This is a genomic window from Campylobacter sp. CNRCH_2014_2849, from assembly GCF_025772845.1.
Classification (GTDB): domain Bacteria; phylum Campylobacterota; class Campylobacteria; order Campylobacterales; family Campylobacteraceae; genus Campylobacter_D; species Campylobacter_D lari_D.
On record NZ_JAKMSW010000007.1, the window covers coordinates 56,916 to 114,586 of the forward strand.

Sequence of the window (57,671 nt, forward strand, 5' to 3'; positions counted from 1 at the left end):
ATGTGATCAAGTTAAAATTAATTTTGCCAATAAAGCAAAAATAAATCATTTAAAATCTTTTAGTTTTAAAATTTTATTAGCTTTTACATGCGGGATTTTACTAGCCTTAGTTTATCCTTTGTATTTATATACGCAAAAATCATTTTATGAAAAAGAAAAAATAAAATATGAAAATTTAATCAAAAATCAAGATGATATCTTAGAGCAAGCAAAAATAAATCAAAAACAAAATCAAGAAGTTGAAAAATTACAAGAAAAAAATGAACAAAAAGTTGATTTGTTACAAAAATTTTATGCAAATACGCTCTGCTATAAGGATTTTTATAATTTTTTAAAAGTCTTAAATTCTCATCAAAGTTATATAGAAGCTTTATATATAAAAAATAATGATTTTATCATAAAGCTTAATAAAGATTATGATTTTTATGATGATTTTAAAAAATATCATTTTGTGTTAAAAAGTAAAGAGATTAACGATGAAAAAATTACTCTTGTTTTTGAAAAATCTTTATGAAAATTTAGAAAATATCTTTACGAGATTATCTAAACGCGAATTTATATTGACTTTGATAATGGCTTTTGTATTTGGTTTTTTTATAATCTATATGAGTATTTTTGAGTATTTCGAAAAACAAATGAAATTATCAAAAGATGAGTTATTTATTTTACAAGCAAAATATAAGCAAAAACAAGAATTGATTTCTGATTTTAAAGATGAAAAATTGCAATCTTTTGATAATGAAATATCCTTAGAAGAAAGCAAAGATTATCAAAGTGTTTTAAAAAATATAGAAAAAAATCTCACTAAAGTAAGGTTTTTACAAATCCAAAGTCATGAAAGTCAAGATCAGTATTTTACTTATTATGATTTAAGATTGAGTTTTAATGGTGATTTTTATTTCTTAATGCAATTTTTACAAGAACTAGATCCTTATATAAAAGTCAAAAAATTAGAGCTTGTAAAATATGAAAATGAATTAAAAATTACATTAAATCTTATTTTTACTCTAGTATAAAAATGATTTTTTTGATAAAATTTATCTAAACATGGCAAGCGATCGCTTCTTTTGAAGAGGAAAGTCCGAGCTGCAATAAGACAAGGATTCCATCTAATGGATGGCTAGGGTAACCTAAGGGAAAGTGCAACAGAAAGAAAACTACCATATTATATGGAAAAGGTGAAACGGTAGAGTAAGAGCCTACCAGTAGCTTTGGTAACAAAGCTAGCTATGTAAACCCAATCCGCAGCAAGAAGGGGTGGTTTTAGTCTTATAATATAACCCTTCGCTTGAACTTGTTTGCAAAAACAAGTCTAGATAAATGATCGCTCTTGACAGAACTCGGCTTATCGCCATGTTTTATTTCATATAAGCAGATGCTTTTTTAAGTTTTTGTAAATTTTTTGCTACTTCATCTTGCTTTTTTTTCATAAAAGCTATTGCCTCATTAGTAAGAGCTAAAGCCTCATTGGGACAATCTTTAAAGTCAGGTTTTTCTATGAGTTTAACTATTTTTTCCACATCTTCAGTATATACAGCTAGTTTAAACTCATCTATCCATTTTTTTTCACTCATTTTTGATGAACTTCTCTCCAAGCCTCTAACAAGCCTTTGACTACATTGATAACTTCATCTACTCTTGCTTCACTATTTTCTATATTTGCCAAAGAAAGAAGTTGTAATTCTCTAGTGTATAGGCCACTTAAGTAGTGTGCTATTTCTCCGCCTTTTTCATAATCAAGGCAATTTAACAATTCTATAAAAATAGCACTAGCTCTTTTTACATAATACACTCTTTCTTCTATATTTCCATTTTGAATAGCTATTTTTATCCTACTTGCAAAGCGTAAAATCCCGCTATATAACATCTCTATAAGTTTTTCTTGGGATTCTACACCAGTTTGATTTTGTGAATACGCATTATATACTGCACTATTTAGCATTTAAATCCTCTCTATTTCTTAAGAATTTTGATTATTTGCTGCATTAATCATATTTGTAATAACACTTGCTTGGTTATTTAATTTTGCAATTATACCATCATATGCTGCCCATCTTGACCACATTGTGTCATATCTGCTTTCTATGGATTTTTTAGTATTTTCTATAGTTTCGTTTAGATTTTTTGATTCTTTAGTTAAAGAGTCTTTATAGCCCCCAAAAGAACCATCAGAGCTCATCATCTCACCCATAGTGTTTTTTAATACCCCAAAGGTTCCAGTTTCTTCTTTATAAACTGAATATATAGTTTTTGGACTTAAGCCAAATTTTTTCAAAAATTCTTTATCACCTTGAATTTCTAGGTTACTTCCTGATGTTCCTTTGATTCTAAATTGAATTTGCTGATTCTCGTTACCTTGATTAATGATTTCAAAACTAGCTTCTAAACCTTCTAAACCAAAACTATTTATATGATCAACTAAATTTTTAGCTTTTTCTATATCATCCGCACCAGTTAGTTTAAAAGGATCTCCATTGGCGGTTTTACTTAAATCTATAGTTTCATCATTATAAGTAATGGTAAAATTACCTTCTTTGAATTCTATATCATTTTCACCAAACTTACTTACTCTATCTCCTGTTAGATCAATGTCTTCAAAGCCATTGTGTCCTACGAAAAATTTCTCAGCCATTTCAGGATCTTCGTTAAATTTAGCATTAAATTTTCCAGAGTCAAAGGTTAAAACCCCATCATTTAAAGTCAAACCATAATCAGCTAAAGATAAACTTACTTTTGAAGAGACTTTAACACCATCTGAAGTATCACTATCTCCAACTGTGATTGTTCCATCTACTGTGATAGTTTGAAGCAAAATATTGTTAATTTGTGATTTTATATTATAAATCGAGCTTACACCTACGAAATTTCCTTTTGTCCCTGCATCAGGATCGTATTTTGTCGCTGCATTAAGATTGATCATTAAATCATTATAAGCAGTAGCTAAACTTTCTAAAGATTGTGCTATGGCTTCAGTATCTTGAGTAACATTGAAACTAATTTCACCCTTTTGTTTAAGCTCTAGGGTAATATCAGGCCCTATATCTGTGATGGTATTAGTTGATCTAATCATCTTAACACCATCTACACTAAAGATAGCATCCATACCTTTTTGGATATGGTTTTCATTGTCTTTGGAAACATTGTAGCCTTGTGGTGTGCTTGTATCTAAGGTAATGCCAAATTTACTACTTAATAATGAAGTAGCTTTGTTATCTCTAGCATAATTAGCTTGGTCAATATTTCCTTCAGCATCAGTTGCATAACCACCATCAAAAAGACTTAATTCACCACCATTAGTAGCTCTAAAAGTAAAAGACTTTTTATCTTCGCTAAAGCTTAATTCTACTTTTCCATTAGTTTGTTTTTTTAAATCCTCTGCTAAACTTTCATAGGTTGTTTGATCATTTATATCAATAGTAAATCTATCATATCTTTCACCATTTTTTATAACAAAAGTAAAAGAAGTGTTTTGACCTGATTCAAGCAATTTATCAGAAGTGTTTCCAACAACTTGTCCGGTTATTTTATCTTTTTCTTCTCCAGTACCTTGAGGTCTAAAACCATACAAACCACCTGCGCTAATGCTATCTTTATCAAGTTTCCAGCCCATAGCTTCTAAAAGTTTATCATCGCCTGAAAAAGAGATATTGTTTTTAGTTCCTGTTTCAGTGCTTTGCACTACTAAACGATAAGGATTGTCTCTATCTCCGGTATTTACTAGCTTAGCTTCTATTTTACCACCTGTGGCGGAATTGATTTTTTCAGCAAGTTGAGCTACGGTTGTACTTTTATCAATTTCTATTTTATAGTCTTTTCCATCTTGGGTGATAGTAAAAGAAGCTTTGCCATTTTCATCACCTTGTATACCCAAACTGCCCATGACAGTAGAGGTTTTGTCTTTAAAACCATTGCTTTGATAAACATCTTTTTGAGCAAGTTGATCGACTATGACTTTCATATTTGAAAGATTAGATAAAGAGCCTACAACCAAGCTAGCAGCAGCGCTATCGCCACTTACACTAGGAGAAACTTTCTTTTTGTTAAATTGAGAAGTATCGCCAAGACTATTTACAGCAGTTTGAAAAGCAAGTAGTTTAGCTTCAAGCTCTGCTAAGTCTTTTTGTCTTGAAGTGTTAGTTTCAAGTTGTGTGTTATAAAGCTTTAAGTGAGCATTCATTTCTGCTTCTTTAAGCTTATTAAGTGTATCGCTTGTTAAAACTCCCGAACCTATACCTAAACTTCCTAAACTACCTACTGCCATGATTAACTCTCCTTATCAAAAATGGTGCCAATAACACCTTTAAAATGTTCTATTAATTTCATAACTTCTTCACTAGGAATTTTGCGTATTAACCTACCTGTGTCTTTTTCGGTGACATTTACATACATTTCGTTTATTTTATCATTATACGCAAAACGCACATTTGTTTCCAATGTTTCCATTTGTCTATTAAGTTTTTCTGTTGCGTTTTTTAATTTTTCATTTAAATTCTCATCTTGATCATTTAAATCAACTTGTTGCTTATTCTCTTGAGATGGCTTTTCAACACTTTTTGTGTTAAAATGAGTTATATTTGTATCCCTTTGAATATTGCTAATGTCCATTTTAAACTCCTTTTTAAAAGACTCTAAAACACACTATCGACACAATTTTAAAAAACTTAATATTTAAATTAAAAATATATATATTTAATAAGCAAAAAGTGTTCTCAAAAAGTTTAAAATTAAAAAATTTCAAACTTTTTGAAGAATTTTTCATCATTTACAAGTAATTTTTTTGCAATAAGTCTGTCTATAACTTCTTTAGAGCAATTTGTCATTAAAGGCCATTCTTTATGATAATCTTCTAATGATCCTTTATTTGTCGCATCAATTGCAACACAATCTTTTTTGATAAATATATCTCTTTTTGCATCGATATTATTTACCACACGCCAAATTAACATATAAGGATTTTCCAAAATAGCATCTGAATCTAAAAAAACTAAAATTCTAAAATGTTTTTTATGAATTTGTAGTTTTTCAAAAATTTGAGCAATTTTTTCTTTTTTATCAATTAAGATCACACAAATTGGAGCAAAGGTTTGGGTGTAAAATTGTTTTAATTTTAAAATATTTTGATCTTTTTCTTTAAAAAGTGAAAACAAAGTTTCATCACTTAGAATTTCAAGTTCAACTTTTTTCTCATCGCCACACGCATCAAGTCCTGCTTTACCACCGTAACAATAAGTGCTTGAAGCATGATCGAGTTGATCGCAAATTCCTTCACTAATAAGTAATTTTTCTTCATCAAAGCGATTAAGTATATAAGGTATGAGCTTGTCATAATCTTGCAAGCAAGGTGCATTTTCATCGACAAAAATAGCATGTTTTACAAAACTCATTTGCCCTACTCCCCAAAAAGTATGCATTACTTGTTTTGCATGAGCTGGATATTTTGCTTCTATTTTGGCTAAGATCAAATTATGAAAAACTCCATTTTCAGGCATGTTATAATCTATCAAATCAGGTGTGTTAGTTTGAAGTAAAGGTAGAAAAACTCTTTCTGTGCCAAGCCCCATGTATTTATCTTCTAAAGGCGGTTTTCCTACAACCGTAGCTTGATAAATCGCATTTTTTTTAGCAAAGATTTTTTCTACTTTTAAGACAGGACAAAGTTCAACAGGAGTATAAAAGCCTGTATGATCTCCAAAAGGCCCCTCGGGTGCAAATTCATTTGGATCTACAAAACCTTCAATCACAAAATCACTATCATAAGGCACATAGAGGTGATTGCTTTTGCATTTTGCCAAAATAGCAGGTTTTTTCTTGATAAAACCATAAAGTAAAAGTTCAAAAATACCTTTTGGTAAAGGCGCTTGAGCACACCAAATATATAAAGGATCTCCACCTATGGCTATACTTACTGGCATTTTTTGATTTGCTTTTTTATACTCATGGAAAAAGTGGCTCGCGTCTTTGTGAATTTGCCAATGCATAAGCAAGGTTTTTTCATCAACTACTTGCAAGCGATACATTCCAAGATTATTTTGTTTTTCATCTATGCTTTGAGTATAAACTTGCCCCATAGTGATAAAAGGTGCAGCGTCTTTTTCCCAAGTTTTTAAAATAGGTATTTCATATAAAGAATTTAAGCTTTTGTAGTTAAATTCTCCATCTTTTTTGATGCGTTTTGGTGGGATATTTTTTAAATCAAGCAAGGTTTTGAAAAAATTTAATTTCGCACCAAAGCTTTGCGGTATGTGCATTTTAAGTAAAGAGCTAATTTCTTTAGCTACATCTTCATAATCTTTTCCAAATGCTAAATTTAAAGCTTTTTTGCTGCAAAAAGTATTTAATAATACAGGATAATCGTATTTTTTGCCATTTTTTACTGCATTAGTAAAAAGCAAGGCTTTAGAGTCTTCTTTTTTAACTTCTATATAAGCTAAATGTGCCATTTCATGTTCTACATCTACTGGCTCATGGATGGTTTTTAATAAATTATTTTTTTCTAAAAGCTCTACGAATTTTTGCATTTATATCATACTCTCTGCTTCTTTTAAAATTTCTTTTGCACCTTTTGCTATCATTTCTTTGGCTAAAAGCTCGCCTGCATTTGAGTAATTTTGCTTATCAATCACTCTTTTTTCTTTTAAAATTTTACTTGCATCGGGTAAGCCCACTATGGCGCGAATTTCTATTTTTTCACCAATGATTTTTGCATTAATTCCTATAGGTACTTGACAACCACCTTCTAGGGTTTTTATAAAATCTCTTTCGATATAAGTTTCTACAAAGGCATTTTTATCGTTTAAGCATTCAAGGTATTTTAAAATTTGTTTATCATCAATGCTTTCTATGCCTAAAGCTCCTTGAGAAGCTGCAGGTATCATCTCATCAAGTTCAAAAGCCCTAATGTACTTTATTTCTTTATCTAAACCCAAGCGTTTAATGCCAGCTAGAGCTAAAATAATAGCATCAAATTCCTTAGCTTTAAGTTTTTCTAAGCGTGAGTTGATATTACCTCTTAGAGAAATGATATTTAAATCAGGTCTTAACGCTAAAAGCTGCATTCTTCTTCTAAGACTTGTAGTGCCTACTTTTGCACCTTTTGGAAGAGCATTTAAGTTTTCATAATATTCACTTAAAAAAGCATCATTTACCACTTCTCTTTTTGAAATAGCAGCTAAAACTAAGCCATCAGGAAAGAAGCTTGGCACATCTTTTAAGCTATGCACAGCTAAGTGTGAATCACCTCTTAACATACTTTCTTCAAGTTCTTTTGTAAAAAGTCCTTTTCCACCTATTTTAGCTAAAGGAGAATCAAGTAAAACATCACCTTTAGTTTTAAAACCCTCTAAAGAAATTTCTAAATCAGAATGTGTTTGTAATAATTTATTTTTTATATACTCACTTTGCCATAATGCAAGTTGGCTTTTTCTTGTTGCGATGATTAATTGCATTTTTTATGCTCCTGTATGATTTCTACATCTATGATTTCTTCTTCGTTGTTTGTTTGATGATATTTTCTTTTTTGTTTTGTAAATAATTTTAATATCATCATAAAAAATAAGAGTAAAATTCCCAAAAATGTACTTAAAATTCCTGGTATTAAAAGTAAAATTCCAACTATAGTTAAGGAAAATAATTTAATCATACTAAATAAATTAGTATTGGCATTTTGCATAGTTATGAGATTTGTCCAAGTCTTTGCTAAAAACATTGCTCCTAAAAACATACTTGCAAAAACTATCATAAAAAAATTTAAAAAACCAAAAAAGACTATAAATAAAATACTAGCAATCAATTCTAAAATCAAAAAAGCGCTTAAATTTGTTTTTGCTATCATAAAATTTTCTCTAAGTGTGAAATTACTTCTTGGGTTTTTAAAACTTGTTTTTCTAGAGTATTTCTATGGATTAACTCTACTTCATCGCTTTCTAAACCCTTACCTATAACTAAAGCATAAGGAAAGCCCATTAATTCAAAATCATTAATCTTTACACCAAAACGCTCATTTCTATCATCAAACAAAATTTCTTTATCTTTAAAATGAGTATAAATTTGCTCGGCAAATTCCATAGCTTTTGTATCTTTTATATTAGAAACGATAATATCTAAAACAAAAGGAGCTAGAGTTTTATTCCAAATACAACCTTTTTCATCATGGCTTGCTTCTATGGCAACAGCTACTAAACGGCTCACCCCCATACCATAACAACCCATAGTGAAAAATTGAGCTTTACCATTTTCATCTAAATAGCTTGCATTCATTGCTTTTGAGTATTTATTTCCAAGTTTAAAAATATGTCCTACTTCAATACCTTTGCTTTGCTTAAGCTTGTGCTGACATTTTGGACAAAGATCATGCTCTTTAACTGCGGCAAGATCTTTAAAGCGTTCTTTATTTAAATTTACAACATTGATTCCAACCAAATGATAATCTTTTTTATTTGCTCCAATAATCATATTTGTTTCATTTTCAAGCTCATGATCAATATAAAAATCAACTCCATTTAATCCTACAAAGCCAATAAATCCTGGCACTAAACCTGCTTTTTCTAATTCTTCTTCACTTACATCGGCCAATTCTAATGCATTTGCTGCATTTAGTGCTTTAACTTCTTGCAGTTCATCATCGCCGCGTATAAAAAATACTACAATTTTTTCTTCATTTTCATAAATAGCTTTTTTAGCAATAGCTTTAACAGTATAGTAAGGATTAATTTTAAAAAATTCTGCTAATTCTTCTATAGTTTTTACATTTGGAGTGTGAAATTGTGTAGCAAAGTCAGCTTCTGGTCTTTCATCTTCGCAACTTTTTTTAGCTCTTTTTGCTGCTTCGATATTTGCAGCATAATCACAATGCTCACATAATAATATATCATCTTCGCCATTTTTAGCCAAAACCATAAATTCTTTTGAACCACTTCCGCCAATAGCCCCGCTATCAGCTTCAACAGCTCTAAAATCAAGCCCTAATCTTGTAAGAATTTTACTATAAGTTTCATGCATAAGATTAAATTCTTTATCTAAATCAGCTTCATTGCTATGAAAACTATAGCCATCTTTCATTAAAAATTCTCTACATCTTAAAAGCCCAAATCTAGGTCTAGCTTCATCTCTAAATTTAAGCCCTATTTGATATAAATGCAAAGGAAGTTGCTTGTAAGAATTTACTTTATTTCTAACCAAAGCTACTATGGCTTCTTCATGGGTTGGTCCTAAGACAAAATCATTTTCTTTTCTATCTTTAAAGCGTAAAAGCTCTTTACCAAAAACATTAAATCTCCCACTTTCTTTCCAAAGTTCAGCTGGGGTATTAAAACTTAAATTTACTTCTAAAGCTCCCACTTTATCCATTTCTTCTTTGATGATATTTTTAATCTTATCTAAAACTCTTTTTCCTAAAGGTAAAAAATTATACAAACCACTTCCAATTTGTTCTACAAAAGCACCCTTAACTAAAAATATATGACTTGGCAGGGTAGCATCTTTTGGATTTTCTTTTGTGCTTATGGCATAAAATTTACTAAATTTCATGATTATTCTCCAAATTAAATTCACATTTATAGAAGTTTAAACCTTCCATGCTTTCATTTTTTAAATCAAACACATAACGCATGGCATTTACAACAGAGTCATTTTGCATAGTTCCACTTAGTTTTTTTAAATTTACACTAGGATGATGTAAAAATGCATTCATCACCTGTCTTATAAGCTTTCTTGCTTCTTCATGATTTGAGTGTTTTAAATATCCTTTATCTATGGCCTTTTGTAATTGTTCTTTAGCGATTTCATCAGCTTGCAAGCGTAATTGCTTAACCAAAGGTAAGGTTGCTAGTTTGCTTAGATGTTGGAAAAACTCATTTGTCATAGTGCCTACTATAGAATAAGCAATCTGGGCTTGATGTTCTCTTAGTGTTAAATTTTTTCTTACAACTTCTTCTAAATCATCAACAGCATAAACTATATTTTTTTCATTTGCTTTTACATCAATATCCCTAGGCACTGCTATATCAAAAAAATATCTTTTATAATCTTTTTCTTCTAATATGTCATTAGTTATGATAGCATGTGGAGCATTTGTGGCGCTAAAAAATATCTCATATTTATTTAATGCTTCTTTTAAATTTGCGATACTTTCACAACTTGCATTTTCACCCAAATCCTCACAAAGCTTTTGGGCATTTTGTATATCTCTATTTAATATCAATACTTTAGCTTTAGCATTTAATAAATGTTTACAGGCTAACTCGCTCATTTCCCCTGCACCTACTACAACTGCAGTTTTATTTTCTAAATTTATAAGCTCTTTAGCTTTTGCTACCGCTACTGAAGCAACTGAAATAGGATTTTTGGAAATTTCAGTTTGATTTCTAATATTTGCTGCACATTTAAAAGCATAATGGACTGCTCTAGTTAAATGCACACCACATCTTTGTTCTTGTAGAGCAAATTTATAAGCATCTTTTAATTGTCCAGCAATTTGTGTTTCTCCAATAACTAAACTATCAAGTGAGCTTGCCACAGAAAATAAATGATGGATAGCCCCACTATCTTCATAAAAATCAGCTTTTGTGCTTAAATTTTCTTTATCAACCCCACAAAGTAAACTAAGTGTTTTTAAAATATGTTCATTGATACTTTCAATTTCTCCGATAAAAAGAAAAATTTCAACCCTATTGCAAGTGCTAAGCACTAAACTTTCTAGAATTTTATTATTAGTATGGATTAATCTTAATAGTTCTCTTTTTTTATCTTCATTGGAAAAGGAAAGTTTTTCTCTAGTAGCAATATCTGTATTTTTGTGCGTAAAACTGATACAATAATAATGCATTAAAATTCCCTTTCTATCATACTTTTAATAATATCTTCTAAATCTTTTATATTGTATTTTTCTATGGCTTTTAAGGCATTATTTGCATAGGTGTTTAATTCTTGACCAATTTGATTAAAAATTTCATGCTCTTGCATTTTATTTTTAATCCAAGTAAGTTCATCTATATTTAAATCTTTCTTGTAATAAGACTTAAGTATTTCTTGATCTTGTGGATTTAATTTTTCATATAAATACATATAAGCAAGGGTGGTTTTACCTTCTTTAAAATCATTCATGGCGGGTTTGCCTAAGGTTTGTTCATCGCCTTTGATATCTAAAATATCATCTACAATTTGAAAAGCCAAGCCCAAGTTTTTACCATATTCTGCAAAATCATCTTCATTTAAATTAGCAAGTATAGCCCCACATCTTGCACTAGCTTCGATTAAAACAGCTGTTTTGTTATATATCATTTGTAAATAAGCGTTTTTATCGGTATTGAAAGTTTCGCTTAAATTTACATCCATTAATTCACCAATGGAAAGCTTTACAACAGCATTGGAGATGATTTTTGCTAATTTTAAATCTATTAAAGAAAGTTCATAGAAGGCTTTTGAGTATAAAATATCTCCAAGCATGATAGCATTTTTGGCTCCAAATTGTTCATTGATAGATTTTACACCTCTTCTTAATTTTGCTTCATCAATCACATCATCATGCAATAAGCTTGCAGCATGGATTAATTCTATAATGGCACAAATTTTATAACTAATATCGTTTTCGCTAGCTATTTTTAAAAGTAATTTTGAGCGTAATTTTTTACCGCCTTGAAGTTTTGAACTCATTGTTAAAATAGGCTTGTAATTTAATTCAGATAAAAATTCATGCATATATTGATCTATCTTTTGCACCATGCTTTCCTTAATTTTCTTATAATTATATTTTATTAAATTTTACTTTAGTTTTGATTAAGAGTGACTTTTCTAGGATCTAAAAATTCCACTTCTAATCTTTTATCTCTATCTTCTATGTAGATAGTGAAAATAGCCTCACCTTTTTTAAAATCACTAAATTCAAGTATTAATCTTGCTCTATCTATGTGTGGATTTTTATAATCAGGCACTAAAGTTTGATCTACCCAATTTAAATTTCTTCTTAAAGACATCACAAATTGCCTAGGGTATTTTTTATACCTTGAATGAACGATGATATTAGTTTGATCAAATAAAGTCCATGAAAAGTCAAAATAATAAGTCTCATCAGGATAATCAATTTCTTTTATTTTTACACTTGCTTTTTCATCTTTACTTAAGGTAAATTTGTGAGTATAATCAAAAAATACTTCAGCTTTTAAAAAATTAAACATCAAAAATAAAGATAAAAATAAACGCAAAATCAACCCTCATGCCCTAAAATTTCAGCACTTAAGCCTATATAAAAATCATTTTTTCTCTCATCTATTAAGAGTGAATTTTCCATTTGAAATTGTGCTACATCATTTTCATTTAAATTATTTTTTTCTAAAAGCTCTATCATAGCGATATGATCGGCTAATAATTTTTCTAAAACATTTTCTAATGCACCTAAATTTGCATATTTTATTGTTTCAATAAATTTTTCTTTAGGGCTTTTTGCAAACATTTCATCAAAAATATCCATTTTTAACCTTTTATATAAGTTTGAATTTTTTCTATTAAAGTAGTTTTATCGTTAGCTTCATCTAAGTCTTTAATTTCTTTTTGCCAAGAAATATGTATATAATCCATCTTAGCATTTTTAGCACAAAGTCTGTCTTTTAAGCTATCGCCTATGAAAATACTTTTTTCATATTTTGCTTCATCTGCGATTAATCTTAGCATCATAGGATCAGGCTTAGCTTCTATACCATAACTAACACCTAGTATTTTATCAAAATATGAAAGAATGTTTTGTTTTTTTAAAATAGGCACCAAGCTTTCTTGAGGTGCATTTGTAGCTATAGCTAAATAGCAATCATTTTTTTTACAAAATTCCAAAACCTCAAGCACACCATCAAAAAGCACCACGCTTTGATCATAATGCTTAATAAAATACTTCTCATAACCTTCTTTAAAGCTAGTATGTGAGTAAGTATCAACCCCGTAAAAAATCTTAGCATAATTTTGTCCAGGAGTATTGATAGTATCTAAAATAAACTCTCTTTTTAAAGGTTCTAAATTTAAATCCGCTCTTATTTCATTTACCGCACATACTATAGCATTAGCACTATCTATAAGCGTGCCATCCATATCAAAAATTACATTTATCAATATTCATCCTTAAATTTAATTTTATGTTTGTCTTTTTTATAACTTTGATTATTTTTTAGCTTATATAAGGCATTGGCTTTTGAAGCTAAGGTTTTTTGGTCTAAACTTTCATCTAAACACTCATTTACAAAAATCTCCAAAGCCTTAGTATAAGTAGAATCTAAAAACACCGCTTGAATTTTCTCAAAGATTTTAGCATTTTTTTGCATTCTTTCTCTAAAAAGAGTTAAATCAAAATCTTCTCTTTTTAAAGCACTCACAGCAGAATTAGTAAATTTTTCTAAAGCTCTTACATATTTTACCCTTAAAGCTTTTTCATCATTTTTCATTCTGCTGCACTTGTATTGATTCTACATTGTAATGCTTCTTGTACTAAATTTCTTGCTATTGAAGCTTCAGCATCTACAATGTGTAAATGTTTATCAGTATGTGGGAAAATGATCTTAGCACCTGTACCACTTGTTTTTAAAACCGTTTGTATGGGTTTGTTAAAGCTAGAAAGCACTTGATAGAGCATGTCAAGCTTAGCTTCATTACTTATAGTTATAATAGCAACTGAGCATTCTTCTATATTTGCTACTTTTAATGTTTCTACTTGGGCTACATTTGCAAAAAAGATATTTTCATTTCTACTGCGGCCAAGTTCAACTAAATTTAAATCACTTTCTAAAACCAAATATGGAATACCTGTTTTTTTGATCTTTTGCACCACTTCTTGACCTAATCTTGTATAACCAAAAATGATAAAATGATCTTTCATTTTTTGATCACATAAATAAAATTTAGCCATATCATTTTGCTCACCTTCGGCTGCGTTGGCTATTTTTCTAAGATTATTTAAAATAAAAGGCGTTGCAACCATAGTGACGATAGAAACTATAATAAAAATTTGTGCTGTTTTTTCATCTATAAGTGAATTTACTTGCATTAATGAAAATACTGCTAGCGCAAATTCTCCAATTTGAGAAATACTCAAAGCAGTTTTTAACGCTACTCTTTTTCTTGTATAAAGGATTAAAAGACCGTAGATTACTACAAATTTTATCAATAAAACCAAGCTTACAAAAACAAAAATCAAAAACCAATTTTCAAAAACTATATGAAAATCAATTTGCAAACCAACACTGATAAAGAAAAATCCTAAAAGCAAATCTCTAAAAGGAACCAAATCTGCTTCTATTTTATGTTTATATTTAGTTTCAGCTATCAAAGCTCCAGCTATGAATGCTCCAAGTGAGTATGAAAAGCCAAAAGAATGAGCCAAAAAACTTGCTCCTATTACAGTAAAAAGTATGGTGGCGATGAAAATTTCATTTGCGTTAGTTTTAATGATGAATTTTAAAACATAAGTAAAAAGGTATTTGCCTATAAAATAAAGCAAAACAAGTAAAATCACAGCACTGACTAAAGTTGTAAGTAAAAGTTTTGAAATATCAGCATTTTGAGAACTAAATATATCAATCATTAATAGCAGTGGTATCACAGCAATATCTTGAAAAAGTAAAATTCCTAAAGCTTTTCGGCCATATTCTTCGTTGATATCGCCATTATCATTAAGTATTTTTAAAACTATAGCAGTGGAAGATAAGGCTAGAGCAAAACCTGCTATCATTGCGATATGGCTTGCTATACCTAAAATATAAGTTACAAGTAAAGTACAAACCAAACCACAAGTTAGCATTTGCAAACTTCCATTTAAAAATACTTCTTTTTTCATTGCCAAAAGATGTTTAAATGAAAATTCAAGCCCTATAGTAAACATTAAAAAAACTATGCCAAATTCAGCTACATGTATAACAAATTCATTAGTGCTAAAACCATAAAATTCACGCACAAATAAACCTGTAGCTATATAACCTATAATAGTTGGAATACCAAATTTTTTAAGTATAACATTAAGTATGACAGCAACTGCTACTGCAGTTAAAAATAAAGTTATAAAAGCATCCACTCACCAACCTTTTGTAATGTTTTTATTATTTTATTTTTTCTAAAAAAATTAAATCAAAATTACTTCTATGTTTAACTACTGCTCTTGATTTTGAAGGATTATCTCTTCTATCAAGTTCTAATCTTAACTCTTCAATAGTGTTTTCAAACTCATCAATTTTTGTTTTTAGTTTTAAAATCACATCAACACCAGCTAAATTAACCCCAAGATCTCTTGTTAAGCGTAAAATCATTTTGATTCTATCTATATCTTTTTGAGAATAAAGTCTCATTTTACCATCGGTTCTACTTGGCTCAACTAAACCTTCTTTTTCGTATTGTCTTAGAGTTTGTGGGTGTATACTTAAAACTTTTGCAACAACACTTATAAGATACACCGGTTCATCATAACTATGCTCCATTACTTACTCCTTTCAAGGTAATTTTTCTTCTAAAATTTTTACAAATTCAGGATCAAGGCTATTAATATCAGGTATTTTTACATTCAAAATTAAATACATATCCCCATAAAGATCTGTTTTTCTATTTTGCACTCCATAGCCTTTAAGTCTAATTTTTTGATTGTTTTTAGAATTTGGCGGTATGGTAATTTTAACTTCTTTTCTTGGGGTATGCACACTGATTTTATCTCCAAAAAGCGCTGTTTTTAAGCTAATTTCAACCTTTTTGTACAAATCATCATCTTCTCTTTCATATTCATCGCTTTTTTCAAGTTCAACTTTTAAAATCAAATCCCCTCTTTGCCCTTGAAAGCTTTTTCCTTTACCTCGTATGCGTAGCTTTTCGCCATCTTTTATGCCATGTGGAATTTTGATTTTAACTTGCTCGTTATTTATATTTACCAAATGCTCACCACCTAAAATTCCTTTTTCAAAAGGAATTTTAACACTTGCTTGCAAATCTAAATCTTCTTCAAATCCTCCAAATCCCCCAAAGCCACTTCTAAAATTATTACTAGAACTAAAACCGCCACTAAATCCTCCAAAGCCTCCGCCAAAAATATTTTTTAAAATATCATTGATGTCAGCTCCACCTGCATTTCTTGAAAAATCATGAAAACTTTGCCCGCCAAACATAGAATCGCCATATCTATCATACTGAGCTCTTTTTTTCTCATCACTTAAAATTTCATAAGCGGCGTTAATTTCTTTAAATTTTTCCTCAGCACCATTTTCTTTGTTAATATCAGGATGATATTGTCTTGCTAATTTTCTATAAGCTTTTTTTATCTCATCTGCGCTAGCGTTTTGCGAAACTCCTAGTGTTTCATATAAACTATTACTCATTTTTATTATTCCTTAATTTTTTATAAGATTATATCAAAAACTTTAGTCTTAGTCAATCAACTTTTATAAGTTTTAAAACTAAAGGTTTTATTTACAATTGTGTAAAAATAAAATTTTATACTTGCATTAAATGATTTTACAAAGGATAAAACATGAAAAAAACTATGATTCTTTCTTTGGCATTGGCAACTAGTCTTTTTAGTGCTAGTATTGATTTTAAACAAGCAGATGATAATGTAAAAAGAACTTTACCAACTGATAATCAAAATACTATACTTTCTTATCATGATTCCATACAAAAAGTTAAAAATTCAGTTGTAAATATCTCAACTTCTAAAACTGTTCAAAGTAGTTCATTTGGAATTGATGATTTTTTCAATGACCCTTATTTTAGACAATTTTTTGGTTTTGATTTCCCACAAGCTCCAAAAAATAAAAAAAATAAAGAAGTTGTAAGTTCATTGGGTTCTGGTGTAATTATTTCAAGCGATGGTTATATTATAACAAATAATCATGTTATAGAAGACGCTGAAAAAATCACTGTAAATTTACCTGATTCTAGCACTGAATATAAAGCTAAATTAATCGGTGCTGATCCTAAAACAGATTTAGCAGTGATAAAAATAGAAGCAAAAAACTTACCCGCAGTAGTTTTTGCTGATTCAGATAAATTACTAGAAGGTGATGTAGTGTTTGCTTTGGGTAATCCTTTTGGTGTTGGAAGTAGTGTTACAAGTGGGATTATTTCGGCCTTAAATAAAAACAATATAGGTCTAAATCAATATGAAAATTTCATCCAAACTGACGCTTCTATTAATCCTGGAAATTCAGGCGGAGCTTTGGTAGATAGTAGAGGAGCTTTGGTTGGGATAAATTCAGCCATACTTTCAAGAAGTGGTGGAAATAATGGCATAGGTTTTGCAATCCCTTCTAATATGGCAAAATCTATTGCACAAAAACTTATTGAGCATGGAAAAATTGAAAGAGGATATTTAGGCGTAGTCATAGGAGCTTTAACTCAAGATATTAAAAAAGCCTATACTAATCAAGAAGGTGCTTTAATCACTGAAGTACAAAAAGATTCAGCAGCTTATAATGCAGGGTTAAAAAGAGGAGATTTGATTATAAAAGTAGATAAAACTGTGATTAAAAGCCCTATGGATTTAAAAAACTACATAGGAAGTATTGATCCAAAACAAGCAGTAGAAGTAACTTATGAAAGAGATAATAAAGTCAAAACAGCTAAATTTATGTTAAAAACAGATGAAAAGTCGCTACAATATGAAAAAGGTTATATTGATGGTCTAAAATTAGTGGAACTTGACTCTAAGAATAGACAGCAATACCGCATACCTGAAAGTATTAGTGGTATTTTAATTACCGAAGTTACTCCAAAATCAAAAGCTGAAAAAATAGGTTTTGAGCAAGGTGATATTATTATAGGTGTTGATCAGTATGAAATTTCAAATTTTAAAGAATTATCTAAGGCTTTAGAATTAAATAAAGGTAAAGAGTATGTTAAAATTTGGATTAATAGAGGCGGATTTGTAAGAGCTTTACTTTTTTAAGAAAGGAAAAAAATGACAAATATTTTAATGATAGAAGATGATTTAGAATTAGCAGAGATTATAGCTGAATATTTAGAGCAATTTGATATGAAAGTAGATATTGCTCATGAGCCTTATATAGGTCTTTCAAGACTTGCTTTAAATCCTTATGATTTAATCATTTTGGATTTAAGCTTACCTGGACTTGATGGACTTGAAGTATGCGAGGAAATTCGTAAAAAATATGATACACCTATTATCATTTCAAGTGCAAGGCATGATATTAGCGATAAGGTTGCAGCACTTGATTTGGGTGCAGATGATTATTTACCAAAACCATATAATCCTCAAGAACTTCAAGCAAGAATTAAAAGTCATTTAAGAAGAATTTCAAACACAAAAACTGCTCAAGCTCAAGTTAAAAAAGATCTTGTATATGATAAATATAAACATACTATCACTATGAAAGATCAAGAAATTAGCTTTACTAATGCTGAATTTGATATTTTGAGTTATTTAATTAAAAAAGAAGGTGGAGTGGTAAGCCGCGAAGAGCTTGTGTATAATTGTAGCTCTATTAGTGAAGATTCTAGTAATAAAAGTATAGATGTAATCATTAGTAGAATCAGACAAAAAATCGGAGATGATCCTAAAACTCCAAAATACATTCATTCAATCAGAGGCATAGGGTATAAATTAACTCAATGAATAAATCATCAATTTTTTATACTATAACCTTTGTTTTTTTACTTGCAAGCGTTAGTGTAATTTTAGCTTTTTTATGGCTTATAAAATATGATCAACAAAATTACACTAATGAGCTTAATGCAAAATATTCTTTTATAGCTAATGCAAGATTATTATATTTTAATCATGTGATTAGTGAAAGAGAATTTTATGAGCAAACAAAAAATTACAAAATGATAGAATTAACAACTCCATCAGCCATAAGACAAATCATCTATAAAGCTGAAACTATAGCACGGGCTCAAACTAGCACAGGTGTAGTTGAAATCATTACTTTAGAAGATAATGTGTATTTAAAAATCATCTTTGATGGTAAGCTTTATTTATATAAAGATTTAGAATATCAAGGTTATCGTTATTTTGTGATCAAGCTTATTGCTAGTATAGTAGTAATGGTTTTATTGATTTTATATATTTTTATCATTAAAAAATTAAAACCACTTAGAGCTTTAAAAAGACAAATTGATAAATTTGGCGAAAATAAACTCAATGAAATTCAAAATGTTAGCAAGGGAAATGATGAAATTTCTCAAGTAGCAACAGCCTTTTATGAGTCTATTTTAAGAATTCAAAAACTAAACACTTCAAGGCAGTTTTTCTTAAGAAATATTATGCATGAGCTAAAAACCCCCATTACTAAAGGTTTAATTACTTTAGAAATGCTTGAAGATAGCAAATATAAAGAAAGATTAGTGGGTGCTTTTAATCGTTTAGAGATTTTGATTAATGAATTTGCAGCCATTGAGCAAATTACTTCGGGTGCTGGTTTGATTAATTTAAAAAAATACAATATCTTAGATCTTTTAGATGAAGCTAAAGATATAGCTATGAGTGATGATGAAAAGGTAAAAATTAGTATAAAAGAAAGTTTTAGTGTCAATGTAGATTTTAAACTTTTTACCACTGCAATGAAAAATATGATAGATAATGCGACAAAATACTCTGATGAAAATTGCGTTACTATAGAAATAACTAAAGATTATCTTTGCTTTAAAAACAAAGGAAAAGCCTTAGATAAAGACTTGAAATACTATACTCAAGCCTTTACGCAAGGCAAGAAAAATAAAGATAGTTTTGGACTTGGATTATACATTGTTAAGACTATTTTAGATTCTCATAAACTCACGCTTTATTATGAATATAAAGATGGTATTAATCATTTTTATTTTAATGATATACAAAATATAATTTTAAACTAGGAAATTCATGCCCTTATCGCGTTTAAATGAAGAACAATATAAAGCCGCTAGTGCTCCTTTTGGACATAATCTAATTATAGCAAGCGCAGGCACGGGTAAAACTTCAACTATAGTTGCAAGAATAGCCTTTTTACTTCAAAATGGTATAAAGCCTGAAAAAATTATGCTTCTAACCTTTACAAACAAAGCTAGTAAAGAGATGATAGAAAGACTTAGTAGGTATTTTGATAAAAGCATTACTTCAAAAATCACAGCAGGAACTTTTCATAGTACTGCTTATTCTCTACTTAAAGAGTTAAATCACGATATTATTTTAAAACCTGCGAGTGAGCTTAAAATTCTTTTGCGTTCTATTTTTGAAAAACGCACTTTTCATCATTTAAGCGATACTAAACCTTATATGCCAAGCTATTTGTATGATGTGTATTCTTTATTTCAAAATACTAATGCAAACTTAGATGAATTTTATAATTGGTTTTGTCAAAATTATGATGAACAAGCTGTTTATGCTGAAATTTATGAAGATATTTTAAAAGAATACGAAGAAGAAAAAATGCGTTTTAACTATGTGGATTTTAATGATTTATTGATCAAATTAAAACATGTTTTAGCTTCACATCATTTTGAATTTGATGAGATTTTAGTAGATGAATACCAAGATACTAACACCTTGCAAGGCTCGTTAATTGATGCTTTTAAAAGTAAAAGTTTGTTTTGTGTGGGTGATTATGATCAAAGTATTTATGCTTTTAATGGGGCTGATATTTCTATTATAGGAAGTTTTAAAGATAGATTTGTCGATGCAAATATTTTTACTTTAAATAAAAACTATCGTTCTAGTAAAAATATACTTGCGTTAGCTAATAAGGTTATTTTAAATAATGAAAGATTATATCCTAAAGAATTAATTGTAACTAGAGAAGGAGATTTTAAAGCGCCAAGTTTGCTAACTTTTAATGAATTATTTGATCAATACTCTACCATAGCAAAAATAATCTTACAAAGCGGGGTTAATCTTGATGAAATTGCTGTGATTTTTAGAAACAATTCTAGTGCAGATGGAGTAGAAGTAGCCTTAAGAGAACTTGGCATAGCAAGCAAAAGAAAAGGTGGAGGAAGTTTTTTTGAAAGCTTGGAAGTTAAAAACTTTTGCTCTATGCTTGCAATCGTGCTTAATCCAAAAGATATCATGGCTTTTATACATTTACTTGAATACACCAAAGGAGTTGGTGGGGTTTTGGCAAAAGATATTTTTGATGCTTTATTAAAATTAGGACATTCTAGTTTAATTAAAGGCTTTTTAAATCCTGATAGTAGTGTGAATTTAAAAAAATACAAAAAACAAAGTTATCAACTAGGACTTTTTGATGATATTGAGGAGCTAGCCTCGCCTTCAAGATTTAACTTAGAAAGCGAATTTAACACCCACCCTATTTTAAGCTTACCCAAAATCAACGAGCTTTGTGCAAAAAATCTTGAAAAAATTTATCTTTTTATTAAAAAAGCAAGCGAGTGTAAGGTTTCAACTCAACTTGTAAATTTGATCTTAGAAAATGATTATTTTAAAGAAATTTGTGATATTTTAGCAACTAAAAGAGCAACTAATAAAAACTCTAATGTTGATTTAAATAAAAAAAATGAAATTTTAGAAAAAATCAACGCGAAAATGTTTGTATTAAAAGAACTTGCTAAAAATTATAGTGATAATTATAAATATTATAATTTTCTTACTCTTGGTGCTAGTGAAATGAGTAGTGGTAGTGGGGTTAATCTTTTAAGTATACATGCAAGTAAGGGGCTTGAGTTTGAACTTGTATTTGTAATTGATCTTGCACAAGGAAGATTTCCTAATCAAAAGCTCATGAGCATGGGTGGAAGTTTGGAAGAAGAAAGAAGACTTTTTTATGTAGCTGTAACTAGAGCTAAGGATACTTTATACTTAAGCTATGCAAAATATGACAAGATTAAAAAAAGCAATTATCAACCTTCGTGTTTTCTAATCGAAGCAGGTATGTGTAAAGAAGAATAAAAATAAGACTTTATTAATCTTTTTATATTATGATTAATAAAAATCATTCAAGGAGAAAAAAATGAATAGTGTATTATTCAAAGGAAATAAAGTAAATTTAAAAGGAAACAACATCCAAGTTGGTGACATGGCTCCAAATATCACTTTAAAAGCCAAAGATCTTTCAGGTGTTGAAATTGCTCCAAAAGGTAAAACTCAAATTATTATCAGCGTACCAAGCCTTGATACTCCAGTATGTGCAACTGAAGCTAGGGAATTTAATAAAAAAGCAGCAGCAAGTGGTGTAGAAGTAATCGTAGTTAGTATGGACTTACCATTTGCTATGGGTCGTTTTTGCTCAACTGAAGGTATAGATAATTTAACTGTTGCGAGTGATTTTGTTTCTAAAGAATTTGGTGAAAAATATGGTGTTTTAATGGCTGATGGTCCACTTGAGGGAATTTTAGCTAGAGCAGTGTTTGTAATTAAAGATGGCGTAGTTGCTTATAAAGAATTAGTAAATGAAGTAACAGAACTTCCTAATATGCAAGCTTTAGAAAATTTCTTTAGTCAAAGTTGTGGATGTGGTGGTTGTGGTTGCCACTAAATTTTAAAAGCCTGCAAAAGGCTTTTAAATCTAACTGCAAAAATACTTAAAAACAATATTAGCAATTAACCTTTTCTAATTTTGGAGCAATAACAAATCTACAATAAGCTTGGCTAGGATTATTTTTAAAATATTTTTGATGATAGTTTTCAGCCTTATAAAATTTTTCTAGTTTTAAAACTTGCGTAACTATGGCTTTAGCGTAATATTTTTGTGCTTTTTGTAAAAAATTGCTAATAATTTTTAACTCCTCATTAGTTTGATAAAAAATAACTGATCTATACTGCGTTCCTTCATCAGCTCCTTGTTTATCTAAGCTTATTGGATCGTGCATTTTGAGAAAAATTTCTAAGATTTTTTCTAATGAAATTTGTTTTTCATCATAAATTATCTTAGCCACTTCTATATTCCCATCACCATTTATCACGCTTTCATAACTTGGATTTGGCTTACCACCGCTATAACCTACTTCTGTATAAACTACGCCTTTGATTTCATCAAACACGGCTTGAGTACACCAAAAACAACCCGCACCTAAGATAATTTCCTTATTTGTCATTATTTTCCAAATCCTTATTTTCTTTTAAAACAAGTTGCATAAGATAAAGCTCTTCCCCATCTATGATTTTTAAATCTTTATCTTCGCATTTTGGGCACCAAAAGATATTATTTTCAAGCACTCCACTAAAATGGCATTTTTGACACTCAACTACTACTTCTTGAATATGTATAATAAATTTAGCATTCTTACATAAGGGACTATTTTCTTTAAAAGTTTCAAAGCTTCTTTGTAAAAGTGGAGGTTCAATCCCACTTAAACGCCCTATTTTAACATGCACTTCTTCAATAACTTTTCCTTGAGCGTATTCTTCACAAAGTTCTAGCAAAGATTCTGTAATACTTAACTCATGCATTAGCAAATTCTTGGTAAAAGCTCGCCTTTTGGAGCTTCTAAAATGCGTTTTGCTCCATAAGCATTTTCTAAAACCACTCTTGCTTTTTTATTAGCTGTGATTTCACCTATAATAGCTGCATTAGTATTAAATTGTTTTAAAATTTCTAATGCTTTTTGTTCATCTTTTTTATCTACACAAATAATAAAAGTTCCTTCATTTGCAAGCTCATAAGGCTCATACCCAAAAAGCTCACAAACCCCTAAAACTTCATCACAAACTGGGATTTTTTCTTCAAATATTAAAAGCTCTAAATTACTTAATTTAGTCCATTCATTTAAAACTGCACTAAGCCCACCACGCGTAGCATCACGCATTGCTTTTATGGAAATATTTGCATTTAAAAGTGTTAAAACTTCATCTTTTAAGCTTTTACAATCACTTTGGATATTTGCCTCTAAATTATTTCTTTCAACCAAAACCGCACAACCATGAGCTCCAATATCCCTTGAAACTAAGATACTACAACCACTTTTTAAGTTTTTGGTATTGATTTTTTGTATATTTTTACCTATACATGAAGTATTAATGTATATTTCATCGCCTTTATTTTTAGGAACAACTTTAGTATCCCCGCAAACTAGCTTTACTCCCGCTTTATCGCATTCTTCTTTTATAGATTTTAGTATAATTTTTAACTTTTCTAGCTCAAAACCCTCTTCTAAAATTAAAGCTAATGATAAATATAGTGGTTTTGCTCCCACCATTAATACATCATTTACGCTACCACAAACTGCTAATTTTCCTATATTTATATCTTTTAAAAAGATAGGATTTAATACAAAAGAATCAGTACTAAAAGCCAAATCATCTAAAATAGCAGCATCATTTGCCTCTTTTAAAACATCATTTTCAAAAATAGAAAAAATTTCACTTATCAAAGCATTCATTTCTTCGCCACCGCCACCATGGGCTAAAGTAATTTGCTTCATTTTATGCCTTATCTTGATAGTATTTATAATAAGCCGCGCAAGCTCCTTCACTAGAAACCATACAGCTACCTATGGGATTTTTTGGAGTGCAAGCTTTTGCAAACACCTTACAATCGTAAGGCTTAGCTAAGCCTCTTAAAATTTGACCACAAATACAAGCCTTGCTTTCGTTTTTACTTTGTACTTTACAATCAAACACTTTGCTAGCATCTAAGTGTGCAAATTCATCTTTTAGACAAAGCCCGCCATTTACAATCACTCCAAGACCTCTAAATTCAAAATCACAAGGTTTAAAGTATTTTTCCACTAAAGCCTTAGCTTTTAAATTTCCTTCTTTGCTAACTACTCTGTGATATTCATTATAAACTTCAAAAGTATTTGCATTCATTTGCTCTACTATATTTAACACACTAAGCATTATATCAACTGGCTCAAAACCACTCACTGCTATAGGAGTTTTGTATTTTTTAGCAATAGGTTCATAAATGTTTGATCCTGTGATAACGCTTACATGGGAAGGCCCTAAAAATGCGTCAATTTTTACATTTTCATCTTGCATGATAGCTTCTACCGCGGGTGGAACCAACACATGATTAATATGAAAAAATAAATTTTTTAAATTTAAAGCTATACCTTTTTCTATAATCACCCCACTCATAGGTGTAGTTGTCTCAAAACCTATGGTAAAAAAGATTATATTTTTTTCAGGGTTTTTTAAAGCTATATCTATCACATCCAAAGGTGTATAAAGTGCTCTAATATCAGCCCCTTTAGCTCTAAGATCAATTAAGCTTTCATAACTTCCTGGCACTTTAAGCATATCGCCTAATACGCAAAAGATAGTATTTGGTATACTTGCAAGCTTTAAAGCCACATCAATACGCTCTCTTGGCATAACACACACAGGACAGCCTGGGCCATGAACAAAATTAATTTCTTTTGGCAATAAATCAGGCAAACCAAATTTCATAATACTATGCGTATGTCCACCGCAAATTTCCATGATATTAATAGGCTTAGTAATTTTAGAAGCAATAAGTTCTTTTAGGGCTAAAATTCTTTCTTTATCTCTAAAATCATTAATTAAATCCATTTTTTAGCCCCATATCGCCTTCATTTTCATCGATTTGTCCATTTTGCATTTTCTCTGCTATATCAGCATAAATTTTTAAACTCTCTTGTGCAGCTTGAGTGTCGATTTTTTCCATAGCAAAACCCACATGTATAAGCACATAATCGCCTACTTTTAAAGGCTCGCTTATTAAATCCAAACTTACTCTTCTTTTAACCCCTAAAGTTTCTACTATGGCTGAATTTAGCTCATCAATTTCTAAAATTTTAGAAGGTATAGAAAGACACATTAGCTAAGCTCCTTTTTCATTTTTAGATAATTTATCCAAAGATCAAATCCTGTTTTTGTTTTGCTATCTAAAATCATAATATCTATTTTAGGATTTAGCCTTTTAGCGGCCATAGAAGCTGCTTTGAAATCAAAGTCAAAATGTTGAGCTAAATCGGCTTTAGTAATGACCAATAAATCAGCCTTTCTAAACATCACTGGATATTTTTCTACCTTATCACTACCTTCTGTTACTGAAAGTAAAACTACATTTAAATGCTCGCCCAAATCATAACTTGCAGGACATACCAAATTTCCCACATTTTCAACAAATACTATATCAAGTTCACTAAGTTTAAAATGATGTAAAGCTTCATGCACCATAAAAGCATCTAAATGACAAGTTTGTCCTGTAGTAATTTGATGAGCTAAGCCTCCTGCTTTAATAATGCGATTTGCATCATTATTAGTTTCTAAATCTCCTTCAACCACAGCTATTTTTAAATCATCTTTTAAAGTTTTTATAGTTTCTTCTAAAAGCGTTGTTTTACCGCTTCCTGGGGAACTCATTAAATTAATACAAAGAGTATTATACTCATTAAAATGCTCTCTATTATGAGCTGCTTGATGATCATTTTTTGATAAAATTTTACTAATAACATTAATAGTTTTTTCATCTTTTAATGCTGGATTTTCATGATGGTGATCATGATGATGTTCATGTCCATTAATAGAACAACCGCAATCTTTACACATAATCTTTCCTTTATATTTTTATTTTATTGTATATAAAAAAGTATTAAAAAAATATGAGTTTTATTAAGTTTTTAAAGATAAATAATGCACAAGTTGCCCAAGTGCGATAGAACTATCATTGCAAGGAAATTGCAAAGAAGTTTTATAAGCAAAATTTTTTCGATCTAAAATTTCAAGCAAGGTTTTGTTTTGAAATACCCCACCACATAAAAGCACTTCTTCTTTAAATTTTTTTGAATATTCTATAATTAAATTTGCAATGCCATTAAGCAAACCTGTGCTAATTTTAACTTTATCTTTATCTTCTAAAGCTTGCAAAAAAGCATTTTTAAAACAAATTTCTTTTTCTTTGATGTTAAATTTGTAACTATAATCAAGATTTTTATCATAATATTTTTCCATCAAAAGCCCAGTTTGTGCTTCATAATCAAGCTTTTGTATATCAAAAGCAAAAGCGCCAAAAGCATCGATAATCCTACCAAGAGAACTCGTATATAAAGAGCTTTGAGTGTGAATTTTTTTAAGATTATTTAATTTTACTTGAGAAAATTTAGCTAAAAACTCGCTAGCTTTGCTTTCTAAATTAAAATCAAAAATTAAAGCTAAAGCTAAATTTGCGATATTTTTAATATCTGCATTAATTAGTTTGAAATTTTTAAAATGATTTAGTCTTTCATAACTTTTTAAACTCGCTCTAAAAATCTCCCCACCCCAAATTTTTCCATCATCTCCATAGCCTGTTCCATCAAAAACAAAGGCTAAAACATTATTTTTGTAAATTTTGTGTTCAAATAAACAAGCGCATAAATGCGCATAGTGATGTTGCACGCGAAAATTTTTATAATCTTTAAATTCTTTTACATAGTTAAATTGTGGGTGTTTGTCGCTTAAAATATGATCAAAATTTAGTTTATAAGAGTTTTGAAAGAAAGTTAAAATTTTAAAAAATCTCTCTTGTATATCTAAACTTTTCATATCGCCTATATAAGGAGAAATGAAAAGTTGATTTTTAAAAAAACATGCAAATTCGTTTTTTAACTCACTTCCTAGAGCTAGAATATTTTCTTTTGTATTAAAAATATCTGCTGTATTGATATAAAGTGGGTTAAGACCTCTTGAAGTCCTTAAAAACATAATTTTTTCGCTAATAACTTGAGCAATGCTATCATCGCTTGAGTTGTGTATTATTCTATCATAATCAAGATAAAAATCAAATACATCACTAAGTTGCTCTAAAAGTTTTGTTTCTTCATAAATAATGCTTTGTGAACTTAAATTAGCACTTGTTGCAATGATAGGTTTTTTAAAATGTTCAAAAAGCATTAAATGCGTTCCCATATAAGCTAACATAATACCTATTTTATTGGTATCTGGTGCTAAGCTTTTATGGATATTTTTGCTATTTAAAATAACTATGGGTTTTAAATTTGAAGTTAAAAGTTTTGCTTCAGCTTCATTAATAAAAGCTAATTCTTGAGCCATTTTAAGATCTTTTACCATGATAGCAAAAGGCTTTTTAGGGCGATTTTTGCGTATTCTAAGTTCATTTATAGCATTTTTATTTGTGCTATCACAAATTAAATGAAACCCACCCATACCTTTAAAAGCTATGATTTTACCTTCTTCTAAAAGCTTTGCAAGCAAGATAAAAGCTTTTTCATCTTTGGCTAAAATATTTTGATTTTTATCTTTTAAAAAAATAGTAATTTTACATTTTGGGCATGAGAGTGGTTGGGCATGAAAACGACGATTAGTAGGATCTTCATACTCGCTTTGACAAAAAGAACACATTTTAAACTCATCCATAGTCGTATTAACTCTATCATATGGGAGTTTTTTTATAATAGAAAATCTTGGCCCGCAATTTGTGCAAGTGATGAATGGATATTTAAAACGCGGATTTTTCTCATCGTAAAATTCATTATAGCAATCCTCACAAAGAGCAAAATCGCTTAAAATCGGGCTAAATTTTTCACTATCTTGTGAAGTACTTATGATAAATTCATTATAAGTTTTTTGAAGTTTTTTATAAGAAAAGCTAAAATCATCTATCCTAGCTAAAGGTGGTAAATTAGCAAAAAGTTTTTCTTTAAAAATTTTTAATTCATCATTGCTACACTCAAGGATTATAACAACACCTAAGCTATTATTATAAACTTCACCTTTTAAATTAAGCTCTTTAGCTATGTTAAAAACAAAAGGACGAAAGCCAACACCTTGCACTAGCCCTTTAATATGAATTTCATATCCAAAGTGGGACATCACTTAACTTAAAAAATGGTATGTGTTTAAATACATTTTTGCTAAGGCTTTTATGCTCAAACAAGCTCCCACTAAGCACGGCACAATCAACTTGTTCTTTAGCCTTTAAATCATCAAATAAATCTCTTAAAAAATACGCCAAACTCTCAACAACGCCTAAGGCTATGATTTGATTTTCTACTCCAGCAAGCTTAAAACTCATCACGCTTCTTAGTGTTTTAGTGTAATCAAATTCTTTTTGCTCATTAAGCTTAAAATCTATTCTAACACCTTTTGCCATTTTACTCTCATCTGCTAAGGCCAAAAGTGCTAATGCTGCTTTTTTCTCGTCTTCATCAAGCTCTAAAATCATCCCTACCATGCCAAAAAGATTAAAAAAATTATTAGCCATATTTAGTTCTTTTCGCACAAGAATAAATTCTTTTTCATAATTAGCTAGTAATCTCTTAGCAACATCATCTTGACTTATAGTTTCATAAAACTCATCAAAGCTTTTTGGTAAGCAAAGTTTTAAAAGATTTAGCTCTTTATCAAGTAAGATAATATCATCATTTCTTTTGCTAAGTTCTAAAAGCAAAGGCTTTTTGTCTTTAAAATCAGACAATATACAAGAAATTCTTGCGAAATTTTTATCCTCTTTTTGAAAAATCAAATTTTTAAACTCGGGTAAAATATAATCATAACCCCTACAAACTACTAGTTCATTTTCGATTAAAGCTACTTCAAAATCATCTTCAAAATGTTCTAGCTTTTTAAAATTTAAAAACTTAATTCCTTCTTTTTCAAGTTCAAAACATAAAGCAAACAAGAAAAGATTATCATATATTTTTATTTTAAAATATTCATGATTTAATTGATGATTTTGTCTAAAAATAGCATTAAATTTAAGCTTCATTAGAGGCTTTTCAACCCCTGCTAAGATTTTAAATTGCTCGTTATTGCAAGAAAAAAATGCATTGATATGTTTTGGGTCACAAGGTATTAAAAAATCATCCAATGCTTCATTAAAAATTTCAAAAGCATATATTCCTTTTGGACTTTTAAAATGCATTTTTTCTTTGTTTTTTAATTTTTCCAAGGCTTTTTTTAAATTATCGTAGAAATTTTCTTTAGTGATTTTTATAAATTCTTCTTCTATTTTAAATTCTTCTTCTACAAAAATACCCCATTCATTTTCTAAAAGCTCGCCATTAGTATAAGCATTTGCATTAAGTCTTGTTAAAAAACTTCTTTGAGTAAAAGCTTTTTCTTTTTTTATAGGTGTAAAATCTTCTTCTATAACTTTTAAGTCAAATTTGTTTAAAAAAACACTATGGCTGATATTTTCTAAATTAGAACAAAAGGCTTGAATTTCATCTTTTTCGCCTTTAATCTTAATGATGATTTTTTCATCTTTTTGCTCATAATCATACACATAATCTTTAGCATAATAAGCTAACAAATACTCAAAAATATCATTTTTAGATTTATAATCAAAAGTAATTTCTAAAAGCAAGTTTAAAACCTTAAAATTAAATTTTTAAAAATATAAATATAACAATTTTAATTCTAAGGAAAGCTTAAAAAATAAGACTTTTTAGAAAAACTTCTCTTGCTTTATAATCAGGCATAAATTTATATAAAAAATCATAAAATTCTTTTTGATGATGTGGGTAGATTAAATGTGTAAGTTCATGCAAAATCACATATTCTATAGCTTTTATAGGTTTTTGCATGAGTTTTAAATTTAAGTTTATGTATGCTTTTTGATGATTACAAGAACCCCATCTTGAGATCATTTCTTTAATGCAAATTCTTTGCACTTTTCTCTTGTGGATAAATTGCCATTTTTTTATAAAATACTCAAAAATCACTCTAGCACTACGCCTCAAGAAAAGATCTAAGGCTTTTTGATTTTTTGCAAAAATTTTATCTTTTTTTATAAGAATTTTTTTATGATTTTCGTTAAAAACTAGCTTGTATTTTTTACCTAAAAAATACAATTCATCACTTGCTAAAACTACTCTTTTTAAAGAAAGTTCTTTTTCTTTGGCTCTAATCCAACTTTCATTTTTTTCTAAAAATCTTAAAACATCTCTTTGCTCATAATATAGCGGTATACTAAGCTTGAAAGTTAAATCCCTATCTACCCTAAGTCTTAAGTATTTAAGTTTTTTCTTTTCAAAAACAAAACGAAATTCTTTAAATTCTAAAATTCCTTTTATACTAGTGCTTTGCCTTGCCATTTTTTACTTTTCCATCTATATGAATTTACTATACCGCGTAAAAACTCATCTGCACAAAAACCTATCCAAACTCCTAAAATTCCAAGTCCAGCATAAAAACAAAGCACATAGCCAACCGGTAAAGAAACTCCAAGCATAAATACCACTCCACTTAAAAACGGAAACCTCGCATCACCACTTGCTCTTAGTGAATTCACCATGACTATATTAAAAGTTCTTGAGATTTCTAAGAAGATTGAAAGAGTAAAAAGTGGTATCATAAGCTCTTTTAAACTCTCTTCAAGCTTTACTACACCCATGGTAAAATCTTGCAAAACATAATTAAGTAAAGCTACAAAAGCACTTGCAACCACACTAAAATACAAAGCTATCCATGTATGTTTATAGGCCACATTTAAGTATTTTGCGCCGACTAATTTACCTATGATAATTTCATTTGCTACGCTTATAGCTTGCCCTACTAGCATGATGAGCAAAGAAATTTGAAAATAAATCGTTTGAACGCTTAAATTTTCTTTACCCAAACTTGCTACAAAAGCAAAAGCTATGGTGTATTGTATAAACCATATCAAATGCTCTCCTGCTGCAAAACCACCGATGTTAAAAATCTTTTTAAGTACCACTTTTTCAAGGCTTATCATCTCTTTAATTTTAAGATGAATTTTGAGTTTAAAACTAAGTATTGCTACAAGCATACCAAAGGCGACCAAACGCCCAAGTATATTACTAAGCCCTACTCCAAAAAGCTCTAGTTTGGTAAAATGTAATACATAAAAATTTCCTATAAATATCACAACATTCATCAATAAGGTAGTAAACATAACCCAATAAGCCATATTATACACCCTAATAATAGCAGCCAAAACTATACCCATAGCGTCAAAAAACAAACAAATTCCAAGCATGTGCAAGTAAATCGCACTATCTTTTAAAAGCTCATTTGGAATTTGTAAAAGATAAAGCAAAAACTCTCCATGCCATAAAATCAAACTTCCGCACACAAAACCAAGCAAAGCATTTAAAAATAAACTTTGATGAATTGCCTTTCTTGCTAGAGTGTAATCTTTAGCTCCTAAAGCTTGAGCAATCACTACACTACAACCCACACTTAAAAAACTAAAAATAATGATAAATAAATCTGCTACTTGATTGCCCGCACCCATAGCCCCAACTAAAAAGTTAGAATACTGCGAAACCATAACGGTGTTGATAATCAAAGAAAAATATCTTAAAAACATTTCAAGCAATATAGGCATACTAAGATGTTTAAGTGAAAGTTGTTTGCTTGCCATAAATACTCTTTTTGATAATAATCTTTTGAAAGTAAAAAGTAATTTTACTTAAAAATTACTTTTTATAAGCTTTATAATATTTCTAAAACAAATTTATCATTTTCATCTTTAAAGGTAAAAACTTTATTTTTACAAGGATAAGATATACTATCTTTTTTCATACTAAATGTTTTATCTTTTAATTTTTCAAGTATAATAGGTAATTCTTTATTAAATAATGCCTTATCAGGAATTCCACACCCATGAGTTAAATTTTTAATAAATTTGCCATCTATATCTTTTTCATCTATTAGATGAAAATCTACTTCATAGTTTAAGGCTTTATATGTTTGAATTAATTGTATTTTATATTCTATTGGAGTTGCAGGATCTTTGGCGCTATGATAACTTGTATAAATAATATTTTTATTCTTTTGAGCTTGTAAGATCAAATGATCTTTATTAAGTAAAGCTCTAATTAAATAATTTTCATCAGCAAAATAATAAGGTGAGTTTGGGTTTTTGCGTGTCCAATATGATTTTAAAATACCATACAATATAACATTTGGAGTTTCTAAAACATGGTCATATCCGTTAATATCTCTTCCTATGATGTAATGTAAAGGTAATATTCCAGCACTAGAATTATCTATCACTCCATCTACATACCAAGGAGCTATTTTAGCGCACATTAGCGCTAAATAACCTCCATATGATCCTCCCCCGTAAATTTTAGGTAAAGATTTAAATTGAGGATAATTTTTTATTATATCTTTTAAGGCATTGATATGATCGATAGCAGGCATAATTCCATAATTATTATATTCATTATTAGGCGGGATAAAAGAGCGTGAAAGACTAACTTTATAATCTATATCTAATAACTTTTTTTCTTTTAAGCTACTAATAGTTTGATGCAAAAACTCATAATGAATTGATGCTGTTGAGCAATCTAATTTACTTGTTTGAATTTTGAAATTTTCTAAAATGTTTTTTAAGTGTACTAAATCTTCTTCTGTAAATGTAATAGCTGCACTATATTTTTCTACATCTGATCTCCTTTGACAAAAACAATGATACAAAACGCTTACAGCTACAACATTATATTTTTGAGCCAAAAACTTCCTATTAAAATCAACAAAAGTCATATGAGCATTAGCTCCATATCCACCTATGATAAAAACAATAGCTTCCATTTGCTTACTATCATCATAAGTAATTCTATATTCTAATTTACTTTCTCTTTTTATATTTAATTCTACATCATCACAAGAGTCTATAAAATAAGTTTGATTTATGAGCATGTTAAGCCTTTTAGAAATTTTGATTAATTATATCATCAAAATTTCTAAATAAATAAAAATTATCCAAAAGCTCCATTTAAATAAGCTTTTGTTTTTTCTTCTTTAGGATTTTCAAAAAATTCCTTGCTCTCTCCAAATTCTACAAGTTCGCCTAGATGAAAAAATGCAGTATAATCAGCCACGCGCTTACCTTGTTGCATGTTATGCGTTACCATGATCATAGAAAGATTATGACTTAATTCTTTAATAAGCTCTTCTATAACGCTTGAAGATATGGGATCAAGCGCTGAAGTTGGTTCATCTAAAAGTAATAATTTTGGCTTTATGGCCAAAGCTCTTGCAATACAAAGGCGTTGTTGCTGACCACCTGAAAGTGCTAGAGCATTTTGTTTTAGTTTATCCTTTACCTCCTCAAAAAGCCCTACTTTTTTAAGACAATCTTCCACCAAAGCATCTTCTTCATCTTTGTTTTTGATCATCCCATGGAGTTTTGGAGCATAAGAAATATTATCATAAATGCTTTTTACAAAAACATTAGGTTGTTGAAATACCATTCCAACTTTTTTTCTAAGCACGACTAAATCTTGATTTTTAACATCTTTTCCATCAATCTCAACAAGACCATCGATTTTTGCTATTTTGTCATTCATCCTATTAAAACAACGCAAAAATGTGGATTTTCCACATCCTGAAGCACCTATTAAAGCTGTGATTTTATTTTTTTGAATTTCCATATTAATATCAAATAAAGCTTGTTTTTTACCATAAAATAAATTTAGATTTGTTGTTTTTGCTATCATTTTAATTTTCCTTGAAAATATCTTCTTAAAAGTATTGCTGCTAAATTTAAAATCACCAAAAGAGATAAAAGCACTATAATCCCTGCTGCTGTTCTTTCTAAAAATGCACGCTCTGGCATAGCTGACCATGAAAAAATTTGAGCAGGTAAAACACTTGTTGGCGCAAAAACACTATTTGCCACATCAGGTATAAAAGCTATCATACCTATAATCATCAAAGGCGCGGTTTCACCAATAGCTTGAGCTAAAGTTAAAATAGAACCTGTTAAAATCATAGGCATTGCCAAAGGTAGCATAATGCCTTTTATCATTTGAATTTTAGTCATGCCTAAAGCATATGCTGCATTTTTCATATTAATATCCACACTTTTTAAGGCAGCTTTAGTTGAAACAATAATAATAGGTAAGCTCATAATAGCCAAAGTTAATCCTCCAACTAAAGCACTAGAACGAGGCATCCCAAAAAGATTAATAAACACTCCAAGTCCTAAAAGTCCAAATAAAATACTAGGAATACTTGCAAGGTTATTAATACATACTTCTATAAAATGCGTAAATACATTTTGCGGAGCAAATTCTTCTAAATAAATAGCTGCTCCAACTCCTATTGGGATACTTACAACCATACAAACTATCATCACAAGTAAAGTTCCAACCACAGAAGCAAAGATTCCTGAATTTTCAGGTGATTTAGAATCTCCATTAAGGAAAAAATTTGTGTTAAAACTTAGTTTTATTTCTTGCTTTTGAACTAATTCATCAACTAAAGTTTTTTGTTCATCGCTTAGTTTATTGTAGTTTTTTTTCATATATTGATCAACTTCAGAATTTGCTAAAAGCCAAGATTTTTCTTTGATTTGACCTGTTCTTATTTTCCTTTGTTCAGCACGCGATAAAAGCTCATATGAAGGGCTATTTCTATCAGCCTGGGCATAAATGTAAGTTTGCTTAAAAGCTCCTATCCCAAGATACCCTACACTTGATAAAAAAATACAAAGAAAAATAAGATTTATATAAAGCCCCATTTTACAGAATCTTTTGAAATTTTTTGAAGCTTTTTTTCTTTGTTTAAAAAGTTTTTTCATAAATTTTTCCTTTTATGGAAGCGATTTATCAAATAAACGCTAAAAATATTAATGATTAATGTAATAATAAAAAGTACAAGCCCTAAAGAAAATGCACTTAAAGCTAAAGAACTATCAAAAGCTTGATCACCGCTTAATGCTTCTACTATTTTTACAGTCACTGTTGTCATATCTTCTAAAAAATTCATTGTTAAATTTGGACGCAATGAAGCAGCCATAACAACAATCATCGTTTCACCTAAAGCTCTTGAAAGTCCTAAAAGACAAGCTGCAACTATACCTGGCATTGCTTCTGGTAAAATTACTGCAAAAACGACTTCTTTTTTAGTCATACCTAAAGCATAAGCTCCATTTATCCTTTTTAAACTTACAGCTTCAATGCAATCTTGTGAGAGTGAAGCCACTATAGGAACTATCATAATACCCATGATAAAACCTGCACCTAGGGCACTTTGAAAACTAGCTTCTATACCAAAAAGAGAAAAAAACCACACTATAAAAGGAGCTACAACTATGGCTGCGAAAAATCCAAAAACTACAGTAGGAATTCCTGCTATGATTTCTAAAATAGGTTTTAAATAGTTTTTAGATTTTTTACCTGCAAATACTCCAAGATAAATAGCACACATTACACCTAAAGGTAAGGCTGTTAGCATTGCTATTAATGAAATATAAAAAGTTCCCCAAAATAAACTCAAAGCACCAAAAACCCCATGCTTGCTACTTCCATCAGCACCTACAAATGCAGCATCTGCTGCCCACTGACTTGAGAATAAAAAAGTAAATACGCTTTCTTTTTGAAAAAATTTTAATGCCTCTATTAAAATAGTTAGCATAATAGCAAAGCTTACTACTACGCTAACAAAAGCACAAAGAAAAAGCGTTAATTTTATTATTTTTTCTTTTATCAATTTTTCATCCTAAAAATTAAAAAACTTTCCCTGCTTTAACAAGCTCATCAGTTAATAAACCTTTTTCTTCTATATGTTTTTGGGTTTGTTTTAATGTTTTTTCATCCAAAGGAACCAATCCTATTTTTTCTAATTCTGCTCCGCTTTTAGCTAAATCATCACTCATATAAATTTTTGCAAATTCAAATACTTCTGGATTTTTCTTAGCATTCATATATATAAACAAAGAACGAGCTAGTTTATATTTTCCTTCAGATATATTTTTCTCATCAGCTTTTACACCATCAATATCAACTGCATTAATCTTATCATCATTACTAGCTAAAAATCCGTATCCAAAAAGCCCAAAAGCTTCTTTATCAACAGAAAGTTTTGAAACAATTAAATTATCGTTTTCTCCGCTTGGTATAAATGCTCCATCTTGGCGTATAGTTTTATATGCACCTTTATATTCAGGAATTTTTTTAGAAATATCTACCATTACAAGCTCTTCTATACTATCTCTTGTTCCTGAACTTGATGGAGGACCATAGATTGTAATTTTTCTATTTGGTAGATTTTTATTGATTTGTTGCCAATTTGTATAAGGATTTGGGACTAATTTTCCATCTTGTGGAATTTCTTTGGCCAAAGCTAAAAATAACTCATGTAAGCTTATATTTAATGGAGCATTGATTTTATTTTGAGCTAAAACTATGCCATCATAACCTATCATAATCCCGACTATATCACTCACACCTGATTTTTTACAAGTTTCAAATTCACTTGGCTTGATTGCTCTTGAAGCATTAGAAATATCAGTAATTCCCTCGCAAAACACTTTAAAACCACCGCCTGTGCCAAGACTTTCAACTATAGGTGTTTTTGTATTTTTTATAGAAGCATACTCTTCAGCAACAAAAGAAGTAAAAGGATAGACAGTAGATGAACCTGCTATTTTTAATTCTGCTGCGTTTAAACTAACAAAGGTAGCCACACTTAAAGCCAAAAGTTTTTTCATTTTTTCTCCTTGTTTTAAAAAAGTAATGAAAATTTAAAAAAACTTGGAAACATTTTGGATACATGTATTTTTTGATATAATTTTATATGCTAAATGTTATTTTGATAGAAGATGATAAAGATTTAAATGAGTTAATTAGTTTAAGACTTAGTCAAGAAAATATAAAAATTTATAATTATTTTGATTTTTTTGACTTAGAAACCTTTCTAGATACAAATGAAATAGACTTAATCATCATGGATAGAAATTTACCAAGTGGCGATAGTGTAGAGATGATAAAACAATTAAGAAAAAAAGGTTATATGGAGCCTGTGATTTTTCTTAGTGCAAAGACTTTACAAAAAGATATTTTAGAAGGTTTTGAGCAAGGCTGTGATGATTATATATGCAAACCTTTTGATTTTAATGAGCTTTTATTTAGAATCAAAGCCGTAACTAAAAGAAATAAAACTCCAAAAGAACAAATTTCTTATCAAGATTTTACTTTATATATAGAAGAAAGGAAATTAATTCATCAAACAAATACATTTGAAAATTTATCAACCCTAGATGTAGAATTACTCAAGTGTTTTTTTAATCACAAAAATCAACTTCTAAGCCGTCAATTTTTAAGTGAGCAAGTATGGAAAAATGACACAACAAGCGATAAGACAATCAATACGGCTATTTTAAGATTAAAACAAAAAATTCCACAAATTAAAGAAAATATCATTTCAGTGCGCTCGGTGGGTTATAAATTGTGTTAAAAATCAGAAATTTTTTTGCTTTATTTTTTATATGTTTTTGTATATTTTTTATAGGATTGTTTTATTTTGTCAATGAGCAATATATAAACAACACTATAAAAAGCACTTATGAGCAAAAATTAAAAACCTTGAATGATACATTAAAATTTAGCATTATAAAAACACTCAATACAAACAACATTCAAGAATTTTCTCAACAAACAAGAGCAGATTTTATCATCAAAAAAGATGGAAAAACCATCTCATCTTTAGATGATTTTGATTTCTTTAAAAATCAATTTAACGCAGATTTTACACATGAATTTTTTAATAATAAAGAAATTTATTATAAAGCTTATCAATATGAAGGATATAAATACATCATCATTGTTTATCCAAAAATAAACGCAAAAATACAAGATTTTTGGATAAAAAATATTTTGATTTTTTTGCTTTTTTTAGCAGTATTAACTGCAATATATATTTTTATATTTAACTTTTTTAAAAAATACTTTCAAGAATTACTTTTGTTTATTAAAAATATAAAGAGTCAATCAGAATTTCATTTTACAAAGAACTTTTTTTATGATTTAAATTCTTTAAATTTAAGATTATTAAAAATAAAAAAATTATTTTATGAGAAAGAATTACAAAATAAAAAACAAGCCAAAAAAATTAAAATGAAAAACACTCAACTTTCAAATTTAATCAGTACTATTTCACATGAGTTAAAAAATCCTTTAAGTGTTATAAATTTAAGTTTGCAATCTTTAGAAAAAGAACATAATGATGAAACTATGAGAAAATTTATGCTTGAAAAAATTCACAAGCAAAGCGTAAAAATCAACCAACTAACACACAAACTAAATTTTGTTTTTAATTTAAATATCACATCTTTAAATGAAGAAAATTTTGATTTATATGCTTTAAGTAAAAATATTGTTGAAAATTTTAATGAAAGCAGGATTAAAATTCAAGGAGAGCAAACTTTCATAAAAGCAGATTCTTTTCTCATTGAGCAAGTTATTATTAATCTCATTAGCAATGCACTAAAATACAGTCAAAAAGATATTTTTATTGAAGTTAAAAACCAAGAATTTACTATACAAGATCAAGGCATAGGCATAGAGGAAAAATACTTAAAATTAATCACAAAAAAATTTTATAAAATCAATACTAGCCAAAACAATTCTTTTGGACTAGGATTGTTTTTAGTTAAAAAAATACTCACTTTACACAAAAGTTCTTTAAAAATTCAATCTAGCCCACAAAAAGGTAGCATATTTTCTTTTAGTATTGGCTAATCACTCTCTCAAAAAGCCATATTCATAAATTTTTGGTTCGATTTTTTTAGCCAAAATATCTAAAGCTAAATTCAAATCACTAAGTAAAATTTTATAATGCTCATCTTTTGCCTTGCTAGGCATATTCATCTTGCCTTTTTCATCTCTACCTTGAAAAAATTCTTTTATATCATACAAAGAAGCATTTACCAAATACCCTGCCTTTTCTTTATGCGTGTGATAATACTTAAAAAGCTCTTTGCCTGCTTTTAAAAGCTCTTTTGCTTCATTAGAAAATTCCACCTTGTCTAATGTATCATCAAATAAAACATCTTCATTTTTTATCTTGCCATTTATAAATTTATACATAAAATCACTCTTAAATGCTTCTTGAGTGATGCCTAATTCTTTCTCGCTAAAAGGTATGAAGTGATTTATACCTTCTTTTGTGCTTATATAATTTTGCCCATGAAAAAGCATAAAAGCCAAGCAATCACTTTGAAATTCTTTATCGTTTTGATATGCTTTGTTTGGATATAAAAACTGATCTCTATCATTTAGCCAAGTAGCTTTTATAGCATGGCGTACTGAAAGATATATACTCATAGGTAAAATATTCTTATGTGTGATAAAAGTAAAAAGTTTCTTTTTGATATCATTATCGGTTAAATTATTTGTAAAAAATACACCTGTGTTATTTTGAAAATCTGAACCTATCATTCTTAAAAAACCGATATTTTCACTTTCTTTATCATAAAAATTTCTAAGCCACTCAATCATATATTTATTTTTAGAAACAAAACTTTTCTTACCTAAAAAATTTCCATTTTCATTAAATACATCAAGCCTTACCTTTTTAAGCTCATCTTTTTGACTCATATCCCATATTAAAAATCCTATAGGAAATTTTCCTTTTACATTATCAAAAGTATAAGAAGGCGCTAGGAAGCCTTTTAAAAATTTAGCTTTAAAAATTCCTCTAAATTTATCTGATTGTTGTGCATTGATATATTTTAATTTAGAAAAAGTAGCTAGCACAGCTCCTTCGATCTCACAATATATTCTTATATAAAATTGCATAAACAATTCTTTGGCAGCTCCACCTATTTTAGAATTATATTTATCATAAATCATACTATCAGAAACTGCTGTTTTATTTTTGCCTGTCTTATTTCTAGTAGCAGTTGTGCTAGCTTCTGCATAAGGTGGGTTTATAAAAATGATGAGTTTTTTGCGTTTGTTTTCATCTTTTAAAATTTCTTGTAAATTTGAAGGTAGTTTTGATTTATAAATGACATTGCCTTTATCATCTACTTTATCAAAAAATTCATCATTTAAAAAGTCAAATTGAAAAACATGCTTTTCAAATAAATTTGCTCCATTTTTTATACGCTCATGTATCACATCAACATCTGCTTTATCTATGGTAGAGCAAAAAACATTTTTTGCATTTGTAAAATTTGCTAGCAAATTTCCTGTACCACCAGCAAGGTCCCATATATAGTATTTCTCTTCATAGTCTTTACCTAAAGCCTTTGATAAATACTCACAAGCCTTATCCACCCAAATTCTTGGAGTAAAAAACGCCCCCTTTCTTTCTCTAATGTCTTGATCTACAAGCAAATCCCTACGCTCTATCATATAATCCCAAAATTCCTCCAAAGGCGGACGCTCATAAATAGCCCAAAAATCTTTATGTGCTTTTTGATTATCTTTAAAGCCCGTTTTTTCTGTAGCGATAGAGCCTAGATCTGTCTTTTTGGCATTAAATTCATAATGATCTTTTTTCAAGATAGCAAAAAGCTTTTCTACTATGGTTTGATTTTCATTTGAGAGTAAATCAGCTAGGTAAAAGTCCGCATCAATAATGCCATTTTTCTTTGCTAAATCCCAATCTATACTTATGCTTTCTTTTACACTTTTGCTCCATTTGTGATATATGCTTACAAAGTTGTTTTTGTCAATTTTAAATTTACTTATATTTTCGTTTGTTAAATTTTCTTTTATGAAATTTTTTAATTCCTCATCATTTTTTTTATAGTAAAAAATCAAAGCTTCGTTTAAAATTTCATCTAATTCTTTTAAAAGTTTTAAAAACTGCTCGCTTGTGTGATCGCTTGGTGTTACACTCCAATCTATGTCGTTTTTATAAAAAACTTCTTGAATTTTAGAAAAAGATAAAAATGCGATTTTTTCAGCATCAAATGCACCTATTAAAGCAGGTGTTTGCTCGGCGTGAAATTTATGCTTTCCTATAGTTAAAATAAGCTGAATGAATGATTTTTTAATATCACTTATGCCTTGCTTAGCTTCAGCCCAAAATAAATTAATCTCACCTAAGTCTTTGTGTTTTTGCGTGATGATAAAATCTATCTTAGAACCAACTATAGAAAATTTTGAAAAATACGCCTCACGCACTTTGTTTTTTAAAGTTTCTTCATCTACTTTTAACCATTCTTGCATTTTTAACCTTTGATAATAAATAAACTTACAATTTTAAGCAAAATAAAATTATTTTTCAACATATCCTCTTGGATTAATATACCACGAAGCTTTTTTTTGTAAGTCATTTTTATAAAATTCTATAAGCTCTTTTTGTTCATCAGTAGGATTTTTAAAAGTTTCTTCGATCATAGTTTTTAATTCTTCAGATCTAATAAATCCTGGAAAGTACTGACTTATATATTTTTGATTATTATTATCCTTTCTTGCAAATTTTTCCAAAATCAAGAAAAATATTTTTGAATTTTGAGCAAAAATTCTAAAGGTTTTTTTTATGCAAAAAATAGAAAATCTTTCAATAACAATAAAATACTCGAGTATCTTTTCTTTTATACTTTCATTATTTTCTCGGAGTAGTTTTTCTAATAGTATTTTTAACTCTTTTTCATAAATATACTCTTGAGCTTCATTAGAGAAGTTGCAACTATATATAAATAGCATTCTTACATCTAGTGAATAGGTATCATCAAGCAATTTATCGCTAACTATATTTTCCTTTTCTTTAAAAATGGAAAATATTTCCAAATAAGCTCTGCATTTATTAAAATCTTTTTCTCCATAAAATTCATCAAAAATACTCCAAAGATAATAAATAAATTCACTGCTTTTAAAGTCTTTAGTATAAATGCTCATTTTAAAAGCTAAATGTTTAAATCTTTCAAGTTCTTTTAAGTCATACTCATTAAAAATATCATCATACTCTTGGTGTGAATTTGCCTCTAAAATTTTATCTATAGTTTCTTTTCTGATAACATTTTCTGCGAAATTTAATACAAAATAATCTTGAAAATAATCCGAATAAGCTAATCTGTGTTTATATTTATAATCACTTCTATCCTTTGAATTAGAAAAATCCCTATTGTATAAATCATCTATTTTGGGAAATACAGAAATTAACAAATTTTTAACAACTTCTTTATTTAACTTATTTAGGCATTTTATTTGTTCATCAATAAAATTGGTGTATGTGGATTTTTGAAGTTCTTTGTTTTTTTCATCAGAATCTAAAGCGGTTCTTTTGAAAAATTCAGAATAGTTATAAATAAACTCATAAAATTTTGGTTCGAAAAGTTTAAACAAAGTAATCACAGCAAAATCATATAAATATAACTCTTGTTTTATCACACTCATTTCAAATTTTAAAACATTTAAGTATCTATTAATATCTCTTATATTTTCAAAAACACCTACAAAATGATTTGTTTTTAAATTCTGTATAAATTCATTTTTATCGAATTTTTCATAAACAAAGCTAAATTGTTCTATTTTTTGCATAAAAATCGCTGTTAAATCAGCTTTATTTAATTTAGGTAGCACTATAGGTACTTGCACTATTTTTTCTATATATCTTTCACCTTTATCTTTTTGAATCTTATCTAAGGCTGTAGCGACTACTTCATTATCATAAGCAAGAATATATATAGTATTTTTAAAATCTGCTATAGATTTAACAAGTTGAAAAATTTCTTGTATATCTGTATCGGCTAATCTATCAAGATCATCAATAACTATGATTATTTTTTTACCTATATTCTTTATTTCATTATTGATTTTTTCTCTAGTGTCATCTAAATTTTCTTTTGTCATCTCGGCTGTTTTTTGAAGAGCATTGCCAATATTACCACTTACTTCAGAAGCAATACTAGCAAAAACATCTAGTCCAGGTATAAATTTCAGTGGTTTAAATATATAAGATAAAGCTTTTAAACCATCGCTTAATTTTTGATACTGCTCAGAAGAATCTGTCCTTCCTATTTCAGCAGAAAGTTTTGTAAAAAAATCACTAATAAGCTGTTTTCTAGTAGAGATGTTCCAAGGATTGAAATTTATTATAATGAAATTTACATCATCTTTAAAATCTTCTAAAACCATATTTATAAACGAAGTTTTTCCACTACCCCAATCCCCTATAATACCTATAGAAATACTATCTTCATCTTGATAACTTTTTATAATTTTCGCTAGTGTAGTAGCATTTTCTCTTCTACTAAATAAATCTTCATTTTTGCTTGTTATAGCTTTATCAACTTTAAAAGTATTTATTTGCATTTTTTACTCTTTATTTTTTAGCGTAATTATACATAAAATATAAATTTAGTATAAATTAAACTTTAAAATATATCATTATAAAATCCATTATTAAAAAAAGGAGAGAAAATGCTTTCAAAAGAAGTAGTAGCTTTATTAAATGAGCAAATTAATAAAGAAATGTATGCAGCAAATTTGTATTTGAGTATGAGTTCATGGTGCTATGAGCATAGTTTTGATGGTGCAGGGGCGTTTTTGTTCGAGCATGCAAGAGAAGAAAGTGATCATGCTAGAAAACTCATCACTTATTTGAATGAAACTGATTCTAAAGTAGAATTAAAAGAAGTTAAAAAACCTGATAGTGATTTTAAATCATTGCTTGATGTATTTGAAAAAACTTTTGAGCATGAGCAAAGTATCACTGCTTCTATTAATAATCTTGTAGATTTTATGCTTTCAAGTAAAGATTATTCTACTTTTAATTTTCTACAATGGTATGTAAGCGAACAACACGAAGAGGAAGCGCTTTTTAGAGGTATAGTAGATAAAATCAAACTCATAAGCGATAATGGCAATGGCTTATACATGGTAGATCAATACATCAAAAGTCTGACTAATAAATAATTTTTAGCTTCCATAAATTTGGAAGCTAAATATCTTTTAATTTAAAAGAATTCTTGCAAAATAAAAGTAAATTTGCTAAAATACTTTTTATTTAAAAGGATTTTTATGCAAATGAATGAAATTACTGATAAATTAAAATTTATACTCCAAAAAGAAGGAATAAAAAACGCCAAAGATTCTGATGTAGCTAAGATGCTAAATATCAATCCTGATACCTTTTATAGTATGAAATTTAGAAATTCCATACCTTATAAACAAATACTTCATTTTTTAAATGAGAGAAATATCAATATCAATGCGTTTTTTTATGAAGATTCCCTTGAGAGCAATACTCTAACGCATGATCTAAACTATAATGTTTTAAAATATTATGATGTTAATGCTTCTATGGGAGGTGGAGCTTTAAATGATAATGTAAGTTTTTCAGAAGTGATTATAGATGAAAAACTAAGTGATTTTTTTGGCTCTAAAGATTGTGATATCATCCCATGTATAGGCGATAGCATGGAGCCTGAAATCAAAGATGATTCTTTGTGTTTAGTAGATAAAAGCAAAAGCTTTAAAGAAGGTGGAGTTTTTGCAGTAAATACTAGAGATGGTTTATTTATCAAACAAATTTTTAAAAGCAATAAAGGCGGAGTTTATTTACACTCTTTTAACCTAAGTTATGCGGATGTTCATTATCAAAATGGAGACTTTTTAATTGTAGGTAAGGTAGTGGGGACTATTAGTAGAATTTAATATTTAGCAAATAACTTCTTTTTCTATATGATAATTTTTATTATTTAAATTAATAAAAAGTTAATAAATTATATTTTTAAGTTAATTTTTATTAAAAAATAGTCAAAATTATGTTTTAAAAGTTAATAGATAATAAATAAGAGTGTTTTTATCTTTTAATAAAACTACATGAAAGGGAAGTTATGAAACATAAACTAGCTAAAGTCGCCACTTATGCTTGTTTAGCATTGGGCATTAGTTTGACTACACAAGCTTTTGCTTCTTCAGAGCCTAGAACCCTTGATGGTTATGTGGCTCAAGAAGATGCATTTTTTGATTATCTTTATAAAAATCACCCTATTTTTAAATATGAAAAAGAAGGGCGTTTGGTGGGTAAATTTACCCATAGTGATAGAACTGAAAATTGGGTTGCAAATCAAAATGGAGCTAAATTTGCTGCCGAGCATGATTTAAAACAAGCCTCTATTACCTATCGTTTGCCTTATGAATCTTTTTTGGACTTTCCAAACAAATTTGTGGGTCCAAAAAAATGTGGCGAATGCCATCCTGCTCAATATGCTTCTTGGGAGCGCTCTCGTCATGCAAAAACCGTGCGTTTTCCACATGAAATGGAAGAAGTTGGTGGAGCTGAAGGTTTGAAAAAACCTATGTATAATTCTCAAGCTACTATTTTACCCGATGGAATTTATCCAAATGATGTTTATGCTCTCATTGGAACACCAAGAACAAAATATGGTTTTATAGATAGATGGCTTGTGCGTGGAACTTACCATGTTGAAGATGGAAATTTGAGTGATTTAAGTGGTAAATTAACCGCTGGAGGCAATCAATTTTCAAGACTTTGGAGTGAGTTTTTAACCCCTGAAATGGCACAAAAAATAGCTGCATTTGCACCTGGTTTTCCTACTAAAATGGAAGATTTTGGAGGAAATGGCTCTCAAGTATGGGGAACAAACTCTTATGCTGCAACTTATAAAGAAAAAGCAGTTTTTCAACCTGCTACTGCATATTGTGAAACCTGTCATACTTTTAAATTTGATTTTAAGAGTAAGGAAGAATTTTACAAAGCACTAGGTAATCCAAAAGAACTTCAAAAACATACCATCTCAAAAGGTATTACTTGCGAGGAATGCCATGGGGCTGGAGCACATCTTTATGGAGCAAGAGGTGCAGGCATGCCATCAAATTGTGAAAGATGTCATCAAAGATTTTCATATAATGAAACCGATGCTAAAATCAATCCTAGAAAACCTTTCAACGCATATTTTAAATCAAGTTGTCCTGCGTGTGGAACAGAAGGTGCTCAAATGTATTCTTCAGCACACTACGATAAGGGTATGAGATGTAATACTTGTCATGATCCACATGAAGTAACTTTTAATGATTGGAAAAGCGGTTATACTAAAACAAAACTTAAAAAAACTTGCAAAGATTGTCATGAAACTCAAGCAAGCTTTTTCAAAAAAGGTGGAATTCACGCAAAAGATAACTGTACAGCTTGTCACATGCCAAATATGATGAGTTGCGAAAACTTTGGAGCGGTTCAAAACCCTGATAAAGGTGGATTTGATAATGTTAGAGCTTCACATATTTGGAATATCAAAGTAGATAAAACCGCAAAAACACTTAATCCACCAGAAGGTAAAGAAAGATCGCCTAAAGTTGGTGGTTGGACTATAGCTAGAGATGATGAAGGTAGATTTTTCCTTGATTTAATGTGGAGTTGTGGTAGAACTAGTTTTAGTGATATTAACCTAATGGGTCCTGGTGCAAGTGGTTGTCATAGTCCTGTACAATCAACCTTACCTGAAAAACTTCACTTTAGCAATCAAGAAATGATTTATGATAAAGTAATGCAGTGGCAAAACCCTGTTAAAGAAGGATATGAGAAAATTAGAAAAGGCATAGCAAATATTGATAAAACTTTTGCTGAAAAAAATAAACTTTCAATAGAGCAAAAATCAAAAGTATTAAGCCTAACTAATCAAGCTCAAGCCATAGCTGATAGACTAGAAAAAGATGGTTCTTGGGGTGTTCATGGACCTGCTTATTCTAAGAAAATCATAGAAGAAGCTTTAATTTATATCCAAGAAGCACAAAATATCCTAAATAGTAAATAAAAACAAAGGAAGAATGAAAAATTCTTCCTTAAAATAAGGAGCTAGTCTTGAAAAATTTAATTACTCGACTTTTTATTGTGCTTTTTACTCTTTTTATGCCATCAGGATTTATTTTTGCTGAGGCTAATGGAGAAATAGGCTCAATAGAAGGTGTAAAAAGCATTAGCTTAGCACAAGCTCAAGAAATGCTAGATCAAAACAATACTTATTTTTTTGATGTCAATTCAGAGCAAGATAGACAAGCTAATGGTTATATACCTAATTCCATATCAACCTATGTGGAAAATTGGCAAAATTTATTACCTAATGATAAAAATGCAAATTTAGTATTTTATGGTTTAAATCGTTTTAGATTTGAAGCTTCTCAAGCAGCTGCAGTTGCTATAGAACTTGGCTATAAAAACTCTGTTGTAATGCTTGATGGTATAGAATCATGGGTAACTTCAGGTAGAAAAGTTGAAAAAATAGACACAGTTAAATGGGAAAAAGCTAAAGAAATTATCGAATTTAAAGACACTATCCACTCAAGATTTAAATTTAGCAACACCCCATCTTGTCGTGATTGTCATGCTCAAAAAGGTAAAGGCATTAGAGCTGATATTGCAGCAAATAAAAACCTAATCAATCAAAAATGTGCAACTTGTCATGAAAAAGCAAGCAATGCTTTAGCAAAAAGCGCTCATGGGGTGCAAGAGTTCTTACCCGCTCAAGATATGCAAAAGAAAAAAGAAAAACCATCTTGTGCAACTTGTCACTCTATTCATATTACCCCAAAACATTCAGGAATTTATTCACAAAAACAATTAGTTGATCAAAAATGCACACAATGTCATAAACAAAAAAGTGCAACTTTTCATATGACTTTTCATGGTAAAGGTATGTTTTTAAGCACTCCAGGTGAAACTCCAAGTGTTGCTACTTGTTCTGATTGTCATGGAAAACATAATATTTTAAAATCAAGCGAAAGAAGCTCAACTCTCTCGCCAATTAACCGTGTTCAAACTTGCAAATCATGCCACCCAAATGCAAATGAAAATTTCGCAAATTGGATGGCACATGCTGATCATAGTGATGGCGAAAAATATCCTGGATTACATGGTGCTTATATATTCATGACTATTTTGGTCATTTCTGTATTTGTTTTCTTTGGAGCCCATACTATACTTTGGTGCTTGCGTTTAATTGCTATGCGTATAAAATATCCTAAAGAATGGAAAGAAGCAAGAAAAGCAGCACATGAAGATAAAGTAAGAGTAAGAAGATTTAGCACTTTTCATAGAATTCAGCATTTTTTTATGGCAGTTAGCTTTTTGGGTCTTGCATTCTCAGGCTTACCGCAAAAATTCTATGATTCAGCATGGGCTAAACCTATGATTGATTTAATGGGTGGAGATATCATTAACGCTGCAACCATACATCATATTTCAGCCATAGTAATGTTTGCAGTATTTTTCTCTCACATTGGAGAAATCATCATCGTAAATTGGAAACGCCGTGATGTAGCAAGGGATCCAATAACTGGCAAAATAAGCTTTATGAAAGTTTTAAAAGCTACTTTTGGGCCTGATTCTTTAATGCCAAATTGGCAAGATTTTAAAGATATGAAAGATCATTTTAAATGGTTCTTTGGTTTTGGACCAAGACCGCAATTTGACCGCTGGACTTATTGGGAAAAATTTGACTATCTAGCAGTATTTTGGGGTATGTTTATCATTGGTATTTCAGGGCTTATTTTATGGTTTCCTGCTTTCTTTGGTAAATTTTTACCAGGTGAAGCAATCAACTTAGCAACCCTACTTCACTCTGATGAAGCTTTACTTGCTACAGGATTTATTTTTGCAATTCACTTCTTTAATACGCATTTTAGAGCAGATCGCTTCCCTATGGATATGGTGATTTTTTCAGGAAGTATTAGCGAAGAAGAGATTAAACAAGAAAGAAATGTATGGTATAAACGCTTAAAAGAAAGTGGAAAATTAAGCACTTTATATGAAAATAAAAGTAACTTCAAAGCATATCAATGGCTAGCTAAACTTGCAGGATTTGCAATGCTAATCACTGGTTTGGTATTTTTATTTTTAATGCTTTATACTTTCTTTAACACTATCTTATAACCTTATTCGCTATAATAGCGAATAAGGACTTTTTCTAATTTTTTCAAGGATTTTAAATGTTTAAAACAATACTCTCACTTAGTTTTTTAAGTATTTTTTTTATAGCTTGTTCTAATGAAGAAAAACTTGATTCTAATTTAATCTCAAGCGGTACACAATTTTCTAAAGAAAATTTACAAAAAGCAAATGATTTAGATAAAAAATCTTATGAAGAAATAGCTCATTTATTTAAAGATAATGCAAATATAAAAAGTGATGATAAAAACATTTTAATCATTTTCAGCGCAAATCACTGCCTTTATTGTGATAAATTAAAAGAAGAAATTAAAAATGATAAAAAAATACAAGAACTTATAAAAGACAAATACAGCTCATATTATATAAATATAAGCTATAAAAAAATTCATACATTTTATAAAAACCATAAAAGTGACTTAAGTACAGCTGAACTTTCTAGTATTTATGATATAGTAGCCACCCCTACTATTGTAATTTTAAACAAAAATAGCCAAACTTTGCTAAATTATCCTGGTTTTATTAGCGCAAAAAGACTAAGCGCTACAATGGAGTTTTTAAATCAAAAAGAAAATCAAAATTTAGACGAAGCAACCATAGCACAAAAACTCATACATTTTTATAAAGAAAATAATATTTAAAGGTTAAAAATGCAGTATTTTTTTTCTTTTGCAATGAGTTTTTTGCTAATGAGCATATATGCCATAGCTTGTGCTGTGGCAACCTTTATAGAAAATGATTTTGGTATTAGTGCAGCTAAAGCTTTAATTTATAATAATGCTTGGTTTGATATGTTGCATTTATTACTAGGTTTAAATTTAATCGGAGTGATATTTTGTAACAAGCTTTTTCAAAAGAAAAAATACTCTATCTTGCTTTTACATTTATCTTTTATAGTGATTTTAATCGGTGCTGGACTTACTAGATATTTTGGCTTAGAAGGTGGAATGCATATAAGAGAAAATCAAAGCTCGAGTACCATAGTTACTAGAGAAGAATTTATAAAAATTACTGATTTTGATACTAATGCCAGTTTTGAATTTCCTATTAGCTTTACCCCGCTAACTCAAAAGCATTTTAAAAAAACTATTGACTTAAATGGCGAAAAATTAATCATAAGCTCTATCAAATACACTCCACAAAAAGACTCTATCACACCTGCTAGCTTAAAATTAAATATTAATTATCAAAAAGCAAATACACAAATAATCTTAAATCCAAATTTTACAAACAAACAAGCAGTGCATTTTAACTTACAGGGAAAAAATTTTACTATCAATTGGGGGCCAAGAGAAATTAAGCTTCCTTTTGCATTACACTTAAAAGATTTTATACTAGAGCGTTATTTAGGTTCTATGAGTCCATCTTCTTATACTTCAAAAATTCAAATCATAGATAAGCAAAACAATATTGAGTTAGATTATGATATTTTTATGAATAATGTTCTTGATTATGGTGGATATAGATTTTTTCAAAGTTCTTATGATCAAGATGAGCAAGGCACTATACTTTCAGTCAATAAAGATCCTGGTAAAATCCCTACTTATATAGGTTATACTTTATTGATTTTAGGATTTTTATGGGTTTTATTTGACAAAAACTCAAGATTTCATCGTTTAAACATTTACTTAAAAAAAGGCCAAAGTTTTATATTGTTTATTTTGCTTTTTGCAAATTCACAAACTTCGCTTTTTGCACAAGAAAATAAAAGTGAAATTTTAAATTTAATCTCAAATTTACAAAAAAATTCCTATGAGCATTCTTTAAATTTTGCAAAATTACTTGTACAAGATCATAATGGTAGAATCAAACCTTTAGATACTTTGGCAATGGAATTTATTTATAAAATCACTCAAAAAGAAAATTTTTTAAATCTTCACTATGATCAAATTTTTCTAGCAATGATGATTTATCCTAAAGAATTTAGAAAAATCAAAATGATAGCTACAAAAACAAGCAAGCTAAGAGAATTAATAGGCGCAGATATAAATGAAAAATACATAGCATTTGATGATGTGTTTGATAATGGGGTATATAAACTTAGTAATTATGTTGAAGAAGCTAACCGCAAAAAGCCTTCATTAAGAACTAGCTTTGATAAAGATTTGCTAGCCTTAGATGAAAAAATAAATCATGCATATTATATTTATAGCGGTCAAGCTTTAACTATTTTTCCTGATATTAATGAGCAAAGTTTAAAGTGGTATTCTCCGGTGCAAATTTTACCTTTTGCAAAAGAAGATGTAGAGCGTTTACAAATGCTTTTAGTTAGCTATTTTTTACAAGTTCGCAATGGTGTTGAAAATAATCAATGGCAAGATGCAAATGAATTTTTGCAATCTTTAAAAGATTTTCAAAATCACTATGGAAGTAGTGTTTTACCGCCAAAAGAAAGATTAAATCTTGAAATACTGCTTAATCATTACAATATCTTTAATAATCTAACTTTTGTTTATATTAGCTTTGCGTTAGTGTTTTTCTTTTTAAGTTTTTATACTATATTAAAAAATATTTCTTTATCTGCCTTTGTATATAGATTTTTTTACATCATTTTAAGTATATGTGTAATCATACATGCACTAGCTTTAATCATTCGTTGGTATGTAGGTGGGCATGCTCCTTGGAGTAATGCTTATGAAAGCATGATTTATATAGCTTTTGCTTGTGCGATGAGTGCTGTGATATTTTTTAGAAAATCACTCTTAGCTTTATGTGGTGCGAGTTTTTTAGCAGGCATTTCGCTTTTTGTAGCTCATCTTGGCTTTATGGATCCTCAAATTGGGAATTTAGCACCTGTTTTAAAATCATATTGGCTTAATATTCATGTTTCTATTATAACAGCAAGTTATGGATTTTTAGCACTTTGTTTTATTATAGGGATTTTGAGTTTAATTCTTTTTGCTTTAAGGGGTAAAAATAAAAATATAGATTTAAACATCGTTAAATTACACTGCGTTAATGAAATGTCTATGATAATAGGGCTTGCAATGCTTACAATAGGAAATTTTTTAGGTGGAGTTTGGGCCAATGAAAGCTGGGGAAGATATTGGGGTTGGGATCCAAAAGAAACTTGGGCTTTGATTTCTATTGTAGTTTATACTATAGTATTGCACTTAAGATTTATTTTTAAAACTTATTTTATTTTTGTTTTTGCAAGTGCTAGTGTTTTAGCCTTTTATAGCATATTAATGACTTATTTTGGAGTAAATTTTTATCTTTCTGGGCTCCATTCTTATGCAAATGGTGACGCTTTTCCTATACCAACTTTTGTGTATGTTTTGATTGTGCTTAATTTTGTTTTAATTATTAACGCAGGAAGAAAAAGGGATTTAAATACGCCTAGTTTTTAAACTAGGCTTTGCTTTTTTCTATTTCTTGAAGTGCATGGATAAGATCTTTTAAATTTTCATAAGGAATATGAACTTTCCAATCTATTCCATTTTCTTTTTTTAAAGCCACACCTATACTTAAGACATCATTGCTTCCTATACCATAAGGATTAGAAAGATTACAAAGGCTTATTTCTCCACTTTTACTGCCATGTAATTCTATAGTTTTAAATATTTTTTTACTCATGTTTATCCCTAAAAGCTGTGATAATTTTTGCTTGAAATTTCAACCAATCTTTTTGAAGCATAATAGGAAAACCACCATAAACCCTAGCACCTTCTAAATTTTTAGTGACCCCACCTCTTGCTGCTATGGTAGCAAAATCTCCTATTTCTAAATGTCCGCTTGTAGCGCTTTGTCCACCCATGGTGACATTTTTACCCAAAATACTTGAGCCTGAAATTCCACTTTGAGCTACTATAAGACAATTCTCCCCCACTTCACAATTATGCCCTACTTGAACAAGATTATCAATCTTTGTACCTTGCTTTATGATAGTGCTTTCAAAAACCGCTCTATCAATAGTCGTGCAAGCTCCAACTTCCACAAAATCTTCTAAAATAACATTCCCATTGTGATAAATCTTATAATGCTCGCCATTTTTTGTATGCGCATAACCAAAGCCATCACTACCTATTACACAATTTGCTAGCAAATGACATTTTTTACCTATTTTAGTGTCATTATAAATCACAACATTTGGATGGATTGTAGTATATTCACCTATACTTACATTATCGCCTATATAAGCTCCTGCCATTATCACTACATGATCAGCTATTTGGACATTTTCTCCAATATAAACATTTGGCATAATCTTAGCGCTTTTAGCAATTTTAGAATTTTTCTTTTCACTAGAAATTAAAGGTTTAGCAAAAAGCTTACTTAAAAGCGCAAAAGATAAATGTGGATTATCAACAACTAATTTAACACAATCTTTTGAAACTAAATTTTCAAATTCTTTTGAGACTAATATAGCTCCAGCTCCACTGCTTGCAATTTTTTTAGAGTTTTTTTCTCCATCGCAATAACTAAGTTCAGTAAAACTTGCATTATTTAATGAATTTAAAGCTGTAATTTCTATATCATCTCCGTAATATTCTATGCCTAAAAATTTAGCAATTTCACTAATTTTCATTTTACCTCCATTAAAATAGAACCACTTCTAACTACACTAATAGGATTATACTTTTTCATAGTTTTTAAAAAGTTATCGATATTTTTTGCATCATCACTTGCCATTACTATAATAAACTCATCATCACTATAAGTCACACTGCCATTATAAGCTTTTAATATGGCATCTAAACCTGCAAAATTTTCATTTAAAGCAATCTTTACCAAAGCTGTTTCTTTTTCTATAAAATCACTAGAATCAATTACCTTATAAGTAGGTATGAGTTTATGAAGTTGTTTTATGATTTGCTCAAAAACTTTTTCATCGCCTAAAGTAACGATATTTATCCTTGAGAATTCTTTATCATCAAGTGGAGCAACCGTAAGAGATTCTATATTATAACCGCGTCCTGAAAAAAGCCCGACAACGCGTGATAATACCCCATGCTCATTTAATACAATGACAGAAATTACTCTTCTTTTCATTTTTTATCCTTGTTTTTATAGCTAGGTAAAATCATATTATAAATAGCTCCACCCGCAGGTACCATAGGTAATACATCTTCATAACGATCTATAGCTACATTTAAAACACAAGTTTTTTTAGATTCTAAGGCTACTTTAAAAGCTTTTTGAAATTCTTCTTTATTAAAAACATTATAACCCTCACAATGAAAACCTTTAGCAATAGTAACAAAATCAGGTTGACTTGTTAGATCTGTATTAGAAAATCTTTCTTTATAAAACATACTTTGCCATTGTCTTACCATACCTAAAAAAGAATTATTTAAAATGATATTAATCACTTTAATTCCATAAGCACTTGCTGTCATTAGCTCTTGTATATTCATTAAAAAAGAACCATCACCTACAAAATTTATTACAACTTCTTCACCGACAGCTAATTTAGCCCCAAGTGCAGCCGGTAAAGAATACCCCATAGTTCCTTGCCCACCGCTTGTTGCAAGTTGTCTTGCATAATTAAAAGGATAAAATTGCGCTACCCACATTTGATGCTGTCCCACATCAGTAATTATCCTTGCATCAGGAGCTAATCTAGCGCATTCTTCTATAACCCATTGAGGTTTTAAAACTTCATCACTATCTTCATAGATTAAAGGATATAATTGTTGATAGTTTTGTAAAGTTTTAAACCATTCTTGGTATTTTGTGTTGTCAAAACTTTCTTTTTTTAATTCTTCTAAGGTATCTAAAATAACACTTTTAATATCCCCAACTATAGGAAAATGCGCTTCGATAATTTTAGAAATAGAGCTTGGATCTATATCAATATGAACGATTTTTGCACCCTTGGCAAACTCACTTGTTTTACCAGTAATCCTATCATCAAATCTAGCACCCACAGCAATGAGTAAATCACACTCACTTAAAGCGATATTTGCACAATAACTTCCGTGCATACCTGCCATTTTTAAATTAAGCTCATCATCACTTCTTAAAGCCCCTAGAGCCATTAAAGTTTCAACTGCAGGAATTTGACAAAAATGAATCAAATCTCTTAATTCGTCACTAGCATTAGAAGCTATACAACCTCCACCTAGGTAAAATAAAGGTTTTTGAGCATTTTTAATCAAGCTTACTAATTTTTTAATTTGCTTGATATTTCCTTTATAGGTTGGCTTGTAAGTTTTCATAGAAATTTCTTTAGGATAATGCCATATACCCATAGCAGCAGTAACATCTTTAGGTATATCAATATGCACAGGCCCTTTTCTACCTGTTGTAGCAATATAAAAAGCTTCTTTTAAAATTTTAGGTAATTCTTCGATATTTTTTACTAAATAATTATGCTTTACACAAGGTCTTGAAATACCTATAGCATCGATTTCTTGAAAAGCATCTGTTCCTATTAAAGAATTTGCAACTTGAGCTGAAATTAAAACCAAAGGTATAGAATCACTATAAGCGGTAGCTAAACCTGTAACTGTATTAGTAAAACCAGGTCCACTTGTAACTACTGCCACACCAACTTTACCACTCATTCTAGCATAAGCATCAGCGCTATGTAAGGCCGCTTGCTCGTGTCTGACTAAAATGTGTTTAAAATGAGTTTGTTTGTAAATTTCATCATAAATATTTAAAGCCGCACCACCAGGATAACCAAAAACTACTTTAACATTTTCTTCTTTTAATGCTTCACAAATCATTTGCGAGCCATTTAGCTCTTTCATTATTTTACCTTTTTGCTTAAAATGGAAAATATTATAACGATAATTTAATAAATATTATTTTACAAGAAAGAGTTTCTTGAAAATCAAGAAACTACTTGTGCTTTTTTAGCGTATTCTATACCCAAATCAAAAGCTTTTGCATTTGCCTCTTTAGTTTTTGCAGGTACCATATCAAGCATAGTTTGTTTTAATGCATCAATATCAATACATTTACTCATATAAGCAGCTATAGCTAAAGCAACGACTGATTGAGTAGCTACATTCCCTACTTCTTCTTTAGCTATAGTAATAATAGGAATTTCAAAAATTTTCCATCTTGTATAATCTTCTTTACTTGGATGAACTAAATTTGGCTCTATAACTATAACACCACCATCACAAACACCGTCTTTAAAACTATGATAACCTTTATCAGCAGTTGAAAGCATAAAACTAACTTCACCTTCCACTGCATAAGGAAAAAAGATTTCATTTTCATCAACGATAATATCAACCTTAGTTGGCCCACCTCTAACTTGAGAAGTATAAGTAGAAGCTTTAAAAGCATTACGCCCTTCTTTAATGGCGGCTTTAGCTAGAATTTCACCTGCAGTGATAACCCCTTGTCCACCTTCACCACAAAATCTTAATTGATATTTCATTTTAATACTCCCAAATCAACCATTCTTTTTTCTTTCAAGGCTCTTCTAACTTCCTCATAAGCTTCACAATATTCTGCTTTGCTTTCATCTTGGTGTAAAATTCCTGTAGGGAATTTATCCGCTCTTTGTTCATAGTCTAATTGTTCAAATTTAGACTTTTCAACACAACGATTTTTAATCCAATCAAGCATGCTTACAGCTTCGCCCATTTTGTTTTTTCTACCTAGATTAATATGGCAGTTTGAAAATACATCTACAAAACTATAACCTTTGTGAGATAAAGCTTTAAAAATGATATTTTCAAGCTTATTTGCCTCTATAACATTTGTTCTTGCTACAAAAGAAGCCCCAGCGGCTTTGGTAAGCTCACAAGCATCAAAATTTGGGTCTATATTACCTGCTTGAGCTGTAACAGTGTAAAAGCCTTGTGGGGTAGTTGGTGAAGTTTGTGAATTTGTAAGACCATAAATAAAATTATTGATTAAAATATGAGTTAAATCTATATTTCTTCTACATCCATGGATGGTATGATTTCCACCAATTGCTAAAGTATCGCCATCCCCACTTACTACGATTACATGTTTTTTAGGGTTTGCTAGTTTAATCCCTGTTGCATAAGCAATAGCTCGACCATGAGTAGTATGGACTGTATTGCAATTTACATAAGAACTCATTCTACCACTACAACCTATACCAGAAACTAAACAAACATCATCCATATTCCAGCCAAGTTTTTGAATAGCTCTAATAATAGCTTTTAAAACAACACCATCCCCACAACCCCAGCACCATTGTGTTGGAAGTTTATCTACTCTTAAATATTCATCGTAATTAAAAGCCATTTTATATATTCTCCTTTACTTTAGCAATAATTTCACTTGGGGTTATAGGGCGACCATTTGCACG

The 57,671-nt window shown here is 29.4% G+C and carries 56 protein-coding genes and 1 other RNA gene (2 of these 57 cut by a window edge); 16 read left to right on the top strand and 41 right to left on the bottom strand.

The window, feature by feature from the left end; all coding sequences use genetic code 11:
- From L8X33_RS06045 to rnpB, 3 genes are all read left to right on the top strand, one after another.
- Positions 1-514 carry the 3' portion of a hypothetical protein gene (locus tag L8X33_RS06045; RefSeq protein WP_263670235.1) on the top strand. 497 nt of this gene lie to the left of the window's left edge, so 514 of the gene's 1,011 nt are visible here — the last part of the coding sequence; the start codon falls outside the window, past its left edge; its stop codon occupies positions 512-514.
- Positions 477-1,016: a hypothetical protein gene (locus L8X33_RS06050; RefSeq protein WP_263670236.1), complete on the top strand. Its 540-nt coding sequence runs from the start codon at positions 477-479 to the stop codon at positions 1,014-1,016. Before L8X33_RS06045 ends, L8X33_RS06050 begins: the two co-directional genes overlap by 38 nt.
- A gap of 26 nt (positions 1,017-1,042) precedes the next feature.
- Positions 1,043-1,364, top strand: an RNA gene (rnpB, locus tag L8X33_RS06055) — RNase P RNA component class A.
- On the opposite strand, the gene L8X33_RS06060 is transcribed toward rnpB, so the two are convergent.
- From L8X33_RS06060 to L8X33_RS06140, 17 genes are all read right to left on the bottom strand, one after another.
- Positions 1,359-1,574, bottom strand: a complete 216-nt coding sequence (locus L8X33_RS06060; RefSeq protein ID WP_133318894.1) for a hypothetical protein — start codon at positions 1,572-1,574, stop codon at positions 1,359-1,361. The genes rnpB and L8X33_RS06060 overlap by 6 nt on opposite strands.
- Positions 1,571-1,942 (bottom strand): flagellar export chaperone FliS, encoded by a 372-nt coding sequence (gene fliS / locus L8X33_RS06065; protein ID WP_133318893.1) that lies wholly within the window; start codon positions 1,940-1,942, stop codon positions 1,571-1,573. Before fliS ends, L8X33_RS06060 begins: the two co-directional genes overlap by 4 nt.
- A gap of 18 nt (positions 1,943-1,960) precedes the next feature.
- On the bottom strand, positions 1,961-4,261 hold the full coding sequence (gene fliD / locus L8X33_RS06070) for a flagellar filament capping protein FliD (protein WP_263670237.1): 2,301 nt from the start codon (positions 4,259-4,261) through the stop codon (positions 1,961-1,963).
- 2 nt (positions 4,262-4,263) lie between these two features.
- Entirely contained in the window at positions 4,264-4,605 is a 342-nt protein-coding gene (locus L8X33_RS06075) for a FlaG family protein (protein WP_133318891.1), read from the bottom strand.
- Between the two features lie 119 nt (positions 4,606-4,724).
- On the bottom strand, positions 4,725-6,518 hold the full coding sequence (locus L8X33_RS06080) for a menaquinone biosynthesis decarboxylase (protein ID WP_263670238.1): 1,794 nt from the start codon (positions 6,516-6,518) through the stop codon (positions 4,725-4,727).
- On the bottom strand, positions 6,519-7,445 hold the full coding sequence (gene hemC, locus L8X33_RS06085; protein WP_263670239.1) for a hydroxymethylbilane synthase: 927 nt from the start codon (positions 7,443-7,445) through the stop codon (positions 6,519-6,521).
- On the bottom strand, positions 7,436-7,831 hold the full coding sequence (locus L8X33_RS06090) for an FxsA family protein (protein WP_263670240.1): 396 nt from the start codon (positions 7,829-7,831) through the stop codon (positions 7,436-7,438). Before L8X33_RS06090 ends, hemC begins: the two co-directional genes overlap by 10 nt.
- On the bottom strand, positions 7,828-9,528 hold the full coding sequence (locus L8X33_RS06095; protein WP_263670256.1) for a proline--tRNA ligase: 1,701 nt from the start codon (positions 9,526-9,528) through the stop codon (positions 7,828-7,830). The genes L8X33_RS06090 and L8X33_RS06095 overlap by 4 nt, the downstream gene beginning before the upstream one ends.
- Positions 9,515-10,822, bottom strand: coding sequence for a glutamyl-tRNA reductase (gene hemA / locus L8X33_RS06100; RefSeq protein WP_263670241.1), 1,308 nt, complete (start codon positions 10,820-10,822; stop codon positions 9,515-9,517). Before hemA ends, L8X33_RS06095 begins: the two co-directional genes overlap by 14 nt.
- The gene (locus L8X33_RS06105; RefSeq protein WP_258107335.1) at positions 10,822-11,715 is read right to left on the bottom strand and encodes a polyprenyl synthetase family protein; all 894 of its coding nucleotides are present in this window, start codon (positions 11,713-11,715) and stop codon (positions 10,822-10,824) included. The genes hemA and L8X33_RS06105 overlap by 1 nt, the downstream gene beginning before the upstream one ends.
- 47 nt (positions 11,716-11,762) lie before the next feature.
- Positions 11,763-12,170, bottom strand: coding sequence for an exporting protein (locus L8X33_RS06110; protein ID WP_263670258.1), 408 nt, complete (start codon positions 12,168-12,170; stop codon positions 11,763-11,765).
- A gap of 29 nt (positions 12,171-12,199) precedes the next feature.
- Positions 12,200-12,463 carry a DUF2018 family protein gene (locus tag L8X33_RS06115; RefSeq protein WP_258107334.1) on the bottom strand — a complete coding sequence of 88 codons (264 nt, stop codon included), beginning with the start codon at positions 12,461-12,463 and terminating at the stop codon, positions 12,200-12,202.
- A 2-nt stretch (positions 12,464-12,465) separates the two neighbouring features.
- Entirely contained in the window at positions 12,466-13,092 is a 627-nt protein-coding gene (locus tag L8X33_RS06120) for an HAD family hydrolase (RefSeq protein WP_263659848.1), read from the bottom strand.
- Positions 13,089-13,421: a hypothetical protein gene (locus L8X33_RS06125; RefSeq protein WP_258107332.1), complete on the bottom strand. Its 333-nt coding sequence runs from the start codon at positions 13,419-13,421 to the stop codon at positions 13,089-13,091. The genes L8X33_RS06120 and L8X33_RS06125 overlap by 4 nt, the downstream gene beginning before the upstream one ends.
- Positions 13,418-15,043 (bottom strand): cation:proton antiporter, encoded by a 1,626-nt coding sequence (locus L8X33_RS06130; protein ID WP_133318882.1) that lies wholly within the window; start codon positions 15,041-15,043, stop codon positions 13,418-13,420. Before L8X33_RS06130 ends, L8X33_RS06125 begins: the two co-directional genes overlap by 4 nt.
- A 25-nt stretch (positions 15,044-15,068) precedes the next feature.
- Positions 15,069-15,443, bottom strand: a complete 375-nt coding sequence (locus L8X33_RS06135; protein ID WP_039668403.1) for a heat shock protein transcriptional repressor HspR — start codon at positions 15,441-15,443, stop codon at positions 15,069-15,071.
- Positions 15,444-15,455: 12 nt separating this feature from the next.
- Entirely contained in the window at positions 15,456-16,328 is an 873-nt protein-coding gene (locus tag L8X33_RS06140) for a J domain-containing protein (RefSeq protein WP_263659850.1), read from the bottom strand.
- 152 nt (positions 16,329-16,480) lie between these two features.
- Between L8X33_RS06140 and L8X33_RS06145 the strand changes: the two genes are divergently transcribed.
- From L8X33_RS06145 to tpx, 5 genes are all read left to right on the top strand, one after another.
- Positions 16,481-17,896 (top strand): DegQ family serine endoprotease, encoded by a 1,416-nt coding sequence (locus L8X33_RS06145; protein ID WP_133318880.1) that lies wholly within the window; start codon positions 16,481-16,483, stop codon positions 17,894-17,896.
- A gap of 12 nt (positions 17,897-17,908) precedes the next feature.
- Positions 17,909-18,583, top strand: coding sequence for a response regulator transcription factor (locus L8X33_RS06150; RefSeq protein ID WP_039626094.1), 675 nt, complete (start codon positions 17,909-17,911; stop codon positions 18,581-18,583).
- The gene (locus L8X33_RS06155) at positions 18,580-19,821 is read left to right on the top strand and encodes an ArsS family sensor histidine kinase (RefSeq protein WP_263670243.1); all 1,242 of its coding nucleotides are present in this window, start codon (positions 18,580-18,582) and stop codon (positions 19,819-19,821) included. The genes L8X33_RS06150 and L8X33_RS06155 overlap by 4 nt, the downstream gene beginning before the upstream one ends.
- A 7-nt stretch (positions 19,822-19,828) precedes the next feature.
- Positions 19,829-21,850 carry an ATP-dependent helicase gene (locus L8X33_RS06160; RefSeq protein ID WP_263670245.1) on the top strand — a complete coding sequence of 674 codons (2,022 nt, stop codon included), beginning with the start codon at positions 19,829-19,831 and terminating at the stop codon, positions 21,848-21,850.
- A 61-nt stretch (positions 21,851-21,911) separates the two neighbouring features.
- Positions 21,912-22,436, top strand: a complete 525-nt coding sequence (gene tpx / locus L8X33_RS06165) for a thiol peroxidase (protein ID WP_258107330.1) — start codon at positions 21,912-21,914, stop codon at positions 22,434-22,436.
- Between the two features lie 58 nt (positions 22,437-22,494).
- Here the strand turns inward: tpx and msrA are convergent, their stop codons facing one another.
- The 15 genes from msrA to L8X33_RS06240 form a co-directional block, all read right to left on the bottom strand.
- Positions 22,495-22,995 (bottom strand): peptide-methionine (S)-S-oxide reductase MsrA, encoded by a 501-nt coding sequence (msrA, locus tag L8X33_RS06170; protein WP_263670247.1) that lies wholly within the window; start codon positions 22,993-22,995, stop codon positions 22,495-22,497.
- Positions 22,985-23,350 carry a hydrogenase maturation nickel metallochaperone HypA gene (locus L8X33_RS06175; protein WP_220567194.1) on the bottom strand — a complete coding sequence of 122 codons (366 nt, stop codon included), beginning with the start codon at positions 23,348-23,350 and terminating at the stop codon, positions 22,985-22,987. Before L8X33_RS06175 ends, msrA begins: the two co-directional genes overlap by 11 nt.
- Positions 23,350-24,321, bottom strand: a complete 972-nt coding sequence (hypE, locus tag L8X33_RS06180; protein WP_220567193.1) for a hydrogenase expression/formation protein HypE — start codon at positions 24,319-24,321, stop codon at positions 23,350-23,352. The genes L8X33_RS06175 and hypE overlap by 1 nt, the downstream gene beginning before the upstream one ends.
- A 1-nt stretch (position 24,322) precedes the next feature.
- Complete coding sequence (gene hypD / locus L8X33_RS06185) at positions 24,323-25,414, bottom strand: hydrogenase formation protein HypD (protein WP_263659857.1); 1,092 nt, start codon at positions 25,412-25,414, stop codon at positions 24,323-24,325.
- Positions 25,401-25,682 carry a HypC/HybG/HupF family hydrogenase formation chaperone gene (locus tag L8X33_RS06190; RefSeq protein ID WP_012661500.1) on the bottom strand — a complete coding sequence of 94 codons (282 nt, stop codon included), beginning with the start codon at positions 25,680-25,682 and terminating at the stop codon, positions 25,401-25,403. The genes hypD and L8X33_RS06190 overlap by 14 nt, the downstream gene beginning before the upstream one ends.
- Positions 25,682-26,416 carry a hydrogenase nickel incorporation protein HypB gene (gene hypB / locus L8X33_RS06195; RefSeq protein WP_115645554.1) on the bottom strand — a complete coding sequence of 245 codons (735 nt, stop codon included), beginning with the start codon at positions 26,414-26,416 and terminating at the stop codon, positions 25,682-25,684. The genes L8X33_RS06190 and hypB overlap by 1 nt, the downstream gene beginning before the upstream one ends.
- Positions 26,417-26,479: 63 nt before the next feature.
- Positions 26,480-28,678 carry a carbamoyltransferase HypF gene (gene hypF, locus L8X33_RS06200; RefSeq protein ID WP_263670248.1) on the bottom strand — a complete coding sequence of 733 codons (2,199 nt, stop codon included), beginning with the start codon at positions 28,676-28,678 and terminating at the stop codon, positions 26,480-26,482.
- The gene (locus tag L8X33_RS06205) at positions 28,659-30,173 is read right to left on the bottom strand and encodes a hypothetical protein (protein ID WP_263662010.1); all 1,515 of its coding nucleotides are present in this window, start codon (positions 30,171-30,173) and stop codon (positions 28,659-28,661) included. The genes hypF and L8X33_RS06205 overlap by 20 nt, the downstream gene beginning before the upstream one ends.
- Positions 30,174-30,237: 64 nt before the next feature.
- Positions 30,238-30,903: a M48 family metallopeptidase gene (locus L8X33_RS06210; protein WP_263670249.1), complete on the bottom strand. Its 666-nt coding sequence runs from the start codon at positions 30,901-30,903 to the stop codon at positions 30,238-30,240.
- Entirely contained in the window at positions 30,879-32,195 is a 1,317-nt protein-coding gene (locus tag L8X33_RS06215; RefSeq protein WP_263670251.1) for an MATE family efflux transporter, read from the bottom strand. Before L8X33_RS06215 ends, L8X33_RS06210 begins: the two co-directional genes overlap by 25 nt.
- 71 nt (positions 32,196-32,266) lie before the next feature.
- Positions 32,267-33,478: a DUF2920 family protein gene (locus L8X33_RS06220; protein ID WP_263670252.1), complete on the bottom strand. Its 1,212-nt coding sequence runs from the start codon at positions 33,476-33,478 to the stop codon at positions 32,267-32,269.
- A gap of 59 nt (positions 33,479-33,537) precedes the next feature.
- Complete coding sequence (gene pstB / locus L8X33_RS06225) at positions 33,538-34,278, bottom strand: phosphate ABC transporter ATP-binding protein PstB (protein WP_087700725.1); 741 nt, start codon at positions 34,276-34,278, stop codon at positions 33,538-33,540.
- Positions 34,275-35,363 carry a phosphate ABC transporter permease PstA gene (pstA, locus tag L8X33_RS06230; RefSeq protein ID WP_133318866.1) on the bottom strand — a complete coding sequence of 363 codons (1,089 nt, stop codon included), beginning with the start codon at positions 35,361-35,363 and terminating at the stop codon, positions 34,275-34,277. Before pstA ends, pstB begins: the two co-directional genes overlap by 4 nt.
- Positions 35,360-36,274 carry a phosphate ABC transporter permease subunit PstC gene (gene pstC / locus L8X33_RS06235; RefSeq protein WP_047208303.1) on the bottom strand — a complete coding sequence of 305 codons (915 nt, stop codon included), beginning with the start codon at positions 36,272-36,274 and terminating at the stop codon, positions 35,360-35,362. Before pstC ends, pstA begins: the two co-directional genes overlap by 4 nt.
- A gap of 16 nt (positions 36,275-36,290) precedes the next feature.
- Positions 36,291-37,274: a substrate-binding domain-containing protein gene (locus tag L8X33_RS06240; RefSeq protein WP_257928718.1), complete on the bottom strand. Its 984-nt coding sequence runs from the start codon at positions 37,272-37,274 to the stop codon at positions 36,291-36,293.
- An 86-nt stretch (positions 37,275-37,360) separates the two neighbouring features.
- Here L8X33_RS06240 and L8X33_RS06245 point away from each other — a divergent pair, with 86 nt between their 5' ends.
- Positions 37,361-38,020, top strand: coding sequence for a response regulator transcription factor (locus tag L8X33_RS06245; protein ID WP_220566406.1), 660 nt, complete (start codon positions 37,361-37,363; stop codon positions 38,018-38,020).
- The gene (locus L8X33_RS06250) at positions 38,014-39,303 is read left to right on the top strand and encodes a sensor histidine kinase (protein ID WP_263660772.1); all 1,290 of its coding nucleotides are present in this window, start codon (positions 38,014-38,016) and stop codon (positions 39,301-39,303) included. Before L8X33_RS06245 ends, L8X33_RS06250 begins: the two co-directional genes overlap by 7 nt.
- On the opposite strand, the gene L8X33_RS06255 is transcribed toward L8X33_RS06250, so the two are convergent.
- Together L8X33_RS06255 and L8X33_RS06260 are read right to left on the bottom strand one after the other, a co-directional pair.
- On the bottom strand, positions 39,304-41,745 hold the full coding sequence (locus L8X33_RS06255) for a hypothetical protein (protein WP_263660773.1): 2,442 nt from the start codon (positions 41,743-41,745) through the stop codon (positions 39,304-39,306).
- A gap of 48 nt (positions 41,746-41,793) precedes the next feature.
- Positions 41,794-43,833, bottom strand: coding sequence for a KAP family NTPase (locus tag L8X33_RS06260; RefSeq protein ID WP_263660774.1), 2,040 nt, complete (start codon positions 43,831-43,833; stop codon positions 41,794-41,796).
- A 108-nt stretch (positions 43,834-43,941) separates the two neighbouring features.
- Here L8X33_RS06260 and ftnA point away from each other — a divergent pair, with 108 nt between their 5' ends.
- The 6 genes from ftnA (at position 43,942) to ccsA (ending at position 52,776) form a co-directional block, all read left to right on the top strand.
- Entirely contained in the window at positions 43,942-44,436 is a 495-nt protein-coding gene (ftnA, locus tag L8X33_RS06265) for a non-heme ferritin (protein WP_220566403.1), read from the top strand.
- 105 nt (positions 44,437-44,541) lie between these two features.
- A complete protein-coding gene (locus L8X33_RS06270) occupies positions 44,542-45,177 on the top strand; it encodes a helix-turn-helix transcriptional regulator (protein WP_220566402.1) in 636 nt (211 codons plus the stop codon).
- A 182-nt stretch (positions 45,178-45,359) separates the two neighbouring features.
- Positions 45,360-47,297, top strand: a complete 1,938-nt coding sequence (locus L8X33_RS06275) for a cytochrome c family protein (RefSeq protein ID WP_263660775.1) — start codon at positions 45,360-45,362, stop codon at positions 47,295-47,297.
- Between the two features lie 95 nt (positions 47,298-47,392).
- Positions 47,393-49,411, top strand: a complete 2,019-nt coding sequence (locus L8X33_RS06280) for a rhodanese-like domain-containing protein (RefSeq protein WP_412175228.1) — start codon at positions 47,393-47,395, stop codon at positions 49,409-49,411.
- A 56-nt stretch (positions 49,412-49,467) separates the two neighbouring features.
- Positions 49,468-50,067 (top strand): SoxW family protein, encoded by a 600-nt coding sequence (locus L8X33_RS06285; RefSeq protein WP_263660777.1) that lies wholly within the window; start codon positions 49,468-49,470, stop codon positions 50,065-50,067.
- 9 nt (positions 50,068-50,076) lie between these two features.
- Entirely contained in the window at positions 50,077-52,776 is a 2,700-nt protein-coding gene (ccsA, locus tag L8X33_RS06290) for a cytochrome c biogenesis protein (protein ID WP_263660778.1), read from the top strand.
- Between the two features lies 1 nt (position 52,777).
- Here the strand turns inward: ccsA and L8X33_RS06295 are convergent, their stop codons facing one another.
- From L8X33_RS06295 to L8X33_RS06325, 7 genes are all read right to left on the bottom strand, one after another.
- The gene (locus L8X33_RS06295) at positions 52,778-53,002 is read right to left on the bottom strand and encodes a hypothetical protein (RefSeq protein ID WP_133318859.1); all 225 of its coding nucleotides are present in this window, start codon (positions 53,000-53,002) and stop codon (positions 52,778-52,780) included.
- Positions 52,995-53,954 (bottom strand): UDP-3-O-(3-hydroxymyristoyl)glucosamine N-acyltransferase, encoded by a 960-nt coding sequence (gene lpxD, locus L8X33_RS06300; protein WP_263660779.1) that lies wholly within the window; start codon positions 53,952-53,954, stop codon positions 52,995-52,997. The genes L8X33_RS06295 and lpxD overlap by 8 nt, the downstream gene beginning before the upstream one ends.
- A complete protein-coding gene (gene ilvN, locus L8X33_RS06305; protein WP_039626144.1) occupies positions 53,951-54,418 on the bottom strand; it encodes an acetolactate synthase small subunit in 468 nt (155 codons plus the stop codon). Before ilvN ends, lpxD begins: the two co-directional genes overlap by 4 nt.
- Positions 54,415-56,124: an acetolactate synthase large subunit gene (locus L8X33_RS06310; protein ID WP_263660780.1), complete on the bottom strand. Its 1,710-nt coding sequence runs from the start codon at positions 56,122-56,124 to the stop codon at positions 54,415-54,417. Before L8X33_RS06310 ends, ilvN begins: the two co-directional genes overlap by 4 nt.
- Positions 56,125-56,207: 83 nt before the next feature.
- On the bottom strand, positions 56,208-56,765 hold the full coding sequence (locus L8X33_RS06315; protein WP_263660781.1) for a 2-oxoacid:acceptor oxidoreductase family protein: 558 nt from the start codon (positions 56,763-56,765) through the stop codon (positions 56,208-56,210).
- A complete protein-coding gene (locus L8X33_RS06320) occupies positions 56,762-57,607 on the bottom strand; it encodes a 2-oxoglutarate ferredoxin oxidoreductase subunit beta (RefSeq protein ID WP_133318855.1) in 846 nt (281 codons plus the stop codon). Before L8X33_RS06320 ends, L8X33_RS06315 begins: the two co-directional genes overlap by 4 nt.
- A 1-nt stretch (position 57,608) precedes the next feature.
- On the bottom strand, positions 57,609-57,671 hold the end of the coding sequence (locus tag L8X33_RS06325) for a 2-oxoglutarate synthase subunit alpha (protein WP_263670253.1). Its footprint extends 1,062 nt past the window's final position; the window shows 63 of its 1,125 coding nt (coding positions 1,063-1,125); its start codon lies beyond the right edge, outside the window — the gene reads right to left on this strand; it ends in the stop codon at positions 57,609-57,611.

Bases quoted from the DNA above. Each gene is read 5' to 3' on its own strand.
- L8X33_RS06050 (WP_263670236.1), top strand. From the start codon at position 477: ATGAAAAAATTACTCTTGTTTTTGAAAAATCTTTATGAAAATTTAGAA.
- L8X33_RS06060 (WP_133318894.1), bottom strand. From the start codon at position 1,574: ATGAGTGAAAAAAAATGGATAGATGAGTTTAAACTAGCTGTATATACT.
- fliS (WP_133318893.1), bottom strand. From the start codon at position 1,942: ATGCTAAATAGTGCAGTATATAATGCGTATTCACAAAATCAAACTGGT.
- fliD (WP_263670237.1), bottom strand. From the start codon at position 4,261: ATGGCAGTAGGTAGTTTAGGAAGTTTAGGTATAGGTTCGGGAGTTTTA.
- L8X33_RS06075 (WP_133318891.1), bottom strand. From the start codon at position 4,605: ATGGACATTAGCAATATTCAAAGGGATACAAATATAACTCATTTTAAC.
- L8X33_RS06080 (WP_263670238.1), bottom strand. From the start codon at position 6,518: ATGCAAAAATTCGTAGAGCTTTTAGAAAAAAATAATTTATTAAAAACC.
- hemC (WP_263670239.1), bottom strand. From the start codon at position 7,445: ATGCAATTAATCATCGCAACAAGAAAAAGCCAACTTGCATTATGGCAA.
- L8X33_RS06090 (WP_263670240.1), bottom strand. From the start codon at position 7,831: ATGATAGCAAAAACAAATTTAAGCGCTTTTTTGATTTTAGAATTGATT.
- hemA (WP_263670241.1), bottom strand. From the start codon at position 10,822: ATGCATTATTATTGTATCAGTTTTACGCACAAAAATACAGATATTGCT.
- L8X33_RS06110 (WP_263670258.1), bottom strand. From the start codon at position 12,170: ATGTTTAATTTTTTAAAAGCTGAAGTATTTTTTGATTATACTCACAAA.
- L8X33_RS06115 (WP_258107334.1), bottom strand. From the start codon at position 12,463: ATGGATATTTTTGATGAAATGTTTGCAAAAAGCCCTAAAGAAAAATTT.
- L8X33_RS06125 (WP_258107332.1), bottom strand. From the start codon at position 13,421: ATGAAAAATGATGAAAAAGCTTTAAGGGTAAAATATGTAAGAGCTTTA.
- L8X33_RS06135 (WP_039668403.1), bottom strand. From the start codon at position 15,443: ATGGAGCATAGTTATGATGAACCGGTGTATCTTATAAGTGTTGTTGCA.
- L8X33_RS06140 (WP_263659850.1), bottom strand. From the start codon at position 16,328: ATGAGTAATAGTTTATATGAAACACTAGGAGTTTCGCAAAACGCTAGC.
- L8X33_RS06145 (WP_133318880.1), top strand. From the start codon at position 16,481: ATGAAAAAAACTATGATTCTTTCTTTGGCATTGGCAACTAGTCTTTTT.
- L8X33_RS06150 (WP_039626094.1), top strand. From the start codon at position 17,909: ATGACAAATATTTTAATGATAGAAGATGATTTAGAATTAGCAGAGATT.
- L8X33_RS06155 (WP_263670243.1), top strand. From the start codon at position 18,580: ATGAATAAATCATCAATTTTTTATACTATAACCTTTGTTTTTTTACTT.
- L8X33_RS06160 (WP_263670245.1), top strand. From the start codon at position 19,829: ATGCCCTTATCGCGTTTAAATGAAGAACAATATAAAGCCGCTAGTGCT.
- tpx (WP_258107330.1), top strand. From the start codon at position 21,912: ATGAATAGTGTATTATTCAAAGGAAATAAAGTAAATTTAAAAGGAAAC.
- msrA (WP_263670247.1), bottom strand. From the start codon at position 22,995: ATGACAAATAAGGAAATTATCTTAGGTGCGGGTTGTTTTTGGTGTACT.
- L8X33_RS06175 (WP_220567194.1), bottom strand. From the start codon at position 23,350: ATGCATGAGTTAAGTATTACAGAATCTTTGCTAGAACTTTGTGAAGAA.
- hypE (WP_220567193.1), bottom strand. From the start codon at position 24,321: ATGAAGCAAATTACTTTAGCCCATGGTGGCGGTGGCGAAGAAATGAAT.
- hypD (WP_263659857.1), bottom strand. From the start codon at position 25,414: ATGGATTTAATTAATGATTTTAGAGATAAAGAAAGAATTTTAGCCCTA.
- L8X33_RS06190 (WP_012661500.1), bottom strand. From the start codon at position 25,682: ATGTGTCTTTCTATACCTTCTAAAATTTTAGAAATTGATGAGCTAAAT.
- hypB (WP_115645554.1), bottom strand. From the start codon at position 26,416: ATGTGTAAAGATTGCGGTTGTTCTATTAATGGACATGAACATCATCAT.
- hypF (WP_263670248.1), bottom strand. From the start codon at position 28,678: ATGTCCCACTTTGGATATGAAATTCATATTAAAGGGCTAGTGCAAGGT.
- L8X33_RS06210 (WP_263670249.1), bottom strand. From the start codon at position 30,903: ATGGCAAGGCAAAGCACTAGTATAAAAGGAATTTTAGAATTTAAAGAA.
- L8X33_RS06215 (WP_263670251.1), bottom strand. From the start codon at position 32,195: ATGGCAAGCAAACAACTTTCACTTAAACATCTTAGTATGCCTATATTG.
- L8X33_RS06220 (WP_263670252.1), bottom strand. From the start codon at position 33,478: ATGCTCATAAATCAAACTTATTTTATAGACTCTTGTGATGATGTAGAA.
- pstB (WP_087700725.1), bottom strand. From the start codon at position 34,278: ATGATAGCAAAAACAACAAATCTAAATTTATTTTATGGTAAAAAACAA.
- pstA (WP_133318866.1), bottom strand. From the start codon at position 35,363: ATGAAAAAACTTTTTAAACAAAGAAAAAAAGCTTCAAAAAATTTCAAA.
- L8X33_RS06240 (WP_257928718.1), bottom strand. From the start codon at position 37,274: ATGAAAAAACTTTTGGCTTTAAGTGTGGCTACCTTTGTTAGTTTAAAC.
- L8X33_RS06245 (WP_220566406.1), top strand. From the start codon at position 37,361: ATGCTAAATGTTATTTTGATAGAAGATGATAAAGATTTAAATGAGTTA.
- L8X33_RS06255 (WP_263660773.1), bottom strand. From the start codon at position 41,745: ATGCAAGAATGGTTAAAAGTAGATGAAGAAACTTTAAAAAACAAAGTG.
- L8X33_RS06260 (WP_263660774.1), bottom strand. From the start codon at position 43,833: ATGCAAATAAATACTTTTAAAGTTGATAAAGCTATAACAAGCAAAAAT.
- ftnA (WP_220566403.1), top strand. From the start codon at position 43,942: ATGCTTTCAAAAGAAGTAGTAGCTTTATTAAATGAGCAAATTAATAAA.
- L8X33_RS06270 (WP_220566402.1), top strand. From the start codon at position 44,542: ATGCAAATGAATGAAATTACTGATAAATTAAAATTTATACTCCAAAAA.
- L8X33_RS06275 (WP_263660775.1), top strand. From the start codon at position 45,360: ATGAAACATAAACTAGCTAAAGTCGCCACTTATGCTTGTTTAGCATTG.
- L8X33_RS06280 (WP_412175228.1), top strand. From the start codon at position 47,393: ATGCCATCAGGATTTATTTTTGCTGAGGCTAATGGAGAAATAGGCTCA.
- L8X33_RS06285 (WP_263660777.1), top strand. From the start codon at position 49,468: ATGTTTAAAACAATACTCTCACTTAGTTTTTTAAGTATTTTTTTTATA.
- ccsA (WP_263660778.1), top strand. From the start codon at position 50,077: ATGCAGTATTTTTTTTCTTTTGCAATGAGTTTTTTGCTAATGAGCATA.
- L8X33_RS06295 (WP_133318859.1), bottom strand. From the start codon at position 53,002: ATGAGTAAAAAAATATTTAAAACTATAGAATTACATGGCAGTAAAAGT.
- lpxD (WP_263660779.1), bottom strand. From the start codon at position 53,954: ATGAAAATTAGTGAAATTGCTAAATTTTTAGGCATAGAATATTACGGA.
- ilvN (WP_039626144.1), bottom strand. From the start codon at position 54,418: ATGAAAAGAAGAGTAATTTCTGTCATTGTATTAAATGAGCATGGGGTA.
- L8X33_RS06310 (WP_263660780.1), bottom strand. From the start codon at position 56,124: ATGAAAGAGCTAAATGGCTCGCAAATGATTTGTGAAGCATTAAAAGAA.
- L8X33_RS06315 (WP_263660781.1), bottom strand. From the start codon at position 56,765: ATGAAATATCAATTAAGATTTTGTGGTGAAGGTGGACAAGGGGTTATC.
- L8X33_RS06320 (WP_133318855.1), bottom strand. From the start codon at position 57,607: ATGGCTTTTAATTACGATGAATATTTAAGAGTAGATAAACTTCCAACA.